We start from the raw sequence: 57,671 nt of genomic DNA, 5'->3' as shown, positions 1-57,671 counted from the left end.
CAAAGACACTTGTGACTAATATTCAAGGAAGCGGTGAAGTTTCATATAAAGGAAATCCGAGTGTGCGGTTGACAGGTAAGAATCACCTGAACAGACTTTAAACACTTTGTATCCTACCTGTCGGGTAGAATACACGAAACGCCCCTTAACAATATATGTTATTCCGATTACATATATTGTTAAGGGGCGTTTCATATATTGTTATTTCATAGGGGTATATATTGGATCAAGATTCCTGTGAGGTAAGCCGAAATAGGAACGTCCCGCATTTGACCGGATGTTATCTATATATAAACGTGTTTGGAGGAAGATAAGGACTGTAAATAAAAATGAGTCATAGCTAATACCAGAATGGTAATCCTGTAATGGAAGGATTTCATCAAAAGTGATTTTGCATTGATAAAGATTAGGAAAAACACCCAAATATAGGTATTGTGTTTGCATATAGATACAATATTATACCTAAATTTTGGTATTGTCCCCGCTGTGGGTATATTGTACTTTTGCAAGCTAATAGAAGGTGAGATGATTCGTAAAATTGCATATATACTTTTTTTATTTATAATTTGCTGTAATGTGTCTCGTGCGTGGGGGCAGACGTTTGTATTCCGGGGTACTGTATTGGATGAACAAACTCATAAAGCATTGGATTATGCCACCATTCAGTTGTTTGTGGAGAAACAGTTTGCTTATGGCGGAATAACAGATGCAAACGGACATTTTGAACTTCTTCATATCAAGCCCGGGACCTATCGGATCGTCGTATCTTATTTAGGGTATGATTCTACCGAAAAAGAGATTAAAGTGCTTGGAAATACTTCAGAAATCTTTCATTTAAAGCCCTCAAACATGGCGTTGAACGAAGTGGTAGTGACTGCTTCCGAATCAAAGCGTGCTACCAGTGCTTCCATAGTCGACCGTACTGCCATGAAACATCTTCAACCCAGTAGTTTCAGTGATTTGATGGAACTGATACCCGGGGGAAAATCGGCTGATCCTCAGATGGGACAGGCCAATCTGATTCGTATACGTGAAACGGGTAAGACGGAAGATATCTCTTCATTGGGAGTTGGATTTTACATTGATGGTATTTTTCAGAATACGGATGCCAATCTGCAGTATATGCCGAGTAGCACTTCTGCTGTAAATGCGACGAGTACGATGTCAAAGGGACTGGATATGCGTACCATTCCGACTGATAATATTGAAAAGGTGGAGATCATTCGTGGTATTCCCTCTGTAGCTTATGGTAACGTGGCAAACGGCGCTGTGATTATCCAGCGTAAAACCAGCGAAAGTCCGTTATCTGCACGCTTCAAGGCTGATAAGACCAGCAAACTGTTTTCAGTGGGCAAAGGATTCCGGTTGGATGGGAACGGACGTTATGTTTTGAATGCCGATTTGAGTTATCTGGATTCAAAAATAGATCCGCGCAACAGCGTGAAAAACTATACCCGTCTCACAGCCTCCACCCGTCTGGATGGAAAATGGTTATGGAATGAACGTAATATTCATTGGAATATCAGTACCGACTATACCGGATCGTTTGATGATGCGAAACGGGATAAAGATGCAACCGTAAAGGAGGACTCTTATAAATCAGACTTTAGTAGTTTGAAGATGGCAGGAAAATGGAACCTGAAATTCCCTAACCATTCGTGGATTCGTGAGATTAGCGCGGCAACTTCTGTCAGTTGGCAGTGGGAGAAGATGCGTGAAACGAAATCTGTGTCTCTGAATCGTCCGGCCGCTATTGCTACTCAGACAGAGACCGGAGAATCTGATGGCATCTATCTGCCTTATAATTATGTGGCGCAGATGGAGATTGACGGTAAACCTTTATATGTTACGGCTTCTGCCCGTACGCAATTGGCTTTTCCACTGGGGATGCTGCAAAATGCAATGAATATAGGGGTGGAATGGAATTATCAGAAGAATTTGGGAGAAGGCCAGGTATTCGATGTGACACGGCCCATCAGTGAAAGTTTGAGTACACGTCCGCGCCGTTTTAAGGACATACCGGGGCTGCAACCTTTCGCCTTCTATGCCGAGGAGGTGTTGAATCTTCCTGTAAATAGACATAAATTGGCTTTTACGGCCGGTATCCGCTTGCAGTCCTTATTGGGGCTGGACACTAAATATAAGATGCAGGGTAAGATATATCCCGATCTCCGTCTGGACTTGCAATGGAGTTTGCCGGTATCAAACGGATGGAATGTTGCCTTTTCGGGAGGTTTGGGCTGGATCAGCCGTATGCCGACCACCGCACAGCTATATCCGGATTTTAAGTATGTAGACTTGATCCAGCTGAATTATTACCATACCAACCCGGATTATCGCCGTATCAATATGATGACGTATAAATGGGATAATACAAACTATCAGTTGGAACCGGCACGTAACATGAAATGGGAACTGCGGGCCGACGTCAGCTATAAGGGAAACCGTCTGTCGATGACTTATTTCCGCGAACGGATGAACAATGCTTTTGATGATATCACTTATTATAAATCATTGGCGTATAAGCTATATGATCCTGCAAGTATCGACGGCTCAGCTTTGACGGCTCCTCCCCAACTTTCTCAGTTGACTTATGCAAATGAATATAATCTGGATGTGTATTCCACACAAGGCAATGTAATGAAGGTGCGTAAAGAAGGAGTGGAGTTTCAGTTCGCTTCCAAACGAATCGAATCGCTCAAGACCCGCATCACTATGTATGGAGCCTGGATAAAGACAGTTTATAATTCGGACTCTCCCCAATATAAGGCCTCTTCTATATTGTTGGACAACAAACAGTTGAAATATGTGGGGTTGTATAATGGGGACAACGGAACAGAAAGCCAGGCATTCAATACGAACTTTATGTTTGATACCTACATACAGCGTTTGGGGCTTACTTTCTCCACGTCGGCACAATGCACTTGGTATACCAACAGACGGAACTTGTGGAATAACGGCGTGCCGGTAAGCTATATCGATCAATCCGGTGAAACGCATCCGTTTCGCGAAGAAGATAAAAACAATATTCAGTTACAGCATCTGGTAGAGAAATATTCAGCCACTTATTTTGAGCGTACTACCGTGCCTTTTTATATGGATATCAATCTGAAGGCGAGTAAACGGATCGGTAAGTATCTGAATCTGGCTTTTTATGTAAACCGGCTTTTGGGTATTTATCCTGATTATACGTTACGGGGCGTACTGCAACGGAGAATGTCCGAATCGCCTTATTTCGGCATGGAAATGAACTTGACTTTTTAGTAAATGAATAATAAAACAAAATAGAAATGAAGATGAAAAAGAATCAATTGACAATCGCAATCCTTTTTGCGACAATGCTGGGATTTACCGCATGTAGTAATGATGACAAAGTGAGCATATCCACTGTAGGTATTACCACTACTGTAGATACAACTATCGAGGGTCTGCAACTGACCGGTGGAACCTATACTTTTGAAAATGTAAATACATCTGTCAAGACAGACATTGCCTATCCGGCTCAAAGTATTGAATTGGCAGACGGGTTGTATAATGTAACTTTCATTGGTAAGGGAACTTACTCACAGAATGGAACTCCGGTGGAAGTCGATGTACAGGGAGTGCAACAGAATGTGGCCGTATCCGGAGGGTCATACAAGTTGGAACTGAAAGTTCATGTACTCAATACAGGTGACCCCGATTTTGTGATTGCCGAGATATTTATTCCCGGAACCTATAATGAAGCAGGCAAGCAATATAATGGCGACCAGTATGTACGTATCTATAATAACTCGGATAAAGTTTTGTATGCGGATGGATTGATATTTATGGAATCACAATTCCAAACTACCCAGAAATATCAGTCGGTAGATCCGGATATTATGAATGAAGCTATTGCGGTAGGCTCTGTTGTAGCGGTGCCGGGCAGCGGAACAGATTATCCGGTACAACCGGGAGAGTCCTTTATCCTTTGTGACAATGCGATCAATCATAAAGAGGCTAATCCGAATTCTATAGATTTAAGTAAAGCCAATTTTGAGTGGTATATTGAATCGAAGCAAGATGTGGATAATCCGGCTGTTCCCAATCTGGATGTTTATTATTGTTATTCCAAAACTATCTGGGTGTTGAATAAACAGGGAAATCGCGCCTATGCTATCGGCAGATTACCCAAAGGCATGACTAAAGAAAAGTATATTTCAGACTATGCATACAACTATACGTATATCATGCAAAATGGAACAGCCAGTAAACCGCAAAGCAAATATAAGTTCCCCAATGAGTGGGTGATTGATGCTGTAAATGTAGGTGCTTCCAATGAATGGCAGTGGAATGTTACCTCTACCGGGTTGGATATGGGGCATACTTATATCGGTGTGAACAATACCGTTACAGAAAACATCGGAAAGTGCGTAATGCGTAAAGCTGCCTATAAGGATGGTGATCGGGAAGTATTGCAGGATACAAATAACTCTACCGTTGATTTCACACCTGCGGCTACTCCGAGCCTGTTTAACAAATAATTGAATCCATCCTATTGATATATAAATCTTTATTATTCATGATGCGAATCCGAATTATCATTACGTTGCTGATTGCTTTATTTGTGGAGAGTCGGCAGGAAGCCTTCGGGCAGACTGCCGACACACTCTCCCTGTCCGATAAGGTGATCCGTACCGCTTCATTCGCGACCGGATTTCGTGGTGAGGTATGGCGGAATCCGGCACTTTATTATTACTATACTCCGTATACATGGACAAGGCTGGACGTAAATGGAGCTTATCATGATAAAGGAAAAGCATCTTTGAAACAGGAAGGTGATAAGGATACCCGTATCGGGGTAGATGTCAACTCCTTCGTCATTCTTTCGGAACGTGATCGTGTATTCGGTTCAGCAGGATACAGAAGTGAGAAGCAGGAGAATGTGTTATGGAATGAAAATATAGACTGGAAACTGATCGCTCCTTACGTGACCGGTGATTCCATTGGCGGTTTCCTGAAAGGAGAAACTTATTATTTCAATGGAGGTTACGCCAGTGAGTCGGGTTCCTGGACGTGGGGAATCACCGGTGGTTACAGGGCGTCTCATAATTATCGGGATAAAGATCCGCGTCCGCGTAATACAGCTTCCGATCTCTCTTTGGCTTTGGGAGCAGGATATCGTCTGGGGACATATCGTTTGGGAGTTTCCGCAGATTTCCGGCTTTATCAACAGAAAAGTGAGATTTCATTCCTTGCAGATAAAGGTTCCACTTCGGTATACCATATGTTGGGATTGGGCATGGATTATGTGCGTTTTGCCGGAAACCAGACCGGAACGAAGCATCAAGGCACCCGGTGGGGAGGAAGCATAGGCATTCTGCCGGCTGATACAGAGAAGGGGATATCGGCCACAGTCTCAATTGACCGTATGTCGATGGACAAGAAATTGAGCAATGCCAATAATCTCACTTTGCTGGAATTGAATACGACTGATTTGAAAGGAAACGTGACCTGGATGCGGGAACTTCAGCAGGCAGAACACCTTGCAGTGAAACTGGATGCAGGCTATACAGTCCGTAAAGGAACGGAGAATATTTACGGAGAGGCGGGCGGAAGCTCCTATGGAGCATTAATCAGCACATCTCCGGGAATGAAGGTCACGAATAGTCGGATTGCCGTAAGTGGTTTGTGGGAGAAGCTTTTGACCGATAAAGGTGTATGGGGAGGAGCAATTGTTCCAAACATAATCTACCATCGGTTGGAGACGGATTACAACGCCGTATCCCGGTTTGTTCACCTGTCTGCTCTGGAGGGTTCTTTGCGTGCCCGTTTGCAGTATCAGAAGAGGCAGCTGCGATTGACCGCAGAAGCAAACGGTGGATATTATGCCAATTTATCGGCTGAATATTCTTTACCGGGATTGGATGCCGCGAAGTCGTCCGCCCGGACTTTGTTGGCGAATATTGACTATTTATCTGATAGCTATAGTATGGTAGGGATTCGTCTGCAAGGGGATTATCCCATCATGAAACAGTATAACCTGTCTTTGTCTGTTCAATGGCAGACTGCATATTATAAAAAATGCGGAACGGCCCAGTATGCCGCTTGTTCACTGGGCATCTTTTTCTGAAAAAATAAAAACAGTTAGCATATGAAAATTAAGTTTATGGTCGCTGCAACCTTAATGGCAGCTTTAGTAACTACTACTTCTTGTGGAAACAGTAACAAACAGAGTCAGTCCGAAAAAACGGAGCAGGCGGCTCCGGCGGCATTGAGCGTCGATAACCTGCTGGCGCATGCCGATTCACTGGCTAACCGGGAGGTGACTATAGAAGGAATCTGCACACATACCTGCAAGCACGGAGCTACAAAAATATTCCTGATGGGCAGTGATGATACCAAAACGATTCGTGTGGAAGCCGGACCTTTGGGTTCGTTTGACACCAAATGTATCAATGCCATTGTCACAGTGACCGGAACGTTAAAGGAACAGCGGGTAGATGAAGCTTACTTGCAAAACTGGGAGGCTAAACTGAAAGCCCAGACCGAAAAATCTCATGGAGAAACTGCTGCCGGATGTGATTCGGAAAAAAAAGCACGCGGCGAAACTGCCAACACTCCTGAAGCCCGTATTGCGGACTTTCGCGCAAAGATAGCAGAAAGAAAAGCTGCTACCGGAAAAGATTATCTGTCATTCTACTATATGGAAGCCAGTTCTTATGAAATTGCAGAATAAAGGTGCTGCATTCCGCAAATGGAGCCGGATTATCCACCGTGATCTGTCTTTCTTCTTTGCAGGAATGATTTTGATTTATGCTATTTCGGGTATCGTGATGAACCATAGGGATAGCATAAATCCCCATTATACAGTGACACGAACGGAATATAAAATAACAGAGGACCTGTCGGACAAGAATAAAGTCAATGAGAAGATGATTTTGGCTTTGTTGGAACCACTGGACGAAGCCGGAAATTTTACTAAATATTATTATCCGAAACCGGATCGGATTAAGGTTTTTCTGAAAGGAGGTTCAAGTCTGGTGATTAATACCCGGACAAAAGATGCTGTCTACGAGGGGGTGAAGCGCCGTCCGCTGATCTCTTCCATGGTACAACTCCATTTCAATCCGGGCAAGTGGTGGACTTGGTTTGCCGATGCCTTTGCTGTCTGTCTGATTATTATCACTGTCAGCGGTATGGTGATGATAAAAGGTCCTAAAGGATTGTGGGGCAGAGGGGGAGTCGAGTTGGTGGCCGGTATTCTGATTCCTATTCTTTTCCTGACGTGTTTCTAATAACAAACGAAAAATGATTTATAAAGCATGAGTGCAATTATAGAATGTAAGAACCTGACTCATTATTACGGTCAACGTAAAATTTATGAGAACTTGAGTTTTGAAGTACCTCAAGGGCGTATCTTGGGATTGTTGGGTAAAAATGGCACAGGGAAAACGACAACCATTAATATATTGAGCGGTTATCTTCAGCCACGTTCGGGCGAATGTCGCATCTTTGGTGAGAACATTCAGACCATGGACCCTGCTTTACGCAGGAATATCGGCTTATTGCTGGAAGGTCATGTTCAATATCAGTTTATGAATATCACACAGATAGAAAAGTTTTATGCTTCTTTTTATCCGGGACAATGGAAAAAGGAGGCTTATTATGACTTGATGAATAAACTGAAGGTAGCTCCGGGGCAACGTATCTCAAGAATGTCGAACGGACAGCGTTCGCAAGTGGCATTGGGACTGATCCTGGCACAAAATCCGGAGTTGTTGATTCTGGATGATTTCTCTTTAGGACTTGATCCGGGTTATCGCCGCCTTTTTGTGGATTATTTGCGTGACTATGCCCGTTCCGAGAACAAGACTGTTTTCCTGACTTCCCATATTATTCAGGATATGGAGCGGTTGATTGATGATTGTATTATTATGGATTATGGCTCTATCCTTATTCAACAACCTATTGAAACGTTGATGAAAGAGCTGAGAAGATATACTTGTACTGTACCCGAGGGTTATCAGCCTCAGTTGCCGGCAACTTGCTATCATCCGGCTGTCATCCGTCAGACCTTGGAGACGTATTCTTTTTTGCCTCCCATGGATGTGGAGAAACTATTGAAGGAAAGTCAAGTTCCCTTTACTGGTTTGCAGCACGAAAATGTAAGTCTGGAAGATGCCTTTATCGGTCTTACCGGAAAGTATTAATATGTAAATAAATAGAAGAAATATGATACAAGCCATATTTTATAAAGAGTGGATAAAAACGCGTTGGTATTTGTTGCTGGCAACTCTTTTTATGATAGGAATCACAGGATATTCCATGCTTCGTATTGGCCGCACCATTGCCATACAGGGAATCGATCATTTATGGGTGGTAATGGTTCAGAAGGATGCTATATTTATTGATTTGTTGCAATTTGTCCCTTTACTTATCGGTATTTTGCTTGCTGCCGTACAGTTTTTTCCCGAGATGCAACGTAAGTGTTTGAAACTTACTTTGCATTTGCCTTATTCACAGAAGAAGATGGTCATGTCGATGTTGGCCTATGGTGTACTTGCACTGGTAACCTGTTTTGCTATGAGTTTTATTATTATGGGAGTTTATCTGCCACAACATTTTACAAGTGAGTTGGTGCAGCGTATCTTATTATCTGCAGCTCCATGGTTCCTTGCCGGATTTGCCGGTTATCTGCTTGTTTCATGGATTTGCCTGGAGCCCACATGGAAACTCAGGGTTTTGAATCTGATTATTGCGGCATTGATTTTCCGTGTCTACTTTCTGGCTCCGGGAGCGGAGGCTTATAACAGTTTCTTGCCCTGGCTGACACTTTATACGCTGCTTATCGCTTCTCTTTCGTGGATTTCTGTGGTACGGTTCAAGGCCGGTAAGCAAGACTAACTGAATGTTTATTACTAAAAAATCAAACAAACATGATTCGATTCAGCAAAATATTTTTTTATGTTACTGTGGCTGTCCTGCTTGTATGGCAGTTGCCTTGGTGCTATGCTTTTCTCACACTGAAGCCTGTCAAAGCTCCTTTTACTATGTATAGTTCCGTACTTGGTGATTTTGTTATTACACAACTGGATGAGAATAAGCAACTTCACCGCTATGATACAAAAGGCAATACATATACACAGCAGCAGGTGGACAGTTTATTGCCTTCTCTCTATGTACGCCAGCTTACGGCGGACGAACGTTTCCCTGATACCATTTGTGGCAAGGCGGTTAGTCCGAAAGATATTCAATTGACAAACTTTACTTTCAAGAGTGTGCCGTCAGTCATCAATGCTCCCCAGACAGGACTTTATTTCCTGATGGAGTCCATGTCCAAACGGGTGGATTTAAAAATGCCCGAAGATGCATTCCGTTTTACCGATAAAGGTATGGAATTTATTCATATGGAGACGAATCGTATAGATGAGGCGAAGAGCAAATTGTTTACGGATATGCTGGTTCAGAAAGGGTTTGCTTTTCCCGCAAGCTATGCTTCGGGCAATCCGACTACCCGTAAAGACTATGATGAGGGATATCTGGTTTTAGATGCCAACCATAAACTGTTCCATCTGAAGTGCACCAAGGGACGTCCGTATGTGAAAGCTATTCAGTTGCCTGAAGGAGTCTTGCCGGAATATGTGTTTATTACTGAGTTCCGTAGTCGCCGGACTTTGGGGTATATGGTTGATAGCAAGCATCATTTTTATGTTATCAATAGTGATGGAAGTTTGGTGAAATCAGCTCTCCCCGGTTTCGATCCGGCAAAAGATGAGTTGACCATCTTTGGAAATATGTTTGATTGGACTGTAAAGTTATCGACAGATAAAGATGATTATTACTATGCCCTGGATGCTACAGATTATTCACTGATTAAAGAACATGCCTATAAAGATATGCGTCGTTCTGTTCCGGGATTGTCCTTTACATCTCCTGATGATAAGTTCGTCATGCCGCGTTTTTAAATGCGGCCTGATAAAATATATTTCATTTTAATGACTATATATTACTTTAGAGGCAGGGCTTTGACCCTGCCTCTAAAGTAATATAATTTTCTGGAAAGCCTGATATATAACGAAGAAGAGGAAATTCATTATTGAATTTCCTCTTCTTCGTTGGGTGGAAGACCGGACTCGAACCGGCGACATTCAGAACCACAATCTGACGCTCTAACCAACTGAACTACATCCACCATGTTAGCATCTCTCTCAAATGCGATGCAAAGGTAGCGATTCTTTTTAAATCTGCAAACATTTCGCGAACTTTTTTCTTCAAAAAATGTATTCATTAATTCCGCGGTTATGCTTGCGGAAGAGTTCACGCGTGTCATTAATAAAGATTTTCAGGCGGTTACGTTCTTCTGCCGATAAAGAGTCTGTCGGAATACTTGCGGGATATAAAACGTAATTTTTCTTTTTGGAGAGTATGGGGCGTGCCGTCCATACCAGACCATATCCGCAATTACTGACAGATATGCCCGTGCTGTCTTTCATTAATTCGAGTTTAAAGAGCAGTCCGCCGTCTGTTTTGCGGGCAGACATGTTCGAAATAAAATTGCCTAAAGAGTAGAGGACTACATTCTGCCGACCGGTGAGAGTATCGGTCCGCAGCTCCATGGGTTGCACTACATGGGGGTGGGAACCGATCACATGGGTGACTCCTTGACTAAGTAGCCAGTCGGCCAGGGAGGTCTGCTCCTTATTGGGCAGTGACTGATATTCGATCCCCCAGTGCATGCAGGCAATCAATACATCCGGATGCAGAGCCTTAGCAGTTTCAATGTCCCGTGTCATGACAGCCTTGTCGATGTAGTTGACTATGTTTGGGGGAGAAACTTTAATGCCGTTGGTGCCGTATGTATAGTTGAGCAGGGCAATCCGAAAGCCGTTCTGTTCCAACAATAGTGGATAGCGTGAAGCGCGGGCCGTACTGTCAGTGTAAGTTCCGGCATAAGGAATTTGTAGCGAATCCAGCATCAGGATGGTTCGTTCCAGCCCTTTTTTGCCTCGGTCGAGACAATGATTATTGGCGGTTATCAATACATCGAAGCCGGCGTCTTTTATGGCGGACAGATATTCGTCGGGAGCACTGAAAGCGGGATAACCCCGGTAAGGTTTTCCTCCGAGGGTTACCTCCAGGTTGCCGATGGCAATGTCTGCTTTACTGATTTCTTCTTTTACCAGTTTAAAGTAGTCCGTGTAGTCGTATCCCTTGGTGGTCCGGGCTGCATCTATCTGTGCCTGATGCTGCATTAAGTCGCCTGCAAAGAGGAGTGTAATCTTCTGCGCAGATATCGTATCGGGCGCTGGGACAGGGACGGGCTGTTCTTGTGCATTGCTGCTGCAAGATACAGAGCAGAAAAACAGGGAAAGAAGAATCAGATGTTTCATAAGCAACAGGTATTAAAGTTCTTTCTGAAGAATGTGTTCCACCTCTTTCGCTCTCCGTTTCCTCTCACAGAAAAAGAGGAAACGGGGGCAGAGAGGATTATTGATAGATTGCTTTCTTGCCTGCCAGCAGAGTATTCTTCATCAGAGAGACGATGGTCATCGGGCCTACACCTCCCGGAACAGGGGTGATGTAGGAGCATTTCGGGGCCACCTCATCGAACTTCACATCACCTGTCAGTTTAAAGCCCGATTTCTTGCTGGCATCCGGTACGCGGGTAGTACCTACGTCGATTACCACAGCACCCTCTTTCACCATTTCCGCTTTCACGAAGTTGGGTTGTCCCAGTGCGGCGATGATGATATCCGCTTCCTGGCACTCTTTCACCAGATCTTTCGAACGGCTGTGGCATACGGTTACCGTTGCGTCTCCCGGATAGGCCTTCTGCATCATCAGTGCTGCCATCGGTTTACCGACAATGTTACTGCGTCCCAGTACGACGCATTTCTTACCCGAGGTCTCTATCTGATAACGTTTCAGCAGTTCGAGGATGCCGTTCGGGGTAGCTGATACATAACAAGGCAGTCCGATAGACATACGTCCTACGTTGATCGGATGGAATCCGTCTACATCTTTGCGGTAGTCAATGGTTTCAATTACCTTTTGTTCCGAGATATGTTTCGGTAACGGAAGTTGTACGATGAATCCGTCTATATCTTCGTCATCATTCAGTTCACGTACTTTGGCGAGCAGTTCGTCTTCCGTCACGTCGCTTTCGTAACGAATCAGTGACGACTTGAATCCGCACACTTCGCAGGCTTTCACTTTAGCGGCTACATATGTTTCGCTGCCTCCGTCGTGTCCTACGAGGATGGCTGCCAGATGCGGGCGTTTGCCACCCCGGGCTACTATCTCTGCCACTTCGGCTGCAATCTCCTGTTTTACTTGTTCGGAGATGGCTTTTCCATCAATTAGAGTCATTTCTTATCTGTTTATTGGGTTATTTAATATTGAGTACTTCAGTCACTTTCTTTATCATGGCTTCACCTCTGAGGTCACGTGCGATGATTGTTCCGTCCGGTCCGAAGAGGATAATGAACGGGATGCCGTTAACGCCGTATAGGTCCATGGGTGTCATGCCGGTATCTATTATCTGCGGCCAGTTGATATTGAGTTCTTTGATTGCTTTTTTCGTGTGTTCCGGTTTATCCCAGACGGCTACTCCCAAAACTGTAAGTCCTTTATCTTTATATTCATTGTAGAGTTGGGCTACGTGAGGTGATTCGGCGCGGCAGGGCCCACACCAACTTGCCCAGAAATCTACCAATGTATATGTGCCTTTGCCCACATAGTCAGAGAGGGAGACTTCGGAGCCATCTACAGCCTTGCCGCTAAAGTCGGTAAACTTCTGTCCTATGGCCGTGGCCTTCATTGCCTGGCATTGTTTTTCGATGCGCTTGTAGGTCTGGAGCGATTTCAACCAAGGACCGGCAGTAGCGAAAATGGGTTCCATTTCTTCGGGAGAAGCGGACATGATAAGACTTCTGATGGCGTATTCCCCTAATGCATTGTCCGGATTATTCATGAACAACTCTTTGTATAGCTGGGTGTAAGCTGCATGCCAGTAAGTTTGGCTATATTCTTTTTTAAGCCGGAGTTGTTCCGCTTTGTCTTTTGTTTGCTGTTCTATTTCAGAATGTTTGCTTTTCAGTGTGGCTACCATTTCAGATGTCCTATCGTGTATACGGGAGTATTCCTCGTTCATGGGTGTACCTTTCGGATCGTTATGGGTCAGTACATTGACTTTGATGTTGCCGCCTTCGAGGATGAAGTTGGCATATTCTCTTCCTGCATCGATGCGGCAGAAATAGGGGGTATCTGCCTTTCCGGTGAATTTAAATTGCCCGTTTGCCACTTGCGTACTGTCTACTTTCATTCCGTCGTCGTAGCGGCTGATGTAGAGAGTCTGTCCGTTTAGAGTAGAGTCGTTTATCAACCCTTCTACCGTGTAGGAGTGTCCATTTTGTTGTGCGTTGGCCATCCCGGCTACGGAAGCAAGCGCCAGAGTGAAGAGAATGTGTTTCATTGATTCAATGTTTTTATGGTATCGGACAAAAGTAATATCATTTACCATCTCCTGTTTTTTGTCAAGAGTAGCTTTATAGATTATTAACAGGAAGAGGGGAGTGGGCGAAAGCAGGGAGGTACTTTTTGTCATAGAGCCTCGGTCCGATACAAGTAGAGCCGGGGTTTTGCCGAAATGCAGTAAGCATTTGGAGGAAATGCAACCGGCATTCGGGAGTATGGCAACCGTCTTCGGAGGCTTAAGCTGCGGGCTGTAGGTTCTCCTTTCGGTTAGGTGCATAAAAAAAGGAGGAACCACGGTTTCCTCCTTTTATTGCATTCTGATTGAATCTATTGAATGATTACATTGACAAAGATACATCATCCCAAAGCCAAAGTCAAGCTTTCGGGACGAAAAGTGCAGTTTTATTTCATCTTCGGCATCATCTTGCCCATTTTGCTGCTGGTTACCATCTTCATCATTTTGCGGGTCTGGTCGAATTGCTTCAGCAAGCGGTTCACTTCCTGGATAGTCGTACCGCTACCTTTGGCGATACGTGTACGGCGCGAGCCATTCAGGATAGCCGGATTGCTGCGCTCTTCCGGAGTCATGGAGTAGATGATGGCTTCAATGCTCTTGAAAGCATTGTCGTCAATGTCGATGTCTTTGATAGCCTTGCCTACACCCGGAATCATCGATGCAAGCTCTTTCAGGTTACCCATCTTTTTGATCTGGGCAATCTGGCTGAGGAAGTCGTTGAAGTCGAACTGGTTCTTGGCAATCTTTTTCTGAAGGCGTTTGGCTTCTTCTTCATCATATTGTTCCTGCGCACGTTCCACCAGCGAAACAATATCACCCATACCTAAGATGCGGTCGGCCATACGAGCGGGGTGGAATTGGTCGATGGCATCGAGTTTCTCGCCTGTACCTACAAATTTGATGGGCTTGTTCACAACCGAACGGATAGAGAGGGCGGCACCACCACGGGTGTCACCGTCGAGCTTCGTTAGCACTACGCCGTCGAAGTCGAGACGCTCATTAAACTCCTTGGCGGTGTTTACGGCATCCTGACCGGTCATGGAGTCTACCACGAACAAAATTTCGTTCGGTTGGATGGCTTCCTTGATAGCTGCGATTTCATTCATCATCTGCTCGTCGACTGCCAGACGTCCGGCCGTATCGACAATTACCAGATCGTAACCTTTGGCACGTGCCTCCTTGATGGCGTTTTGAGCTATGGCAACGGGATCTTTGCTGTCGATTTCCGAGTACATCGGTACATCGATTTGTTCGGCCAATACGCGAAGCTGTTCGATGGCGGCAGGACGGTAAACGTCACAGGCAACGAGCAACGGGCGCTTGTTCTTCTTGGTTTTCAGCATACGTGCCAGCTTGCCTGAGAAAGTAGTCTTACCCGAACCTTGCAGACCGGACATCAGGATGACTGCCGGTTGGCCTTTGGTATCTATCTCGACAGTCTCTCCACCCATCAGTTGAGTCAGCTCGTCGTGAACGATCTTCACCATCAATTGGCTTGGTTTTACGGCTGTGAGCACGTTTTGTCCCAATGCTTTTTCCTTCACCGTATCCGTGAAGCCTTTGGCTACTTTATAGTTAACGTCGGCATCGAGCAGTGCCTTGCGCACGTCTTTCAGGGTTTCTGCTACGTTGATTTCGGTGATTTTGCCTTCACCTTTCAGAATCTTAAACGACCTTTCGAGTCTTTCGCTTAAATTGTCGAACATATCTTTGAATTATGAATTACTAATGATGTGTAAAATCCACCACGGATTACACGGATTAACACGGATTTTGTATTTGAAATAGAGAGTATCTGTGCTAATCTGTGTAATCTGTGGTGAAATCAGCCGCAAATGTACAAAAATCTCTTGTACTTTATATCTTTTTGTTCTGCCATTTTGCTTTTTTGAAGTAAATATAGCTTGTGGCGAGCAACAGTGTATAGTACAGTATCTCAATTGTAAAGCACCATTCGATGGGAGCTTTTACCCACATTCCGATGAAAATGATATACGATCCGTAGATTGCGATGGTGATGGCTTCGAGCATCAGTGCCGCCTGAGTGTTGCCTGTGCCCGATATGCCGTTGAATACCACATTGGCTACCGAAGCAATCAGCATGGCCGCGCAGATAACGTATACCGATGGTACGGATTCATTGATCAGCGCTGCCTCGTTGGTGTATACCGAAAGCAAAGCCTGTGGGAAAAGGGCGGTTACGATGACCAGTCCCAGCATGATCAGGAAAGAGAAACGCCCGATTTTGTTTATCAGGGGCATCACGTGTTCGATGCCTCCCGCGCCGATGGCGTTGCTCACCAGGCTGTTGGTGGTGGTTGCCAGTGCATTTACCGGAATCAACATGACGATGTAGATACTTCGTACGATGTTGGCAATGGCGAGTTCACGCTGTCCCAACCTTTCCACAGCCACGAAGAAAATGAACCAGGTGGCCATTGACAGAAAATACTGCAACATGGTGAAGCACGATATGCTGAGGATGCGCATCAGCAAAGCCGGGTCGAACGAGCGTAAACGATTGAGACCGTATCTTTTCAGGTCGACGGTGATATACGTATAAATCAGGAAGAACAGCAGAGAAGCCGCTTCGGCTATTACCGAGGCGATGGCGGCTCCTTTGATGCCCATCTCCGGCAATCCGAAGTGTCCGAATATCAGGGCATAGTCCAGTACCACATTGGTCAGAGCCATTACTACCGCATTGATGGTAAGTACCTTGGTGCGGGTGATTCCGATATAGAGTGCCCGGAACATTACGTTGACAAACGAGAAGAAAAAGCCGAAAATGCGCCAGTCGAGAAATTCCATCGTGGCGTCATAAATGCTTTCGGAAGATACCAGCAGGCGCATGATGTTGCCACCGAATGCTTTGGTAAAGCCGAAAAGCAGAAGAGCCATGGCAAGCAGGAACAAGACTCCCTGGATCATGACAGGTCCCACGTCGGTATAATGCGCTTCACCGTTGCGGCGGGCAATGACGATCTGTGAACCGGTGCTGAATCCGAAGGCAATGGTGAAAATACAAATATAGAAAAGCCCGCCCATGGCAGAGGCACCAAGAGCTATCTCACTGACGCGTCCCAGAAAGGCGGTGTCGGTGACATTTATGACATTTTGCGCAAGCAAGCTCAGGAGAATCGGGTAACTGACACTCCAGATCTGTTTGTTGGTATACATAAATAAGGATTTTAGTTTGCAGGCCGCAAAGATACAACTTTCTGCAGAAGTTGACGAGCCACCGGGAAAAGAAGTCAATTTTTTCCCAACGGATAGGTGAAGAGGATGGTCGGTTTTTCGCCTGCGTTTGCCTGTACTTTATAGCTTCCTCCGAAATACTCCAGCAACAACCGGTTAATTTCGTGGCGGATGTATACCTCCTGTGAGGTAAATCTTTCGTCGGCCAACGGGGAGTTAATGATGCGGAAACGGATCATGTTCTTTTCTGTGTCATGGGTCACTTTGAAGTCGATCTCCCGTTTTTCTTCACACTTCTGCGGATAAGTCAAAGTACTCAGCAGCGCTTGGCTGAAACGGGCCGTATCGATACGGATGTCCAGGCCGGGGGCTGTTTCGTTTCCGAGCCGGATACAGATGTTCTCTTCGTTGCGCATACGCGCCATGTAGAGAGCTTCGTTACAGAGTTCGGTTAGTCCGTATTCCTGAATATTGAACTTCATCATGCCTGCTTCAAGCCGTGATAAATCGAGTACATCATTGACCAGGCGCATCAACTCTTCCGAATTTTTCTGGATGATGGAGGAGTATTCTTTCCGGACTTCGTCGGTCATGTTGGATTCGGAAGCTATCAGTTGCGAGAAGCCCACTACACCGTTCAGCGGGATACGGATGTGGTAACTCATGTTCGACAAAAAGCGGTTCTTCATCTCGTTGGCTTCTTCCGCCATACGGGTTGCTTTCCGTGTCTCTTTTTCCGATAGCTCCAATGCTTTACGAACGTGCGAGATACGAAGCATGAAGACAATCAGGATTGCCAGGACAATGCCGACAATGACCAAAGCCGTCAGTTGGATATCGCTTTTCAACTGTTCTTCTTCCAAAGCTACTTTGTCGATATTGTATTTTGCCTTTATCTGCTGCATCTGTTTATCGAAAATAGTCGTTTCGATGGAGTCTTTCAGGTGGAGTGTCCCGATATACAACGGAAGAGCTTCCGCACTCCGCCCGGCTTCTACCAGAAGATCGGCTTTAGACAGCTGCTGGTGGATATAATTGCTGTTCCGGTCTTCCTGTAATAAAATGATGGTAGAGTCCATCTTCGCAAGTGCTTTGTCATACTCTTTTCGAGTTCGGTAATAAGCTGCATAGGCATCGTAATAGAGCACCCGGTACATGAAGAAAGTATTGGGAGTAAGATATTTCCCGGCTTTTTCCAGGCTTTCGTGTGCCTGTTCCGATTGGCCGGTATTCAGATAATAATAGGTATAGTACACCTCACCGAACAGATAAACATCATAAAATGCCTCTTTGAGCATCGGGTTTGTGGCAGTGTGCTGTTGCAAAGTCTCTTTTAACTTTCCGAGGTATTCGGACAGCTGTTTGTTGTTCTGTTTATCCTTGGCTACCGCAATCAGTTGGCAAAGGATCGAGATCCGTACCACGGCATTGTCCGTTCGCGAAGATAGTTGATAGGCTTCTTCCAATGCTTTCATTCCCTCGTCCCATCGCTCCGTGCCGATATAAGCATTGCCCAGACATTGTTTGGCTCCGATCAGTCCGCGGACACAGTCCACTTTCTTTGCCCTTTCGAACATCTGGTTTGCCTCGTTGATGGCAAGTTCATACTGCTCTTCATAAGTGTAGAGGTCTGTCTGGAAGCGGAGAGCGTCGAAATACAGATCCCAGGTTTTCGACTTCCGGGCATAAGGCTCCATAATGTCCAGCCATTTCTTTACACTGTCCCGGTTGCTTTGGTTATAGTAGTACACTGTGTGCAGATAGGCGGCTATGGTGTTGTATTTATCGTTATTCTGTAGAGTTGCTTCTTCTCTCAGCAGGTTTGAATATGTGATACATTTCGGTGTCAACTGTTCTATTTGTGCCAGTTTCTTGAGCATTTCCAGACGTGTGGAATCATGCGGAAGTGTCTGTGCCACCCGATACAGGCTGTCGGCTTCTGTTTGTCCGTCCGCGTACGCTCCTGAGGCCAGACAGCATGCAATAAGGATCAGTATGAATCGTTTCATCCTTCTGCCTCCTCTTCTTTTGTGGGTCCGATGGGGTGTGTAAACCGGAAGCGTGCACCTCCGGTGTACTCCGGGTCAATCCATATCTTTCCTCCGATTTGTTCGATGATAAGCTGGCAAATGGAGAGTCCCAGTCCTGTTCCCTGTGCCCCTTCATTCAGCTTTTCGAAACGGTTGAATATCTGATTCTGTTTTTCCGGGGGGATGCCGCATCCGGTATCCGTTACTGTGAACAGGGCCATGGTCTCTGACTCTTTCTCCAGTGTCAGGGTGATGTTGCCTTCGGTGGTGAATTTGGTGGCATTGATCAGCAGATTGATCAATACCTGTTGCAGACGTGATTCGTCAGTACGCAAAGTCAGTTTGTCCAGTGAAGTGACGAAACTGACTCCGGCCTGGGTTTGCTTCACCTTTTCTACAGTATCGATTACGTTGCGGCATATATTGACTGCGTCACATTCCTTAAAGTTGAAAGTCAACTTACCCGGGTCGAGACTCGACAGATCTATCACGTCATTGATCAGCTTTAACAGCAGCTCGGAATTCTGCTGGATGATGTCGTTGCATTGACGTCGTGTATCATTGTCGATAGACTCTTCGGTCAGGATGGACGAAAATCCGGAAAGGGCATTCAGCGGTGTCCGTATTTCGTGGCTCATATTGGATAGGAACAGGCTTTTGGTGTGTATGGCGTTTTCGGCATACTTGCGCGCAATCTCCAACTCTTCTTTGGAATGGAGAAGGCGGTTGGCTTCCTGCCGGATGCGGACGATCAGCAGCAAAATAAGCACTAATATGAAAATGGAAGCTATGATAACCCACAGGGTGATCTGGTTGCGTTGTATCTGGTTCCGGATTTCCATCTGGTCTATCTGGTACATGCCTCTCAAGTCATTGATTTGCCGGGCATAACTCAAAGCGTTCAGAGAGTCTTTTTGTTCGTTAGTCTTTTGGTAGATCAGGCAGGCTTCTTCTGTCCTTCCCATCTTAGTCAGTAGCTGCGCACACTCCAACTGCAATCCGATGTGTTTGTTGGGAGCGGGTGCTTTAGGAGTATTTATCAGGCGTTCATATTGTTGTAAGGCGAGTTCATACTCACCGATAGCCTGGTAGTATTGCCCCAATATGTAGTTAAAGATACTGCGGAGATAGAGGAATCTCAGTTGGTCACTGATTTTCCTTGCTTCGTCCAAACTGGCTTTCCCTTTCTCCGGATTGCCTGCTTCAATGTCATAGTAAGCTTTACACGCACATAAAAAAAAGTGGAATGTAGGAGTTGGAGCGGCGATATGCAGGTTCTCGAATCTTTTTAGATAGGTACGTGCTTCGTCCATGTGTGATGTCTGGATCAGGGTCAGAATGAATTTCGGAAGTATTTCCTGTTCAAGGATTTCGCTACCCGGTATCTTGTCCAGCAATTCCAGGGCTTCCTTATAGGATTCGATGGCAGGTTCCTGCATGTTGGCGTTGAGGTAAGCATCCCCAATGGCGCGGCTGGAAAGGGCAATACCGATGGGGTAATTCAGTTCTTTGGCTTCCTTGTACATCTGGCGGGCATGGTCAATGGCCATGTTCATGTCTCCGCGTGTGGCATAGGCAGTCGCAATAAGCTGTTTCAACTGGAAGAGGGTTTTGTACTCTTTCTGTTTTTTCAGGATAGGAGCCAGTTCATGGCCCCATTGGATGATACTGTCGTTGGGAGCTTCTTTGCTATAATTGAGGCTGTTGTCAATCAGGTTTTGGAGTGCTGACACGTGCATTGTTGCTTTATTGGCAGCATGTGTAGTGACAGAGTATAGGGTTACTACTGCTATAAACGTTATATTAATAAACTTTCCCACAGTAATTGTTGTACTTCCGGTGTTTGTTTTATGCTTGTTTATGATGCATGTAGTGCAAAGCTAAATAAAAAGAGTGAGAATCAAACAGAATCTCACTCTTTTTTTTATGTTTTGTTCACAAAAGGACTTTTTTAACTGTTCATGCTCATCAGGAACTCGTCGTTGTCTTTGGTTTTTTCCAGTCGGTCTTTTACAAAGTCCATTGCTTCGATCGGGTTCATATCCGACAGGTACTTGCGCAGGATCCACATGCGGTCCAGTGTCTGTTTGTCGAGCAGCAGATCGTCGCGGCGTGTGCTCGATGCCACAATGTTGACAGCCGGGAAGATACGCTTGTTGCTCAGGTTGCGGTCGAGCTGCAACTCCATGTTGCCTGTACCCTTGAACTCTTCGAAGATCACTTCGTCCATCTTAGAACCGGTGTCGATCAGGGCGGTAGCGATGATTGTGAGCGAACCTCCGTTTTCGATGTTACGGGCTGCTCCGAAGAAACGTTTCGGTTTGTGAAGTGCGTTTGCATCCACACCACCCGAAAGTACCTTGCCCGATGCCGGAGATACAGTGTTGTATGCACGTGCCAGACGTGTAATCGAGTCGAGGAAGATAACTACGTCGTGTCCGCATTCTACCAGTCTTTTGGCCTTCTCAAGAACGATGCCGGCTATTTTTACGTGGCGTTCGGCAGGTTCGTCGAATGTAGAAGCAATCACTTCGGCATTGACGCTGCGGGCCATGTCGGTAACTTCTTCCGGGCGCTCGTCAATCAGCAGCATAATCATATATACTTCCGGATGATTGGCAGCAATGGCATTGGCAATTTCTTTCATCAGGATGGTCTTACCTGTCTTAGGCTGGGCTACGATCAGTGCACGCTGTCCTTTACCAATGGGCGAGAAGAGGTCTACCACACGTGCCGACATGGAGTCGGAATAGCCGCCTTTGCAAAGCTTGAACTTTTCGTCCGGGAAAAGTGGAGTAAGGTGGTCGAACGGCACACGGTCACGCACGAAAGCAGCGTCACGTCCGTTGATTTTAGAAACCTTCACCAATGGGAAGTATTTCTCACCCTCTTTGGGCGGACGGATTACACCTTCTACTACATCACCGGTTTTCAGTCCGAATAGTTTGATTTGTGATTGAGATACATAGATATCGTCCGGTGAAGAGAGGTAGTTGTAATCTGATGAACGGAGGAATCCGTAGCCATCCTGCATGATTTCCAATACACCGGTTCCGGTGAGGATATCATCGAATTCGTATGGTTTTTCGCGTTCAATCACACGGCGTTCCTGAACAGGAGCGGGCTCAGTTGCATTTTGTTGCGGCATGGGACGTTGTTGTACAGGAGGACGCTGGTTATTGTTGCGCTGATTGTTATTATTATTGTTGTTATTATTATTGTTGTTATTATTATTGTTATTGCTGTAGTTGTTGTTGTCGCGTGGGCGAATGACACGGGGACGTTGAGGTTGTGCAGCCGGTTCGGGAGTGGTGGTTACCGGTTCTGTTTTTGTTGATTCGAATTTGCCGAATAATTCGGTAGGCAGTTCTACTTTTTCTGAAGGCAGATCTTCGATGGGGATAAAATCATCATCTGCATCCATATCCGAGAGGATTGAGCTTTCTTCGTCTACAACGGTTGGTTTCGGTTTGAGGATCGGTTTGCTGATAGGGCGTTTTTCCGTTTCCGGTTGAGCAGCCGGCTTTTCTTCCTGTACCGCTGGGGTTGTTACAGGTTTGTCTGCTGTAACCTCTGCAGGTTTGGTTTCTGCTTCCACTGCGTTTTTGCGGGGACGTCCCGGTTTCTTTTTCGGAGTGGCATAAGGAGTTACCTTTGTCGATTCTGCCGGAGTGGCGCTCGTTTCAGTACTCATCTCTTTAGTTGCTTCCTTAGTCGGTTCTGTTGTCTTAGCTTGTGCTTTGGTTGCAGGTGCGTTGGCATCTGTCTTGGTCAGTTCACCATTTTTGGTAGAAGAGAAAACCTTGTCGGCGTTTTCCTTCTTTACTGTCACTCGAGAGCGTTTTTTCTTGTCTTCTTTACGTTCCTCTTTAAGTTTGTCAGCTGCTACTTTTTTAGTAGCTCCGGCTATAGCTTGTTCATCAAGGATTTTGTAGACAAGTTCTTCTTTCTTAAGTGAGTCTGTTTTTTTGATACCCAGTTCCTGAGCAATAGTTTGTAGTTCCGACAAATTTTTGTCGTTCAATTGGATAATGTTATACATACAGTATATGTGAGTTATTTAATATTTTAATTTTATTTGTTGAAATACGTACGGCCGAAGCTACGACGCAATGGCCGGAAGCTTAACAAACGCAACAGTTTTTATATGATGAATTTGGGATGTTTTGTTGAATCGGAAATCCGAGTTTCGTCTCCCGTTGGAGGATTATCGGAATGTTTCAACGCCGCAAAGATAATAAATAAATTTGGTTTTTATGATCGTTTACTCTTTTTTTCTTCATAAAAGTGTACCTTTGTTGCACAAAACATAACTATTATGACAGCAAACGAAGTCCATCTGATTTATTTCTCGCCTACCCACACCTCAAAACAAGTTGGAGAGGCAATTGTTCGTGGAACTGGAATAACAAATGTGATAAACACGAATTTAACACAACAGGCAGCTCAGGATTTAGTAATTACCGAATCTGCGTTAGCCATTATTGTCGTACCTGTATATGGAGGGCGTGTGGCTCCTTTGGCCATGGATCGTCTGGCAAGTGTACGTGGAAATAATACTCCGGCAGTTATCGTGGTGGTATATGGTAATCGCGCTTATGAAAAATCGTTGATGGAACTTGATTATTGGGCTATTCAACAGGGATTTAAGGTGATTGCCGGTGCAACCTTCATTGGAGAACATTCATATAGTACAGAGAAATATCCCGTAGCTGCCGGACGTCCTGATGAACGTGATCTTACTTTGGCAGCTGATTTTGGAAAGCAGATCTCGGATAAAATAGCATCTGCTGCCGAGCCGGAGAAGCTATATGCAGTGGATGTCCGTAAAATCCGGCGTCCGCGCCAGCCTTTCTTTCCGCTGTTCCGTTTTTTGCGAAAGGTGATTGCTTTGCGTAAGAGTGGTGTCCCACTTCCCCGTACTCCTTGGGTAGAAGACGAATCCTTGTGTACTCATTGTGGTGCATGTGCGAAGATGTGTCCCGTGAGTGCCATTATAAAAGGTGACGAGTTGAATACGGATGCCGAACGCTGCATTAAATGCTGTGCCTGTGTAAAGGGGTGTCCTCAGAAAGCAAGAGTATACGATACTCCGTTTGCCGTGCTGCTGTCACAATGCTTTGTTAAGCAGAAAGATCCTTGTACATTGCTTTAAAAAGGTCGGAGCACTGACTTTTAATCTTAATTTCCTCATTTTCCGGTTGCGTGTATCAGTGCTCTTCATTAACATTGTTAACGCCCTCTTCCGGCCATTTTATTCTTAGATGCAAATAATAAGTCTTTTGCACGTAAAGAACTTGGTATTTGCATCTAAAGAATAAGTTTTAACGTACTGTTAAAATAAGCTTACAGTTCCGATTCATTTAAAGGAGGGATGCTCCACAGGGACTGATTCTATAATAATACCTGGAGTAACTATAGGAAAAGGGAGTATAATAGGTGCTGGTTCTTTAGTTACTAAAAATATCCCGGATTGGTGTATTGCGGTGGGAAGACCTACTAAAGTAATAAAAAATACCTCAGCGAAATTGATATAAATATCTTTGCTTTTGATATTGAAGATTGGTGGGTTTATAAACGTTATCAGATAGGTGTCGAAAAGGACTATATTCCTCGTTTGGAGGGATATTTGAATAATATTCTTGATCTTTTAGATGAGTGTAATTACAAAGCTACTTTCTTTTGCTTATGAATTATGGCTGAAAAATATCCAGAAATTATTAGATTGATAGATAGTAGAGGGCATCAAATTGGATGTTATTCTTATAGTCATGATTTTTTTTGAATAAGGGAGTCCAATATTTTAGAGAAGATTCAAAAAAGGCAATTGAAATTCTTGAGAGTATAATTTCGAAGAAAATAATAGCTTATAGGACACCAGCTTTTTCTATAACAGAAAATAATAAATGGGCTTTCGAGATCTTTATTGAAAATGGGTTAGAATTTGATTGTTCAATTTTTCCTACGACAAGAAGTTTTGGTGGATTTCCCAGCTATAATACCGATATACCTGCAATTATTGAAATTAATGGCATGTATATAAAAGAGTTTCTAATCTCCTTAACAGGGGTCTTAAGGAGGAAAGTTGCGTATTCTGGTGGAGGATATTTTCGTTTGTTTCCATATTGTTGGATAAGATCAATTATGCAAAAGAGTAATTATGTAATGACTTATTTTCATTTAAAGGATTTTGATAAAGATCAAAAAAGGAAGATTCTGACATTAGGCGAGGGACATATATAGGTTAGATATTTGAAAAATTAATATGGGCTTTCTCCCTGTTATGAGAATTTTATAAAGTTGGTTAATGATTTTCATTTTTTAAGTTTAGAAGAAGCGGATAAATTGATTAATTGGGAAAACACAGAATGTATTAGATTGCAATATGTGTAAATATTTGTTTAAACGTTTTTTTTTATTTTATTGTTGTCTTCCTCATATTGATAATTATTTGTCCTATTTTAATTTTTATTTCTCTTTGGCTTCGGATAAGAAACTTTTATGTATCTGTCTGAATGACAGCTTGGAGTAAAAAGAGAGAAAGTTATTGGTAACGATTTAGTGACTCGCGTATAACTTCTGTAAATTACAGGGATTTTATCAAAAAGGTCTCGTACCAAACCATTACTTTAGGCTACTGTTAACGGAATAACAGGTTCAGACATAATGCTGAACAATTATTTGTATGACGACATGTCACACACTCTATGCAAATATAATATTTTTCTTGGAATCTACAAAATCGTAAATTATAGAAAAGAAATGCGGGCGTGGTTTCCCTCCGCACTATTTAGTTATCGACGGCGTTCACGCTCTTTTTCGTCATCGCGTTGCATCCGCAGGTTCAGCTGCTCCCGTATCTTGTCGAGAAAGTACGCCCGGCTGTCGTTCTTGCGGTGCTTAATATCCGTATAAGCGTCATAGAGATACCTTGCATCGAGTTTGATACCGAATATTTTGCCGAAGAATGCGGCCAGCTCGTTCATGACCGTTTTACCGTCGTCTATACGCTTCATCTCGTTCAAACCATATACCAACTCAACCAGTTCAACGACTGCTCCCGTCCAATGATACAAGGGGTTCGGTTTCACCGATTCCTATACTCGGTCGTACCGATGCAGCAAGTTCGATTCCGTATTGATATACCCGATGGCTATATCCAAGAAACGGCTTTGCGTGTTACTTGTCGAAACATCTTCTTCCGGCAGGGATTTCCATAAGACGTGTAATCGGACTTGCGTGTAGCGTAGCGTGCGAAAAAGCGCAATCCGGTCTTGCTCCTCGTTACAGAACGACTGCAGGGCTTTGCTTTGTTAAACTTACGGAAGAGTTCTTTCGTAACGGTTTTCGAGGCGGCATCGACAAGATAATCCGTAAATCTTATGGCTTCAATTATCGTATTGTTGCACATGACAACCGATGGTGGCGATTTATTCCCTAAAAGATGATTTTAAACTCTATTCGATGTTTTAGCTATAATGAAGAGATGCAATAAGTTTTATTTTTTATGCTTTATATACTCCCGATATGTTTCAGGTATAATGATTTCATCATCTGGTAACTTTTGGATAAAATCATCCCAATTTTCTATCGGCAAATCTTTTACAGATACGGAAACGGTACATGGGGTTACTCCCATGAGGTTTACTGCCGCGTCTTTCAGTCGTCGGGCAAGTAGCTTTTTCTCTTGCGGGCTGTAACCCGGCAATGTCGTGATTGCAATGTGCATGGCGAAGAATCACTTGTCGTTCTTAGCCGATGTGAATCCCTGTTTCAACAATACATCAGCAACTCCCTTATAATGATACGGATGCAGATAAAAATCAGCCGCTAAGTCAGTCCAGTTACCTACACGATTGTTCCACGGGCGTTCTTTCAGATATTGGGCATACAATGCGTCATATTCAGCAAGGTCATCTTTCAAGTCAGCATTGTATGTTTCCTCGAAAAAGACCGCTTGTTTCGGAAAACGGGGCTTTAATCTCGGATTATTCGCGGGATAGCCTATGCACAATCCCAACACCGGAAAGACGTATTTGGGAAGCTGCAATTCACATATAACCTCTTGTGCATTTTTACGTACATCTCCGATAGGTACTGTCCCCAATCCCAACGATTCGGCAGCAACGACAGCCGCTTCGAGCGCAATACCGACTTCGTGCGCTCCCACGAGTAGGGTGTCGATGTCTTGCATCATTTCATCGAGTTGCTGTCCTTTTGCATGACAAGCAAGAGCTACTTTATAGTAATCGGCGCAGAACACGAGGAATACGGGAGCTTCGGCAATGTATGCCTGATGACCGCACAATTCAGCGAAACGTTGCCTCCGGTCGGCATCCTTTACCGCAGTCATGGAAACGAGTTGCAGGTTTACCCAATTCGGCGCGGTTTGTACCGCACGGATGATGGAGTTCAAGTCTTCATCGCTTACCGCTCTGTCCGTGTATGAACGGATGGAACGATGAGCCAGCATATTATCAATAACATTATTTGTCATAGTCATTCTCCTTTAATTTTAATACGGCATAACAACTCGTTTCTGTATCCATTTATATCCGTCCGCAGTGGATTTTACATATCCTAATCCCGACCAAGGCAAATGATAAGCGAAAAACAATGAATTGGAATTACTTAATCGTTCCAATGTTTTCTTGCGTGTTTCTATTCCCTCTTTATAGTCCGTGTCGCTGTTATAAATCCATTCGGGATGCTCAAACGAAATTATTTCGGAATGTACAACATCGGCAATATGATAAAGCTCCTCGTTTCCGGAGTATATCCGAATTATGGTATGTCCCGACGTATGTCCCGGAGCAGGTATCATCTGCAAACACCCCAACAGTTCTTCATCCGTCTGAAACAAATGCAGTTTGTTTGTTACAGAACGAATGTTCTTTTGTGCTACATCCGCCAGCATTTCCATGTGTTTTTTATCTGTCATGGTACTTTTGGATAAATCCGGACTCGGTGACATCCAAAAATCATGTTCTTCACGGGCAAGATAGATTCCAGCATTCGGAAATAAGAGATTCCCTTCTTTGTCTGTCAAACCTCCGATATGGTCGGGATGCGTGTGAGTAATTACAATATCGGTTATTTCTTCCGGCGCGATTTCCGCATACTGAAGATTCTCGACCAGTCGTCCGCTTTCGGAACCGAATACATATCCGGCACCGGCATCTATCAATACCAGTCGGTTTTCAACTTTCAGTAAGAGAATATTCATCGCTAGATCGACCTCCGTTGCAGGTGCAAAATGCTTTTGAAGCGTTCGGGCGACTTCGGCAGAATCAATACGCTGCGCGAACTCGGCCTGCACCGGATTTACGCAAAGGTGTCCATCGCTGATGACAATGGCTTCGATTTTTCCGATGTTCATTGTGTATAAACCAATGCGATTAAAGTTCATCTGTTTTTGTGCATACAGACATACATTCAAACAGAATGTAATTGCTACAATGAATAGTATCTTTTTCATTATCGTTCTTTTTATTATTTATTACCAGCCTGCCAATGGTATTTTTCGTATCGGAGCGGGGAATGCCGTATCCAAATCATACAGATCTTCCTCTGTCAGGTTGATGGAAAGACTTCGGAAATTATCTTCCACATGGGTTACATTGCCGGCTTTTGGTATGGCGATGATACCGGGCTGACGCATCGTCCATGCTAATGCGATTTGTGCTGGGGGGGCATCGTGTCGCCGGGCGATTTCCACCAATGTACGGTGGCGCAGCAGCCGTCCTTCGCTGATGGGTGAATAGGCCATGACCGGCATTCGGCGTGCAGCGCACCACGGCATGAGATCGAACTCCACACCCCGGTCGCCAAGATTGTAGAGTACCTGATCGGTGGCGCAGCCATTCCCACCCGGCAGCAAAACGATTCGTTCCATATCGGCTGTGTCCAGATTGCTGACACCCCACATACGGATTTTTCCCTCTTGTCGCAATTCTACCATCGCCCGAATGGTTTCTTCATAAGGATGGCATCCTTTCCAGTGCAACAGGTATAGGTCGATATACTCCGTGCCGAGCCGCAGCAAACTGTGTTCGCAGGCGAGCTTCGTGCCTCGATAGCTCGCATTACTCGGTAAAACCTTACTTACAAGGAATACTTTTTCTCTGTAAGGACGGACAGCTTCGCCTACCAGTTCCTCGTTGTCGTACATTTCGGCGGTATCGACAAGGTTCATCCCCAGCTCGATACCATGCCGTAATGCCCGTATTTCTTCCTGCCGCCGAGCGGCGGATTGTCCCATTCTCCACGTACCTTGTCCCAACGGGCAGACGGTCGCTCCGTCGGGCAAGGGGAACAAGCGGTTCCCGGTCATTGATTTTGCCCCTTCATGTATTCGCCGATCGTGCGGCCGTCCCATCGCATCTCTCGCTTGACAATCTTCGCCGGAGTTCCGACCAACAGCACGTTGCTCTCTTCGAAACTCTTGGTGACGATGCTGCCCCAACCGATGATGTTGTCGCGGCCGATACGGACATTCTTGCCTATTTTCACGTCCTTGCCGATCCATACGTGTTCTCCGATCTCGATGAAATGCGGTTGGTTGGTGGGCGCACCCTCCATGTCCATGATGGTATGCGCATCCGTGCACCAAATGTCTACGCCCCAGCTTATCATCGAATCACGTCCGATGGTGATATGGGAGCCGTCTTCCTGTAAATAAATCACGGCGCCGCACGCAATGATGTGTTCCCCGATTTCCATTCGGCAATTGTTCGCCGCACGCGGAGTGTTCGTCCACGGATCGAACGCTGTACCGATAGCAAGATGGAGTCCGAACATGTCCCATCCCGGATTATAACAAGCTGTCAGTGATTTTCCTACATTCATGTGGTTCTCGTTGCCTATAATAAGAATGTTGAATGCGATATTGGACAATAAATCTATGGCTTCCTGCTCTGTACTGAAATGCAAGTCCACACGGTTGTTGTCACCATTGATTATGATATTGGCACGGTTCACTGCATCCTGCCATGCCGGAGTGCTGTTGTTCAGGCACTCTATTTCCGAATTATTTGGGAAATGCAGCACAATTCGATTGTCTATTCCTTTTATTTTGTTCATTGTAAATTCATACTTAAGCTATTTCGTCAAATTGTTCTTTTTCAGCCATGCCGATATCTCTTTTTCAGCGTTGGTTGCATTGGATTCACGGATGGCAAGACCCTCCGTTACATCTGCTTTCGGAGCCAAATTGCGTATTTCCTGTACACTTTGTCCCATTCTGCTGCCTCCATGTGTCATAAACGGTACTACTTTCTTTCCAGACAAATCCACCGTGGAGAGGAAGGTGCGAACAGGCGGCGCGAAGGTGTTGAACCAGCACGGAGAACCGATATAAATCACATCGTATTGCTCCATGTTCGGAGGAAGCGATGCGAGCTTGGGGATATGCTTGTCTCGGACTTCCCGTTTTGCCACTTCTTCTATTTCATCGCGGTCGGTGGTATAAGGAACTGCGAGTTGCAACTCGAATTCGTCTGCACCCGTAAGTTGACCTATTTTTTCTGCGACGGCGCGTGTATTGCCTCCCCATGAAAAAAATACGACCAATGATTTTCCGGACTTGACATTGCTTGTTTTGGGTTGCTTTTGTGCGTTGGTTGAGTTGCAACCACATAATCCGATAACGGATAAGAGCAGGCATAAAAGTTTTGTTCTCATGGCAGATCATTATTTGAGGTTTGACTTAAAGAATGCTTCCAGCTTGTCGAACGGAATCTTTTGGTCGTAGAGGTCGGTGTGGCTGGCATTGGGAACAATCATCAATTCCTTGTTGTCGCCTGTCAGCCGTTTGTTGGCATCCTCGCTGAAGTAGCGCGAATGGGCATTCTCTCCGTGAATGAGTAATACGGCGTTGTCTATCTCGTGAATGTAGGACAACAGCGGCATATTGATGAACGAAAGCGCCATCGTAGGACTCCATGCACCGTTGGAGTTGATTGAGCGGTCGTGGAAGCCGCGGTCGGTCTTGTAGTAATCGAAATAATCTTTGACGAACTGCGGTTCATCGCCCTTGATCTCAGCGGGCAGACCGGGTGTACCGGGCGTGGTCGTGCCGTTCTGCGCATCGCGGGTGCGGATGGCATTCATCGCTTCACGCTTCGCCTTGCGAGCCTCGGCACTGTTTTCGGCATCGAAATAGCCGTTTGCATTCACGCGGCTCATGTCATACATGGTCGAAGCCACCGTTGCCTTGATGCGGGTATCCATCGCCGCCGCATTCAGTCCCATTCCTCCGAATCCGCAGATGCCGATGATACCAATGCGTTCCGCATCTACGTTGGGCAGTGCTACCAGAAAATCAACCGCCGAACTGAAATCCTCGGTGTTGATATCGGGCGATGCCGTGTTGCGGGGTTCGCCGCCACTCTCGCCTGTATAGGAAGGGTCGAATGCGAGGGTGAGGAATCCGCGTTCGGCCATCGTCTGTGCATAAAGTCCCGATGCCTGTTCCTTAACAGCGCCGAACGGGCCGCTCACGGCGATGGCCGCGAGTCTGCCCTCGGCATTCTTGGGCTCGTAGAGGTCGGCGGCAAGCATGATGCCGTAACGGTTTTTGAAGGTTACCTTACGATGATTTACCTTGTCGCTCTGCGGGAATTTCTTATCCCATTCTTGTGTAAGATTTAATGTTTCCATGTTATCACTTGTTTTTTGATTTGTTGTACTGTTCGTGCAGCCGGTAAACAATCCCATGCCTAACAGGGCTGCGATAGCTGCGGATTTCAGATTCGCTGTTTTCATTTTTTCTATTGCTTAAATGGTTATCGTTCTATTTTATAATGCAAAGGTACGGCTATAAAATAGACAGCACATTCTTGTCAGGCTCAAAAGAGATTATTCAAAAGCTCAACTATGTGTTTTTTCAAAAGCTTGATGTTAATGCTAAAAAAATTGCTCCAGTGTCCATTATGCACTGGAGCAAATAATCATATAAACGAAGAATATACAACGGTTACAAGAAAGCTCCGTTGCAAACTTGAAGCACTTGTCCTTTGACAGCTTTCCCCATTTTGCTCGCTAAAAACAGGCAAGCATACGCCTGGTCGATAGGGTCGCATTCAGGACCGGGGAAATAAACATAGTGTTGGCTGTATTCCAGCATACCTTTTCCTCCCGGATGTTCTTGGTTCTTGTTTGCCAAGTGTATTGGGGTAACCGTAGAGCCGGGAGCGATTGCATTACAACGAATGTTGGTTTGTATGAGGCGCATGGCAACATTTTTAGTCAGGGTGTTCAAAGCCCCTTTGGTCGCCGTATATGCTGCTCCACAGAAAGGACGTGTGCCATTAACCGAAGTGATGTTGATTATTACACCTTCATTTTTGGGGAGGAATATTTTGAGTGCTTCCCGGATATGGCGTACAGGCCCGGCAAGGTTTACCGCCGCTACGTGTTCCAGCCATGCATCATCGGTATCGTCTATCAGTTTTTGTTCTCCGATTCCGGCATTGTTGATAAGAATGTCGAGATCGCCGAACTCCTTGAGTGTTGTTTCGAACACTCGTTTCGTGTCTTCGGGTGATGTTACGTCGGCTGCAATACCGATTGCCTTGCCGCCTTTGCTGCGGATGCCTTCGACTACTTTATCCAATTCTTCTTCATGACGTGCGGTCAGTACGACCGAAGCGCCTTCGTCTGCGAACAGTTCCGCCATTGTTTGTCCCATGCCGTAACTGGCTCCTGTAATGATGGCTACCTTGCCATCCAACATTTTAGTATCCATATTTAATTCGTTTTAGTTTGTCTTTATTTGATGGCTTTCCCCATTTCGTATGCACACATCAACGAGGGGTGCCTTTCCGTTTCTCCCGGTTCGCTGACACCTCCGGCAAAGACCGTCCCTGCGAGATGAGCCTTCTCGAAACAGTCGATCCAGCCAGTAAGTCCAGTCACAGCCCGTTCCGGTACATGCGCTTCATTCTCGGCCGCACTGGTTAGCATATAAATATCGCGGAAACGATAATCGGACGAATAGAGCGGATTGGCACGGTCAAGAAGTGTTTTGAGCTGACCACACATTTCATAGTAATAGATTGGCGATGCGAATGCGATTACGTCGGCATCGTGCATTTTTTCTACGATGGCAGGAGCATCGTCGTTGATAACGCAACGCTGTGTTTTCTGGCAGGCGAGGCATCCCTTGCAGAAGCGGATATCCTTCTCTCTGAGCGTTACCTTTTCGACCTCGTTCCCTGCTTCGGAAGCTCCTCTGGCAAATTCATCGGCCAATGCTTCCGAGTTGCTCCTTAAGCGGAGGCTTGACGATATAACCAATACTTTTTTCATGGGGTTGTTATTGGGGATTTGTTTCATTGTTCGCGCAGATTTTTTTGATGATGCGTGCCGGATTGCCGGCAACGATCGTCATGGGCGGCACATCCTTTGTGACGACGCTGTTTGCACCGATGATGGAACCGTATCCGATCCTGACACCGGGTAAAACCGTTGAATTTATTCCGATCCACACCTTGTCCTCGATTATAATCGGTTTGCCGTAGGTGGCACTGCGGTTTTCGGGGTTCACATCGTGATTGATGGTAATCAGATTTACTTTCGGACCGATATATACGCTGTTACCAATCGTAATGCCGCAGCGCCCGAAAAAAGTGCAACACTGCTGGATAAAGCAATCTTCGCCTATACTGACCGGTTTGCCATAGTCGATATAAAGCGGAGGGAGTACGGTTGTGCTTTGAGGTAGCGGCTTATCAAGAATTTCCGCCATAAATCCGTGTACCTCTTCAGGCGTTCGGTAACCCGTGTTCATTTCGGTTGCTTTGCGCATCGTGGCAAAGATCTCGTCAATCAGTTCATTGTAACCGGAATCATGGGGCGATACCATTTCGCCACGAAGATCTTTTTCAAAAATGTCGTTCATTGTTTTTTGTCTATTTTTACTTGTTTAATGCCAATCATGTTTCTCGTTTCGGTCAAGGGCGGCGATTTGCGCCATTTCCTTAGGGGATAATTCGAAATCGAACAGCGAAATGTTTTCTTTCTGATGGTCGTGATTGCTTGAACCGGGTATGATGACTACACCGTTCTGCAAGTCCCATCTCAAGATGACCTGTGCCGGTGATCTGCCGTGCGCTTTCGCTATCCGGCCGATTGTCTCGTTGCCGAGCATGGCAGCCGTGTAGCCCCTGCCGCCGAGCGGATACCATCCCTCGATGACGATGCCATTTTCGTGCATGAACTTGACTACTTCCTTTTCCTGGTAGTAAGGATGTATCTCGTTCTGAACCAGCACCGGCTTTATGTTCACTTTGGGCAGAAAATCCGTCATTTCTTCGATATAATAGTTCGACACGCCGACCGAACGGATTTTTCCGGCTTTCACGGCTCTTTCCATTGCCTTGTATGCCTCCACATCATGCGCTCCGGGATGATGGAGCAACATCAGATCCACATAGCCGATATTGAGTTTGCGCAGTGATTCCTCAATGGCATTTTCGGTATCGGCAAATTGGTTCGGGTAGAGTTTGGTACAGACGAACAATTCCTCACGAGGCACACCACAGGTGCGGATGGCTTCGCCGACCTCCTCTTCGTTGCCGTAGAAACTCGCCGTATCGAATTTCCGATAACCGAGTTTGACGGCAGACAGGATAGCATTGACGCACACATCGCCGTGAAGACTGTATGTTCCCAGACCGATAATCGGCATTTCATATCCGCTGCTGAGCAGGATCGTCGGAGGATTACCGTTTTCGCCTTTGGTCAGGTCGAACATTCCGCTTCCGGGCGCAGGTTCCGGAATCGGTTTTGGTTCGAGAACTGTATTCTCCGTGTTTTTCGAAGAATCATCGGGGCTGCAAGCACTTACCGTCAAGGACAAGCTGCACGCCATCATCAAAGATATTAGCCACTTTATCATAACTGTTTCGTTTTATGTTTCTGATTTCGTTGGCAAAGTTAAAGAGAAAGCCCCACAACAACATTGCTGTGAGGCTCAAATAAAATTTCTCAAAAGGTCAACCTCTTTGATTCTGATTCACACGAATGCGGCGGTCGGCGATATGCCATACTGTTTTTTGAAAGCGGTCGAGAAATGCGACGGATTCTTGAATCCGACTTCGGCATAGACATCCACAACCTTTTTGCCACCCTCCTGCATTTTGGCGTAAGCTACTTCGAGGCGTTTGCGAATCAGCCACTTTTCGGGTGTCAGATCGCTGATTTTCTTAAAATCCCGTTTGAACGTGGCAAGGCTGCGCCCCGTGTAGTGCGCCATTTCTTCCATCGTAAATTCGTACATGTAGTTTTCGTTCATAAATTCCATGATGTCTATCTTCCACGGTTCGTTGAAATCGAACAGCGTCGGTGCGAATCGCTTGTCGATATGCAGCAATGCCAGCAACCCTTCCTGCAATTTCAAATTCATGAAATCGTCTTTGGGTTTTACTTCGGGATCGAAATAGGGTGTCATGGAAGCGAACAGGCTGGCGAATTCTACCGTTTTCGGTAGTTTTATTACACCGGAATCAAGTTTGGAGGTGTTTGCCGGTACTTTACGTTGTTCCAACTTACCGTACATTTCACGCAGGAAACGACGTGTAAACATAAGGAAGATGCCGCAGTACCGCTCACCATCTTTCGTCCTCTTATACATAGTGATGTGATGGTCGCGCGGAATGAAAACGCATTCGCCTTTCCCTACATGGATATTTTCCTTTCCATTGTCGAGAATCATCTCACCTGAATAGACATAATTGATGGCATATTCGCGGGAACGATGTATGCAACCGCTGAGATCATCGTAGTAAAAACTGTAAAAAACATCGTTGTAATTGAATATAAGCTTCATTTGCCCTAATTGTTCATCTGTCATATTGTTATGTTTTTTATTCCACTTTGCAAATATAATAAAACAAGCTCATTTCTCTGCGGCTCACCTGCATTTTTATTTTTTTAATTGTAACAGCTTATCCATTGGTTTCACGAACTGTATGTGCTCTCGTTGGAACTACGATTGGTTCAGTGCGTGGTGGTTCTACTGTCGCCCGTTCTGCGGTCAGCGGCGATTGAGCCTGTACCGTTCCTTTGTCGGTCTGCACGCAGCTTCTGGCTTTGACAAAGTCAGTTCTAATTGAATTTTGCGTTTCAAGACCGCTGTATTTCAACTCGCTCTATCTTTCTAATCGCCCGACTTCGGAGGAGCGATTCCACCCGTTAGGCAAGGCTTTTGAGAGTAACTCAAAAGGTATCGAGTTACTTAGAAAACAAGGAGTGTAAAAGGAGAAAGGGAGAAAATTAGGGTAATTAATTGATAGATAGAAATGTATGTATTTTAGTGTCTTTGGGTGCCGAGTAGCGAAAATGCAGGAAAAAGCGGATTAGAGCAAACTTTCCGTTTCTAAACCGTTACCCGTTCCGAGAGGCGAAAAATACGGCAAACCGATGACGTGGAACGTCTGGTTATAGCATTGTTTGTCTGCGGTTTACATTGTTCGGATAACTCACAAAGAAAGTAATTTTACGAACTAAAAATGTGAGCGTTATGAACAACGAACTAAAGGTGTCCTTCTATCTCAAACGAGAGGGGAACACGGAGAGAACAGAAACAAATCCCGATGCCATTTTTCCGATTGTCGGAAAAATTATCATCGGCAACACTATCGCACAATTCGGCTCAAAGCTAAAAATCGAAGAACGGCTTTGGAGTGTAAAGTCAGGTCGGGCAATCGGCAAAAGCCGTGCTGCCGTTGAACTCAACAGAGAGATTAATAAAATTAATCTCTCCATACACACGCACTACAAGGACATTTTAAAGCGAACCGGAAAAGTAACCGCTATCGAAGTGAAGAACGCCTTTCAAGGAATTGCCACAACACAAAAAACGCTCCTTGTCCTGTTCGGTGAAATGATGGAAGATTTCAAAGGAAGAATAGGCATCGACAGGGCACAATCCACCTACAAGCAGTATGAAGTCCTTTACAAACAGCTTAAACAATTTTTTCGGGAAGAATACCATGTAGAGGATATTCCCCTTGCCGAGTTAGATTTGCCTTTTATCGAAGCATTGAATTTCTTTTTCCGTGTAAAACGCAAGATGAAGCCGAGAACCGTAAAGGCTCGGATTGTCTTGCTAAACAAGGTCATACGTTTGGCATTGCATCGAAGAATTATCACCCGTCCGCCTTTTGACGGTTTTGAATTGGAAAAGACGGAACTTAAAAACAAGTCGCTCACCAATGACGAATTGAATTTACTAATGAAAACTCCCTTTAAATCGGGAACACAACGGTTTATCCGTGATATGTTCCTGTTTTCGACCTTTACCGGTTTGGCTTATGCAGACGTGCATAAACTGTCTTGGAAAGATATTATTACCGAAGATGACGGTAGCTTGTGGATTTCAGCCAACAGGCAAAAGTCGCATACGGAGTTTAATGTAAAACTATTGAACATCCCTATCCACATCATGGAGTATTACAAGGGGCTTGCTCCCGATGGAAAAGTATTTCCTCACATGAGTTTGGGACAGGTGAATGTTGGTTTAAAACGAATTGCAAGAAACTGCGGTATCAACCGGAAATTATCCTACCATATGGCGAGATATACGTTCGCTTCTCAAATCTGCCTTTCACAAGGCGTTCCGATTGAGAGTGTAAGCCGGATGTTAGGACACAAGCATATTGAAACAACCCAACGCTACGCACGTCTTAACAATGAGAAGATAGGCAATGATATGCAGCAGCTATCTGCACGTCTTGCCACTAAATTCAACTTTTAACAATCCAAAATGTAGATATTATGCAAAACAATAGAAGCACTTTCGCTATACTCTTTTACTTAAATACCAGCAAAAAGAAAAAATCAGGTAATTGCCCTGTCATGGGGCGTATCAGTGTGGATGGTAAAAGCTCGGCTTTCAGTACGGGCTTAGAGCTATCTCCTGAAAAATGGGATGCCAAACAGGGAATAGCCATAGGTAAATCAAAGGAAGAAACAAACATCAACAAACGGATAGAAAACTATCGGACTGAACTTGTCCGCCACTATAAAACCTTACTGGAAAACAAAAGCTACATTACGGCTGAAATCCTGAAAAACGCTATTAAAGGAATTGGCATTAAACAAAACAGCTTAATACAGGAATTTGCAGCCTTGATTGAAGAGAAACGGCAGTCTGTCGGCATTTTGATAGTAAAAACCACTTATACACATCTTTATCGTGCTTATCTACATTTGAAAGAGTTTTTGGGGTACAAATACGGGGTAACGGATATTCCGTTTGCCCAAGTCGATTTTGATTTTATAGAATCGTATGTTTACTATCTAAAAGTCATTTTGCAATTAAGTGCAAGCACAACCAACAATACGATAAAACCATTGCGCAGGGTTGTAATGAGAGCCTTAAACAAAGGTTTGATGTATCAAGACCCGTTCTTTGGTTATCGTCCGCAGCGGATAACCATTACACGGAAATGGCTCTCAATGGATGAGATACAGCGGTTGATGCAGATAGACATGAAACATGAGAGTGCTAATTTTATTCGTGATATGTTTCTGTTTTCGACATTCACGGGGCTTGCCTATGTGGACTTGAAGAACTTACGGCATGATAATATTGTACGGCAAGAAGATGGCGAACAATGGATTGTCTTAAATCGTCAAAAAACTGGAACGACTTCCTACATTCCCCTGCTTGATATTCCATTGCGTCTTATCGAGAAATACCGGAATACGGCTTTTGCGGGGCTTGACGGAAAGGTCTTTAGGTTATGTACAATAGAAAATGCTGATATTCAGTTGAAAAAGATAGCCAAAGCAGCCAATATTGATAAACGTTTGACCTATCATATGGCAAGGCATAGCTATGCACCCCTTTGTCTTTCAATGGGTGTTCCAATAGAAACGATTAGCCAGACATTGGGACATCGAAGCATTTCCACTACTCAAATATATGCAGAAATAACCCGTACCAAAATCAATGAGGATATGACAAATTTAGCGAAACAGATTCAAGGAAAGTATATACTATCCGAAACTGATAATAAAATTTAAAAACAGTGTAGAAGAAACAGAAAATTCCTTAAAATGGAAACCTATGAGAACAATTTATCAATGATTATCGGGAAAGTTAATGCTTTCCCGATAATCACTTATGTAAGCCAATCTTTAGGGATTTTAAGTATGTCACCTATATTATCGCCCGTGTTGTCAATTATTTTTCCTTCGCTCATATAGTTGAATTTTAATCCTATTTTATCGAAATCCATTTTGTTCTCGGAAAAAGGATGTTCATATAGCCAATAATTGGCAACAGGAATATTATGAGGGCATACTTTAGAAACGAAAACACCTGTAAGATTTTTAAGTCGCACACCTTTCTTATCACAAAATACGCCATCTAATTGTCGTATCCATTTTTCATCTTTACTTTCCGGATTTGTCGACCATGAAAATGCTACTGTCCCCCAAATAGCATTATCAACGTCTATTTTTCCCGATGTTCTAATGTCTAACGAATTTAAGCATACAATAAATGGTTTATCCAATTTTCCGTACCTTTTAGCTTTTTTTTCAATCGATTCTTTGAGAGATTCTTCACCTCCTCCCCAAAAGGCTTCTGCTGGATATATACCTATTGGACGTATTTTTTCCTCTCTTGTTGAAGGACTTACTGGAATAGGGCTTACTATGATATGAACATCCCTATTCTTATATTCTATCTTCGGTAGATTTTCAATGCCATTTTTCTTTAATTCTTCTCTCAATATGTCGGGGTCTATTTTTTTAAATTCTTCCTCTATACATTTTATCATCTCTTTTGTACTTGGTTGTTTCTGGGTCAGAAAACAAACATCTTCAATATTTAAACAAACATCTTTTGTGTTTAACTTATTCAGATTATCATAGAGTTCATTTCTTTTTCGTTCAAAAGCCTCCTGTTCCATTGTTTTACCCTTAACAACCTTAGCTTCAATATATAATTCCAAATTATCTTTAGATATTAGAAAATCAGGTTTTTTCGGTGAAGATGGTAAATCGGGATGGATAGTAATATCATACCCCAATTTGCAAAACAGTTCATGTAAGAACAATTCATAAAATGAAGAGTCAAAATCTTTTTTAAATCGGCTCTTTAGCTCTTTCTTTTCTTCTTCAGGATAATTATAGAACCATCTCTCTAAAGTATCTCTCACTTTTGACATATCAGTTCGTGCGCTGTTATTATAATACTCGTAAGTATTATCATTGTGTTTTGCAAATTCGAGACATGTTCTTTCAAATGAATCAAATAAACTATTCATATATTTTTCTTTTTGCAGTAAAGATATAGATTTCAATGTTTTTAAAGCAAAGGAAAGCAGTTTTTAGTTGGTTTCAAAAAATGGGGTAGAATGAATGGAAGTGAGTGTGTTCTGCGTAAACACTCAACCATACATATATTTTTCCTTTTTTTCTCTGATAAACATCTCCTATATGGAGAGAATAAATAAGGCAACACTTTTGATAAATTTACTCTTTTTGTGGAGCAAAAAGGAAGAAATTTATCAAAATCCGTAGGGCTTGGTGTTGCCGTTTTATTCTTGGAATATACCTTTGTGTTCAGAGAAAGAAAGAATTAATCAAGGTTATTCCATTGAAAATTAGGATATTAGATTGGTTACTGCTATTACGTAATTCTCACCATCTATGCAGTAAAAGCCTAATTTCTTGGCAAAAGTACTGCTTTTGATGTTGGCACACTCAATGCCGATATGGTTAAAATCGTACTTTCGGGCTATTCTTGTCAGAAATCGGATAAAGTGCGTTCCATGCCCTATACGTTCTTTGCTAAAACTCAATCGGGCGATAATCAGGCAATCAGGTGGAAAACGGCTTTCAACCTTTCTAATACGCAAATATAAATCTACCCGGCTATTTCTTCGGGTGGCTATTATATTATCCACTGCCAGCCATACAAGCGATTTTCAATACTTAAAACGTTCCATCAAATAGCGGTCTATATCGGCTCTTAGTTCTTCATATTCAGTCATCGTCTAATCCCTTTCTTCTTTTTCTTCTTGCGTTTTTGTGCCTGTAATTCTTCTACTGGTGCAGCATTGTTATTATTACCATCTCCCAATGAGAAGATAGATAATAGAGAATCGCCACTACCGTTATTTTGCTGGTTGTAAGAATGTTTTTCATCTGCCTTGCTATCAAGGTTGCAAGAAATATTGTTTTCTTTTTCACTGGATTGGAATATTTCTTTTTTATTTTCGCCAGCAAAATATTGTTTTGGCTCTTTCAACTCCTGCTCCTGCACTCTCAGTTTATCGTCAATGCTTCCGTTCTTCATCGTGTTGGAATACTCAAAGGATTCGGATAATTGGCGGTTGTAACTGAATAGTTTATCAAAGCCTTGTTCCGCTTGTCGAAAGAGATTCACACGGTCGAAGCCACCTTTTATTACTCCGTTCTTGGTGTTTTTGTGGTTGGTAAGCGGTGATAGCTTCTTTTTGTTAGATTGGTCTTTACGGCTGACAATCAAATGGCAGTGCATATTTAGTTCGTTATTGGAACGGCTACGGTCAAAATGTATCTTCCCGTAAAACTTTATATCCGCTTCGGATAGTCCTTTGTTGAAGTTCTTGGCATATTCAGGAATAAACACTTCCCGAACATACCGTTTCATGGCTTCGGCTTTCTCCTGTTCGGTGTTCCCCATTGCCCGAAGCTCGCTTTCCGATGGGCTGACATGGATAGTGAAAAACTTAGCATCTGTTTTCAGTAATTGCCCGATATTACTATCTATATCCTTAATAACCTTTGATTTGTAAATATTATCATCCGATAAGTTGAAAAAGCCATCGGTATAAATACCTTTTTCCATCCGTTCCAAATCTTCATGTTCCATGTATGAAGCTAATTGGCGGCTACTTCCTGCATTGTTATATGTTCCTCCCGATGGTGGTGCAAAATCTATGTGCATGGTTCTATGTATTTATCAAATTGACGATTTCCGCTTTTAGGTTCTCTTTCCGTTTACCGTCCATCACGCCACAAGTTGATAACTCCGAATAGAGTTGTATCAGTTGGAACATTTTCTTATAATCCCGTTGATGTATCTGATACAGGGCGGTGAGTTGTTTCCCCTGCTGGTTGATTACATCGGCATGTTTGCCGAATTGTTCACTTACTTTTTGCAATACGGCTGTTTGTTTCCCCTGACTGGATTCCAATTGGGAAAGAATAAGCGTTTCCAATGTCTTACCAATACCATCAAACCGAACTGCAATAGAATTAGCGGTTCGTATCATGGGATTTAGTTGTTCTTCCTCGTAGTGACGAATGAAGCGGATTATATCGTCCTGCCGTTTGTTTATTTTCGCCAGTTCCGATTTTACGGATTCCGGTGCTTCCGATGGGTTGATACATGCTTTATCAATATAGACAAATGCCAACCTGACTATTTCCCCTTTTTTCAGCGAATAGCGTTTGCAGAGCTTATCTATCAACTTACCTGTCTGTCGGTCTATCCCGATGGTGGTAAGTGTGGATATATTACTGGTCTTATCCATGATTATAACTTTTTTATAAGGAAAATGAGATTCATTTAGTTGATTATAAGCAAAATACATTTTCAGGTTATAATCACTGTTATAAACGGTTACGAATGTAACCTCTTAAAGCCGAAGGCTTTGCCCCGCAGGGCAAGAGAGAAGAACAGGACTTGTCCAGTTCCCTCTTGCTTCATTTAGCGAAACGAGCCGAGCCACAGGGCAAGGCGATTTCTGCTAAATGGGGATTGTTAGCACTGCATCAGGCGGTAATATTACCCACCTTGTTTTGCAGTGATTTGCTTATCGAGTTGATTTTCTCTTTTGAACCGTTCGTAGGTCTTACAATCGGCATTTTCTTGAATAAAAGCCCGGATGTCGGCTGCACGGTAATAGGTCTTGTGGCTTATCATAAAGTAAGGAAGTTTGCCACTTGCCCGATACCGTTGTAGGGTTCGGAAAGATACTTTTAACAGAAAAGCTAAATCCTGATTGTCGAGTATCTTATCATTTTCGTCCAGTACGTTGTCGGTATTGATAAGAGATTTCAGGTCTTGCCCGATTTCGGAGAGTTTTTTTGATAGCCGTTCCATCCACTTGTCGAAGTTTTCGTTGTCTATATACATTTTGCTTCATTTTTTAGTTTAACATTATTGTTTTCAATCGATTGATGAAGCAAAGTTCGGCAAATGAGTGTAAATAAGTTAGGGGTGTACCAGTGGTACACCCCCATAAATAGTTGCTAAATTGTTGATTTACAAATAGCCTTTCTTCTTATTTTCTTCGATAATAGCTTTACGAAGTGTATCTAAAAATTCAGTTACTTTGGATGGCTTACGCTTAATAACGCTTTCATGCTTCTTGTGAACATCCCCTAATTTGATATTAAAGAGATATTCAAACGCTCTTCCGATTTCGGTTAATGGTGATTCTTTTCCTGTCTGGTTTACTACTCTTTTGGATAGGAACATTCCGCAAACAAGCTCCATGATTTCAACGAGATAGGTTTCGTCATTAAGATAAAGTGGTGATAATGGAATGTTATTTATTCGGTTTTGGAATGTACTTGGGTAATGGATTTTTAGATTCAACAGTTCCAGTTCTGAGTTGATAATAGCCAACGTCTTTTGTAAAAAACGCTTTTTAAGCGCATTTTTCCCCCTGCCCGTAAAGAGGTGTTGTTTCAAGTGATGCTATCTCAATACGGGTAGCTACAAGAAGCCGATAAGTAGTTGAATAATCATTTCCATTACTCACGGTTCTAATTTGTTCAACAAATTCGCCATAGGCTTCTTGCATTTCTTGGTTCGTTACTTCCTGTGAGGATTCAGACAATAATCCGAATATTCTCGCTTTTGTAAAATCATTCATAGGTTTAATATTTATAAAGTGAAAAGTATCATATTATACCTACGCTATAGTCACAATTTAGTATCTTCTAAATCTTATGGTTTTTAATAATACTCTTTCCTTCTTATTTCATAAGACGAAGAGGGTATTTTACCATTATAAATGAAATCAGAAATATATCTGAATCCTAATCTTTTCATCACTTCTTTAGAGCGTTTATTATCAGAATGCGTATATGCCACAATCTGATTGAAGTCGGCTATTTTAAAAGCATACATAATTATTTCTCGCGCTGCTTCTGTTGCATATCCATTTCCCCATGCCAAATATTTCAACCGCCAACCTATCTCTACAGCTTGTATTTTATCTTGCACTGGTAGTAAATGTATCCAACCGATAAAATCGGTTGGACTATCCTTTGAAAAAATAGACCAATATCCCAAGCCCAAAGGATAAGATTGTAAGATTCTCTCTTTTAAGAAAGCAATATGTTTGTGCGAACCGTTGTATTCTCCCGGTATATATTCCGTAACTTTCGGGTCTATATCCATTTTGATGCAACTTTCTAAATCATCAATAGTACGGGGCTTGAGGATTAAACGGTCAGTTTCGAACTTAGGTAGCATAAGATTTATAACTTTTTTATCATTTCAAACTGTTTTCCGGCAGGTTCAATGTTTTTCGATTTGAGAAAAGCCGTAATTGAATTGCAATCTATATCGGTATTGATAATCTTAATAGAATTATGTTTATTGCTTTCAAGCATTTTCTGAAAAAGCAATGAACCAATTCCTTTGCGACGGTGTTCTTTGGCTACAGCTATCTGAGTAACATCACCGGACACGGGTTCAAAGACCCCATAGCCGACAAGTTTACTTTCTGAAAAAACTCCTAAACAGATAAAATCTTTTAATGTGTTGTTTATTGCCACAAAACTGTTTTGCCAAGAAGGTTTAAAATCCCAGAAAAAGGGTATCGAGTTATGCTCGCTGACCTTGATAGGTTTTAAAATATAAGGAGAATTGAGCGTTTTAACAACTCCGTTAATCTGTTTATTCTTCTGCTTGAAGTAATAAAACTCTCGTATTATCTCAAAACCTAACTTTCGATAAACGGAAAGTGCCCCTGTATTATGTTGTAGTACTTCCAATAGGTACTCTTCAACTCCTGATTCTTTCAAATGAGGAATTGAATATTCGAATACCTGTGTCGCCAACCCTCTTCCCTGATAATCTTTCAGTGTTCCCGTTCCCGTATCATAAGCAGTTGGTTTTCCATAGAAATCTCCGATTCCGTTACATGTGAACGAAACTAATTTATCTCCGTCAAATGCACCAAAAGAGGCTTTAGGATTAAAACCACGCCTTTTAAGCATAATTAAGAGTTCTGCTTTGTTTAGCTGTACTTCGTAATCGGCAAAAGCTTGCTCGAATGCCTCGAATAATTTATCGAGAGTTGTATTACTCAAAGATTTTATTTCCATATTGGTTCTATTTTAATTACGTTCACAAAAGTAGCTAAACGGAATAAAATAGTTCATTGACCTATGTTAAGGGATTTGAGTCGGCTTAAAGATTCCGGCTTAATTCCGAGGTAAGCAGCTGTATAATAATGGGATAAATGCTGTTCTACTTGTGGATAGGTCTTTAGTAATAATTTGTACCTTTCGAATGCACTGTCCATTAAGAAAGAGGTTTCTCTCTTACATTTTTTTATTAATAGACTATCAGAAATATATTTGCCAAACTTAAACCATTCGTTCGATTCTTTGAGTAGCTGATAATAGGAAGAGCGAGAGAGCGTGATAAGATGTGTGTCTTCAAGAGCTTGTATGCTTCCAATACTTGGTTCACCTGTAAGGAAACTTCCATAAGAAACAACAATTGAACCGGGAAAGTAGAAATCCTTAATGAACTCAACAGTATCTTTTTCAATATAAGAACGCAGCACACCACTTTCAATTATACCAAGACAATAACAAGGTTTACCTTGTTGAACAAACAATTCTTTTTTCTTCAAATGTTTCGTTTCTACCAATTCGAGAAACCTGCTGCACATATCATCCGATAGGTTAAGCTCTTTTTTCAATATTTGTTCGATGGCATTCATTTGTTCGTATACTATTAATTTCTCGTTGGATATTTAAGTCCTTTCACTACTTATGCAGTGCTACACCTTAATAATATCAAAGATAGTGATAATCTTTAATATCAGTTATGGTTCATTCTATAAAAAATAAAACTGCTTTTCGATAACTCTAAATATTCTAAAAGGAAAAAGTTGTTTTTAATTGAGGAAATAGTATTTTGGCAGGTAGAATATAAGTTATTTGAAACAATGGAAAAACACAGCAAACAAAAGAAGTTCGCTCGTTTCTATATCGTTCCCATTGTTATTCTCTTCTTATTCAAAAGTCTATTATTCAATAGATTACAATCATATTTCTTGTTTCTCAAAAGACACCTTGCTATGTTCCAATGAACATAAGAATCCGCCTTTGGGACGGATTGAAAAATTAGCTTTATTTCCGGTGTGTTCAGTATAGTATGCCAGCTGGTTAAACATACTATACTGGCTATATTATGCAGATTTAGAGGCAAGGGAGTTGAGTTTCATTAAAATCAAAAAGCAAGCACTCCGATGTAGTAGATGTGCTTGCTTTTAGAGTTATGCGTCATTGCCGGGTCGGTCGTTTTCGTTGCAGGGGCTTTTTAAGGTTCGGAAGAGGGAACAGGCAAGTTTTAAGGCTGAAATACTACCCGAAGCGTAGCGTGGGTGTGGAGATTTCAACCGTAACCCTGTAAGGGCTTGAACTTGAATGTTCACCCACCCGGAACAACCTTTGTCCCTTCAACGAAACTGACTGACCCGATAATAAATCAACCAATTAATAAATTGGTTTGTTGATATATCACTATTTTGATTAACCTGTTTGTCAATAGCTTTTCCTCACAACAAATTTATTTATCAATAAACAAGTTTGTTGGTATATCTATTGACCGACTTATTTGTCATTCATTTGGCAAATAAGTTAATCAATCCACCATGCCCAATCCGAATGAATACGCTTGGTGTACTCGGCGTGTTTACCGCATAGAGTCTACCGAGCATGTATTCTCTGAACAATTTGGCATTCAGCGAGTTTATCCAAAAGGCGAGAGCCGTTATCATATCCAGCCCGAAACAGTCCGGCAAAACGTGGTTGCCGTAAACTACTCCGCCATGTTGCAAATCGGTTTTAACAACTCCCGATTTCAGAATTACCCGTATGTTTGATTTGATGGTGGGCAGCATTACTCCCAACAATTCTGCCATTTTAAAATCCTGCATCCAAACCGTTTCAACCGGATTGCTCGGCAGAGTGATTAAACCGTCCTCATTAATAGTTATCTTTTCTCTTTTCATCGTCTTTGATTTTAATGATTAATTAAATTACCTGACAGATAAATGATTCCATCTGTTCAATTTGTTTCGACAGTTTCTCCATATCATGGCTTACTTTCTCCGCTGTAATCTTCGCAATAAATCTGCGTCGTGCGGATGCTGCGGTGTCCGAGCATCTTCGAGAGTGTTTCAATGGGCACATCGTTCGACAGGCACACGGTTGTGGCATACGAGTGTCGACTTTGATGCCACGTAACGTTTTTCTCTATGTCACAATGTTTTGCAATTACTTTAATTCCGTTTTTGCAGTTGGGATAGCAAGGGACGGGCAGCAACCTGCTGTCTTTGGCCATCCCCTCGTATTTTTCTATGATATGTTTGGTAACTTCCAACAGACGGATATTACTTTCCGTGCCCGTTTTCTGGCGGGTGGTTTTTATCCACAAATGACCGTCAAAGGATATTTCCAGATTCTCTTTCGTGAGGTTCGCCATATCCGTCCAACTCAATCCGGTGAATGTGCAGAAAATGAACAAGTCCCGTATCAGTTCGTAGCTTTTCTTCTTGAACGTGCCATTAATGAGCAGTGTGATTTCCTCTTTGGCCAAAAAAACTCGCTTCGTCTCTTCTTTCGTGATGCTGTACCCGTAGAACGAATCACGTTGCAACCAGCCGTTATTGATAGCCATGTAGATAATTCTCCGCAACGGCATCATGTATGACCAAACGGTATTTGTGCAATGGTCTTTCTCTGTTCTTAAGAATAGTTCAAAGTCGGTGATAAAAGCAGGAGTAAGTTCTTTGAGAGCTATATCACTGACCTTATAGCGTTGCTTGATAAACTCGGATAAGTGGTTATACACGGTGCAGTATTTCCAATAGCTGCGCTCGCTTTTGATTTTCCCTACTTGTTTGGCGTAATCCTCATTGTGCTGACTAAACACGGCAAGCAGGGTTTCATGCTTCATCCCCATACCTAAAAAAGTATTACGGATTTTCTCGGCAGTTACATAGTTATCCCTGTCACATATCCCTTGATAAGCCTTGTTGATGCCCACACGGATTTTATCCAGCATTCGGTTGCCTTCCTGTGCAACGAGGCTTCTGCCGGACAACTTGCCCAGTTCGACATTCCATGATTTTTCCTCTACATCCAGCTTGCAACTGAATTGAGATACTTTGCCGTTCACGGTCACACGGCACATGACTGGCACAAGCCCGTTCTTCTTTGGGGCATTGCGCTTGAGATAAAATAAGACTTTGAATGTTGATCTCATACTCTACATTTTTTGATCGCAAAATTATTACCTGTAGAGTTGTTTCTTGATACGCAAAATGCTGACAATCAGTGTGAAAGAATCGGATTTACTTCTTTTTTCATACTATCGCTTCCATTCCCCGAAATTTCGGCTACATTTACAGATCGATAGCATTTGAAATCAATGTGAATCAGCTCTTTGAAAACCATCTTAAAATCATCTGCCTGCCAAAAAAAGTAACGGGATAGTAATGTAACTCTGTCCTCACTTGGCTTTTTGTTGGTTTCAGATGGCGTTCTGATCTTTCTTTTTTTGCCTAAATCACTATTTGTCAGCCTTATTACTGCGCTTTGCGCTAACTCTCAATTATATTCCTTATCTTTGGCTGCATTTTGCCAATAAAGGTGCCGGTGCTTTTTTCTTCAGGAAAGACCTAGTAGACATGGTAAAATTTTTAAGGTTATCAAATTTCAAATTATGACAGACGATTGGGATGCAGAAGGCAATTTACTTCCTGGCAATAAACGGCTGACTAAAGTTGGTAAGTTTGTTCGTTCTACTTCGATTGACGAACTTCCACAATTAATCAATGTTCTGAAAGGAGATATGTCCTTTATCGGTCCCCCGTCCGTTATTACCTCAATATCTTCCTTTATACAATAAAGAACAGGCTTGTCGGCATGAAGTCAGTCCGGGTATCACTGGATGGGCACAAGTAAACGAACGCAATGCTATTCATTGATATTTTACGAGCTGGTCATAAATCGGTTGAATCGTTGTTTGATGATGATGTGGAGTTTACTTCTCTTCTTGGTCATCCCATATTACGTCTGTCGGAAGTGCGGGGACCGCTGATCGTCAGCATTGGTAATAATCCGATACGTAAGACGATTGTGGATACTTTGTCCGTGGAGTTTGGATGTGCTATTCATCCTTCGTCAATTGTATCAATCCCTGCTCTCAATCATCCAATCCGATTGGTTTGTTTTCGTGTATTTCTATGGTTTTGGTGGCTACCGCATATTCATCGGGGAAAATCTTACCACCCATTTCGTTTGCCCATGCTTTGGTGAACTCTGCGCCTGTATATATGATGATGGAAGAATAATAAATCCACGTAACGAAAACGACCATGAATGCTGCTGCTCCGTAAACGGTTCCTACGTTTGCAATCCCTATATAAAATGAGATTCCCCATTGACCTACCAGTAGCAGTAATGTGGTCACAATCGCTCCAATAAAAACATCTCTGCTTTTTATTTTGGCATCGGGCAATATTTTGAAAATCAATGTGAAAATGATGGCCGTTACACCTATATTTATAATGATTCCTACTACCTGAACCAATGACCCGGCTATTTCGGGATAATTAACCATAAACTTTTTACTCAATTCTCCGATGATACTGGTGATGGTAAATGTAATCAGAAGGATGAAAGCAAATACAAGTATTATGGAAAAAGAGAGTATTCTGTTTTTGATAAACTTGAGCCAGCTTTTTTTAGGAACAGCTTTTATTCCCCAAATTGTGTTCAATGAACTTTGTATCTCTGCAAAAATAGTGGTAGCACCGAAAATAGAAATGCCTAAGCTGACAATGGCAGCAGATCTGGAAGAATCTGTATTTTCTGCATTTTCTATAATGGAGCGAAGTGCTCCGGTGATTTCCGGTCCTACAATGGGTTGTAACTGTACATAAAGCTGGTTGGCCAAATCCATATGGAAAAAGACTCCGACAGTGACCAGGAGAGAAAGAAAAGGGATAATTGAAAACAATGTCGCATAAGCCAATGAAGCGCTCAGCCTCATAACGCTGTCGTCTATAAATCCCCAAACTGTATCTTTTATTATTTTGAACAGTAGGGGTAAACTAAGCTTTTTCTTTCTCTCCGATTGAATTTCCATTTTAACTTTTCTTTATCCAAACGGCAATATTACGGGCATTAACAGAGAATTTTCCGTTTCCTTTCTCATCTAAAGTGACCTCTTCGGGAATGCTTCCGGTGATTTCATGCCATACTTCACCTTTATGTTCCTCACCCGGCTTCATCATTTTGCTACCGGCTTCATCATTTGACATTAAGAAGACCAGACCGGAGCCGGTATGTTCTTTATCTCCCATACGGATGAAACCAATGGTAGAAGGATGGTCGAAATATTCGATCTGATCACCGTAGGCATATTTTCGCCTTGCATTCAGTAAAATATCAATGATCGGGGCATGGGGAGACTTTTCGCCTTTTACACCATAATAGTCTCCATAGAACAGGCAGGGATAACCGTTTTTCATCAATAATATCAAACCATAGGCCAGTGGCTTGAACCAGCCCTCTATTTGTGATTCTAACGAACTGCCCAATTGTGAGTCGTGATTATCGACAAAGGTGACTGCTAAATCGCAATGATGTTCGACCAATGTGCCCTTCAAGATATTCTGCAAATCATAATTTTTGCCTTCTTGTGAAGCCTGAAACATATTGTAATGTAACGGAACATCAAATAAGTTGACTTTATGGCCCACAGATTCTATGTATGCATCGAGTGTTTTCAGATCTCCGTTCCAGTATTCACCTACAGCGTAAAAGTTGTTTCCTCTTTCACTCCTTACCGCATCCAGAAATTGTGCGATGAACTTATCCTTCATGTGCTTGATGGCATCCAAACGCATTCCGTCAAGGTTCAGTTCTTTGGAAACCCATTTTCCCCAGCGATTCAGTTCGGCAATTACTTCCGGATGATCCAGATCGATATCGTTACATAGCAGGAAATCATAGTTTCCATTTTCGCTATCTACACCCTCGCTCCATGCTTTGCCTTCTCCTTGTATCTGGAAGATGCCGCTCCGCTTTTTGGCATCGTCAAAACCGGTTCCGGAGAAGTGATACCAATGCCATTTGAAATCAGAATATTTATCCTTGCGTCCATGGAAACTATATCCGGTCCAGCTTTGTATCTCGAACGGCTTTCCCAATCCTTGGGTTCTGTCATGGGGATCGACTTCCACAACCATAAATTTTTCAGTGAAATCACCTCCGGCTTTATGGTTGAGTACTACATCCAGATATACTGAAATGTGGTTTTTATGTAACTCGTCGATCGCTTCTTTCAATTCATCTTTTGTGCCATACTTCGTTCTTACGGTTCCTTTTTGTTCGAACTCGCCAAGATCATACAAGTCATAGGTTGCATAACCTTCATCTTGCTGCTCGTCGGCTTTATAAGCAGGCGGAATCCAAACTGCTGTCACACCGATTTTATGTAGATGTGATGCGTCTTCTTTTAATTGTTTCCACAACTTTCCATCGTTAGGCAGATTCCATTCAAAATACTGCATCATTACGCCATTTTCCATCATCTTAATGCATTTAATTATCAGCAAATAACAAAAAAAAGCGGCATAAGGTTCCTTTGTATTTGCAAAAAAGCACTTTGGGCTATTTTGCTTTAAAAAGCTATCTGATGTTGACGGTGGCGTGATTATGACTTTCTGTGGCTAAGCTTGTGTGCTGGTGGCGTTATTTATCTTTCCGTCATATCCCCATTTCACGTAGACGGCTCCCCAGGCAAATCCGGCTCCGAAAGCGGTAAAGATCAAATTATCACCTTTTTTGAGCTTATCTTCGAAATCCCATATACATAACGGAAGTGTGCCGGCACTGGTGTTGCCATAGTGTTCGATATTGATCATGACTTTTTCTAATGGCATATCCAGGCGTTGGGCGACAGCATTGATAATGCGTTGATTGGCCTGGTGGGGAATAACCCAGTCGATTTGGTCTTTCGTTAGCTGATTTCTTTCGATAATCGATTCACAAGCATCTGACATATTGGCTACAGCATATTTGAATACTGTACGGCCTTCCTGATAAAGATAGTGCATGTGATTGTCTATCGTAAAATAAGAAGGAGAACATACGGAGCCGCCGGCTTTCATATGTAAAAAAGGGAGTCCTTTACCGTCTGTTCTTAAAACAGAATCTATAATGCCTAAATGATCCGTAGTAGGTTCCAGTAAGAAAGCTGCTGCACCATCACCAAAAATAGGACAGGTGGCGCGATCGGTGTAATCTATCACCGATGACATCTTATCGGCACCAACTATGATGACCTTTTTGTATCTTCCCGAACGGATAAAGTTGGCTCCGGTCTCCAGAGCATATAAGAAACCACTGCATACTGCCTGCATATCAAAGGCGAATGCATTTTTTAATCCCACTCTTTCACACAGAATGGAAGCTGTTGAAGGAAGCCGATAATCGGGAGTGGTTGTAGCGACAATTACCAGATCGATGTCATCCGGATGGCTTTTTGTACGTTGCATCAATTGCTTCACAGCCTTACGTGCCATGTATGAAGTGCCAAGACCTTCTTCATTCAGAATACGTCTTTCCTTGATGCCAATACGCCCCATGATCCATTCATCGGTGGTATCTACAATTCTGGATATCTCATCATTAGTCAGGATGTAATCGGGTACATATCCTCCAACTCCTGTAATTACTGCATTGATTTGTTTCATTAACTTTGTCTAAATAAGTAAGTTCTTAAGTGGGGGAAGTATAAAATGACTCCGAAAACTTACGACTTTTCGGAATTGCATCTAAAATACCGGGCGCAAATATACAGAAAAGAAAGACTTATTCTATATTTTGTAATCTAAATGCATTGATTTTGTAGTGAGATTAGGATAAGTTATAATACTGAAAATAGAATTAGGGAAATGATAGAGAAAAGGAGAGGTGTTTTTTAGGGAAAAACTCTTTGGTCTGGGAATGGCCAAAGGTACCATCCTTACCCAACAATGGCTTACCAGCCTTTAACTGTTCTATAGCCTTGTTCTTATGCTTTCAAAATCAAATTCTTCTTTTATTTAAAAAACAATGCATGACACAGTTTATTTTACATTACTCCCAGTCCCAGTAATCTTCATAAGCAAAATTCAAATAAAGCCTTAATATCTCTTTACGATTAATATCCTTCGCATCTATAATTGGTCTTCTTATTTGTTTTGTATCATCAATATAAAGTATTTCAATTCCCCCATCTTCTGTTCTATAAGAAATATCTAAACTTGGTATTTCCATTGTGACATTTTCAAAAGAACAATTACACTTTAGTGTATAGACATATTTGTTTGTGTATTCAATAAATAGCTCAGTTATATCTAAGAAGTCTGAAACTTCTTCTAGACTAGGTTTGGTATACTCATGTTCCAATATATTTCTTTGCCTATTCAATTTTTCTAATATTCTAGGGGTAATAATTCCTAGTTCTTCTAACAACTTCTTTTTGCTAAGAAAACTATTAGCTGTTTTTCTTGCTAGGTTTTTTAATATAATATCTAATTGGCAATGAAATGCACGTTTAGCATTACATAAAGCGTTGATTAAATGATGTCCATATTGCTCATCAAGGTCAAGTTTAGCATAGCTTAAATATTCCTTAGGTGTAATGTTATAATCAATGACCATTTTCATAGAAGTACATGCTTCTGTGGCGATTGTATTTTTATCCTTTAAATATTTAAGTACGTATTGTGAATCCATATCATTTTAATCTTAATTTTGCAAAGATATTAATTCAATCCTATTTATAGTTCCTTTTGTCATTAAAATCCATTGTTATACTAGTTTATTCTTTAATGCTATATTTTACATAGGGATAATCTTGGAAGAAGCAATCCTTTGTTTTAAAAAGGCAAGAGGAATTTAGGGGTGGGTTGTATATGTTCGCTCAATGCTATTAGGATTTTGCCACTTTAAGAGCTTCTGCTATAAGAATTTAGCTGTTAACGACTTATCCGTATCTCTCCATTAAGTGCTAATGGATAGGTATAAATAAGTCGTTTACCTTAGTTTCTTGAGTTTAGAGTTATGTTGGGTAATGGATTTTGGCTACTTTCATTCCAGACTAATTTGGGTTTTGCATTATCATTACTTAATAGTAGATTATCTGGTGTTAGCTTTACTCCATTGGATAGCAACCGCAATAAACCTAATTCTTGTAAATCCACATTGTATTTTTGAACAGTGTCTTTATTCATTTTAAGTAGACTGCCTATTTACTATTGGGCAAGCTAATAATATTATTCTCTGCTATAAGTAAGAGCTTAATGTAATATCCTTTGATTTTAATAGGTACATTGACTTGAGTAAACTCCTTTGATAACGTTATAAAGTGAGTCTCTAAATCTGGTAAGTTATATCTATTTTTCCTAATAGTGTAAATGGAGTGTGCTGTTGGTAAATAGTATTCTTTAATGGAAACTATACCTTTAATGTCAGTATTGAACTGTTTTAATGCACTTTCTTTCTCTCCTGTAAACTTGGCAAGGTCTTTTAGTCTCATTTTGATATTATACCTATTATTTCTATACAGGGATAGACAAAAGAGCCTATACAGATTAGAAGGAGTCAATATTAGTATGGATTTGTTAGTCGTTGCATACTCTTTAGATATTAGGCGCTTCCTGTTGAGGTAGTTTATTGGTATATTCATTGGCAGCAGATTGAATATCATTAGTAAATAGTAAATCTTTCTTTTCTCGTTCTAATTTGAAGTAATAGGCAGTACCAAAGTAAACCTTTGCTTCTTTCATATCTTAGGTATAAATCCTTTCTATTATATTTCTGTAGAATGAACTCTTTGAGCAATCTGGCTGTGTACTCAAACACAATAGCAGTTTTACTTACCATCGCCTTACGCTCTGCATTGTGTGCTTCCAATTGCTCAATATGCTCAATAGGCTTCTTTCCTTTAAACACTCTACTTTACCAAAGTAAGCATTATATAGCGGTTGGGCTGTAATAACGAACCCTTTGTCTAACAATTCAGCTTCTTTCTCATACAGTTTAGCTTTGACTGATTTAAGATAGTTGTTGAGGCTTATAGTTTATTCGTCTTTACCCTTTACTAATTGCTTGTCTTATCCCAAGTAGTAGCTTTTACTTTCTTGCCTGTAGAGAAAAAACATCTTTCTCCATTTATGGTAATGCTGGCTTAAATAGGTGCGTTACCATCTTTTCTAACTTTGCTTTCTCTTATGAAGAAGAGAACAGCGAATGAACTTCTTTCCATTGTTTAATCAATTAAAATTAGACATTTGGAAGTTCTTTAAATGGCTATATCTATCTGTAATTTAGTTTGTTATGGTGTACTATATGACCACTTGTGTGAAAACAATAAAATGGTCATAAATAAGTCACAAAATATCTGCTATTTCAGCCCCAATTTACCCTAAACTAACTTCTAATCGTGCACCCCACTTACGACCTAAAGAGCCAAATTCATACAGTAAATTCAGCCAATTATTTGTAATATTCTTGATTGATTTAGAAAGGTAGGAGAGAAGTAAGTCAGCAGTTCAACGAACGAACTTATTGAAAATAAAAATCCCCATAACTTTATCAGTTACAGGGATTTAATATGTAGTAATTAACTTGGATTATTTGCTCAAAGCCTGAGCTACGTCAACTGCACAAGCTACTGTACAACCTACCATCGGGTTGTTACCAATTCCTAAGAATCCCATCATTTCTACGTGAGCAGGAACTGAAGATGAACCGGCGAACTGAGCGTCTGAGTGCATACGACCCATAGTGTCGGTCATACCATAAGAAGCAGGACCAGCAGCCATGTTGTCCGGGTGAAGAGTACGACCTGTACCACCACCTGAAGCTACTGAGAAGTATGGCTTACCGGCCAATACACGTTCTTTCTTGTAAGTACCTGCAACCGGGTGCTGGAAACGAGTCGGGTTAGTAGAGTTACCTGTGATAGATACGTCCACGCCTTCTTTCCACATGATGGCTACACCTTCACGTACATCATCTGCACCATAGCATTTTACTTTTGCACGAGGACCGTCAGAGTAAGCAATTTCACGTACTACTTTCAGTTCGCCTGTGAAATAGTCAAACTGTGTCTGAACATAAGTAAAGCCGTTGATACGAGAGATGATCTGAGCAGCGTCTTTTCCAAGACCGTTCAAGATACAACGCAGAGGTTCTTTACGTACTTTGTCTGCTTTTGCAGCGATTTTGATAGCACCTTCGGCAGCAGCGAAAGATTCGTGACCTGCCAGGAAAGCGAAACATTTAGTTTCTTCACGCAACAACATAGCAGCCAAGTTACCATGACCGATACCAACTTTACGGTCGTCGGCTACAGAACCCGGGATACAGAATGCCTGCAGACCGATGCCGATAGCTTCGGCAGCGTCAGCTGCATTTTTGCAACCTTTCTTGATAGCGATAGCAGCACCTACTACGTAAGCCCACTTAGCATTTTCAAAACAGATCGGTTGAGTTTCTTCACACGTTTTATAAGGATCAACTCCAGCAGCTTCGCAGATAGCGTTAGCTTCTTCGATGTCTTTGATACCGTTAGCGTTCAAGGCTTCGATGATGCCTTTGATACGGCGGTCCTGACTTTCAAATTTTACTTCTCTAATCATAATTTCTTTTCCTCCTTATATTATTCGTGACGTGGATCAATGTGTTTAACAGCTCCCTGTTCTGCAGTGAAGCGTCCGTAAGTACCGGTAACCTTCTTCAATGCTTCATTCGCATCAGTACCCTTCTTGATTTCGTCCATGAATTTACCCATGTGGACGAATTCGTATCCGCAGATTTCATCGTTTTTGTCAAGAGCAATTGTCTTGATGTAACCTTCTGCCATTTCAAGGTAACGAGGACCTTTAGCCAGAGTACCGTACAATGTACCTACCTGGCTACGCAGACCTTTACCCAAGTCTTCCAGACCTGCACCGATGATCAGACCACCTTCTGAGAAAGCTGACTGAGTACGTCCGTAAACGATCTGCAGGAAGAGTTCGCGCATAGCAGTGTTGATGGCATCACAAACTAAGTCTGTGTTCAATGCTTCAAGGATAGTTTTTCCCGGGAGGATTTCAGCAGCCATAGCAGCTGAGTGAGTCATACCTGAACAGCCGATAGTTTCAACCAGAGCTTCCTGGATGATACCTTCTTTTACGTTCAGAGTCAGCTTACATGCACCCTGCTGAGGAGCACACCAACCCACACCGTGTGTCAGACCTGAAATATCAACAATTTCTTTTGATTTTACCCATTTTCCTTCTTCGGGTATGGGAGCCGGTCCATGGTTAGGACCCTTCTTTACAACACACATGTGTTCCACTTCGTGTGAATAAGTCATAATTAGCTCTTTTTTTAAGTGATATAATTAAAAATACGTAGTCACGATTCTCAAATCGCTCACAAAGGTAGTCGTTTTATTTGTTTTTGCAAATCGGGTTTTATTACTTTTTTATGAAAAGGGAAAAATAGAAATTTCAGTTTCGTTAGATTGTAATGTGGAGATGACATTTTAGATAATCTTTATTTTGTTGAACTATTACTCTGATTCTTTGTTTCTTTTGAGAAAAATTGATTGGTTATGAATTTGAATGAAGTAGATATACATTATTTAATAGCAGCCATTTGTGTGATAACCT

At 42.6% G+C, this 57,671-nt stretch carries 55 protein-coding genes, 1 tRNA gene and 4 pseudogenes (2 of these 60 cut by a window edge); 17 read left to right on the top strand and 43 right to left on the bottom strand.

Annotation, left to right across the window (positions count from 1 at the left end; translation table 11 throughout):
- From FDF36_RS05800 to FDF36_RS05760, 9 genes are all read left to right on the top strand, one after another.
- Positions 1-101, top strand: the 3' end of a protein-coding gene (locus tag FDF36_RS05800; protein WP_220390678.1) for a head GIN domain-containing protein. It extends 880 nt beyond the left edge of the window; the window shows 101 of its 981 coding nt (coding positions 881-981); its start codon lies off the left edge, out of view; it ends in the stop codon at positions 99-101.
- Positions 102-525: 424 nt separating this feature from the next.
- Complete coding sequence (locus FDF36_RS05795) at positions 526-3,264, top strand: TonB-dependent receptor (RefSeq protein ID WP_220390677.1); 2,739 nt, start codon at positions 526-528, stop codon at positions 3,262-3,264.
- Between the two features lie 26 nt (positions 3,265-3,290).
- On the top strand, positions 3,291-4,505 hold the full coding sequence (locus FDF36_RS05790) for a DUF4876 domain-containing protein (protein WP_220390676.1): 1,215 nt from the start codon (positions 3,291-3,293) through the stop codon (positions 4,503-4,505).
- Positions 4,506-4,543: 38 nt separating this feature from the next.
- Positions 4,544-6,094 carry a DUF6850 family outer membrane beta-barrel protein gene (locus FDF36_RS05785; RefSeq protein ID WP_005780507.1) on the top strand — a complete coding sequence of 517 codons (1,551 nt, stop codon included), beginning with the start codon at positions 4,544-4,546 and terminating at the stop codon, positions 6,092-6,094.
- A 21-nt stretch (positions 6,095-6,115) separates the two neighbouring features.
- Positions 6,116-6,700 carry a hypothetical protein gene (locus tag FDF36_RS05780; protein ID WP_005807551.1) on the top strand — a complete coding sequence of 195 codons (585 nt, stop codon included), beginning with the start codon at positions 6,116-6,118 and terminating at the stop codon, positions 6,698-6,700.
- Positions 6,684-7,259 (top strand): PepSY-associated TM helix domain-containing protein, encoded by a 576-nt coding sequence (locus tag FDF36_RS05775; RefSeq protein WP_220390675.1) that lies wholly within the window; start codon positions 6,684-6,686, stop codon positions 7,257-7,259. Before FDF36_RS05780 ends, FDF36_RS05775 begins: the two co-directional genes overlap by 17 nt.
- 27 nt (positions 7,260-7,286) lie before the next feature.
- Positions 7,287-8,174, top strand: coding sequence for an ABC transporter ATP-binding protein (locus FDF36_RS05770; RefSeq protein WP_005807547.1), 888 nt, complete (start codon positions 7,287-7,289; stop codon positions 8,172-8,174).
- A gap of 22 nt (positions 8,175-8,196) precedes the next feature.
- On the top strand, positions 8,197-8,868 hold the full coding sequence (locus FDF36_RS05765; RefSeq protein ID WP_220390674.1) for a hypothetical protein: 672 nt from the start codon (positions 8,197-8,199) through the stop codon (positions 8,866-8,868).
- 32 nt (positions 8,869-8,900) lie between these two features.
- Positions 8,901-9,929 (top strand): DUF4857 domain-containing protein, encoded by a 1,029-nt coding sequence (locus FDF36_RS05760; RefSeq protein ID WP_195316925.1) that lies wholly within the window; start codon positions 8,901-8,903, stop codon positions 9,927-9,929.
- 152 nt (positions 9,930-10,081) lie between these two features.
- Here FDF36_RS05760 and FDF36_RS05755 read toward each other — a convergent pair.
- From FDF36_RS05755 to rho, 9 genes are all read right to left on the bottom strand, one after another.
- Positions 10,082-10,157: transfer RNA gene (locus FDF36_RS05755), tRNA-His, on the bottom strand.
- Between the two features lie 78 nt (positions 10,158-10,235).
- Positions 10,236-11,354, bottom strand: a complete 1,119-nt coding sequence (locus FDF36_RS05750) for a CapA family protein (protein WP_220390673.1) — start codon at positions 11,352-11,354, stop codon at positions 10,236-10,238.
- A gap of 97 nt (positions 11,355-11,451) precedes the next feature.
- Complete coding sequence (folD, locus tag FDF36_RS05745) at positions 11,452-12,333, bottom strand: bifunctional methylenetetrahydrofolate dehydrogenase/methenyltetrahydrofolate cyclohydrolase FolD (protein WP_220390672.1); 882 nt, start codon at positions 12,331-12,333, stop codon at positions 11,452-11,454.
- A 19-nt stretch (positions 12,334-12,352) separates the two neighbouring features.
- Positions 12,353-13,438, bottom strand: coding sequence for a TlpA disulfide reductase family protein (locus FDF36_RS05740; protein WP_220390671.1), 1,086 nt, complete (start codon positions 13,436-13,438; stop codon positions 12,353-12,355).
- Positions 13,439-13,842: 404 nt separating this feature from the next.
- Positions 13,843-15,162 (bottom strand): signal recognition particle protein, encoded by a 1,320-nt coding sequence (gene ffh / locus FDF36_RS05735; RefSeq protein ID WP_005807535.1) that lies wholly within the window; start codon positions 15,160-15,162, stop codon positions 13,843-13,845.
- Positions 15,163-15,313: 151 nt separating this feature from the next.
- Positions 15,314-16,636 carry an MATE family efflux transporter gene (locus tag FDF36_RS05730; protein ID WP_220390670.1) on the bottom strand — a complete coding sequence of 441 codons (1,323 nt, stop codon included), beginning with the start codon at positions 16,634-16,636 and terminating at the stop codon, positions 15,314-15,316.
- A 74-nt stretch (positions 16,637-16,710) separates the two neighbouring features.
- On the bottom strand, positions 16,711-18,663 hold the full coding sequence (locus FDF36_RS05725) for a sensor histidine kinase (protein ID WP_101603353.1): 1,953 nt from the start codon (positions 18,661-18,663) through the stop codon (positions 16,711-16,713).
- Positions 18,660-20,423, bottom strand: a complete 1,764-nt coding sequence (locus tag FDF36_RS05720) for a tetratricopeptide repeat-containing sensor histidine kinase (RefSeq protein ID WP_259281390.1) — start codon at positions 20,421-20,423, stop codon at positions 18,660-18,662. The genes FDF36_RS05725 and FDF36_RS05720 overlap by 4 nt, the downstream gene beginning before the upstream one ends.
- 212 nt (positions 20,424-20,635) lie before the next feature.
- The gene (gene rho / locus FDF36_RS05715) at positions 20,636-22,726 is read right to left on the bottom strand and encodes a transcription termination factor Rho (protein WP_220390668.1); all 2,091 of its coding nucleotides are present in this window, start codon (positions 22,724-22,726) and stop codon (positions 20,636-20,638) included.
- A gap of 276 nt (positions 22,727-23,002) precedes the next feature.
- Here rho and FDF36_RS05710 point away from each other — a divergent pair, with 276 nt between their 5' ends.
- The 3 genes from FDF36_RS05710 to FDF36_RS05700 all read left to right on the top strand — a co-directional run bounded on the left by FDF36_RS05710 (position 23,003) and on the right by FDF36_RS05700 (position 24,927).
- Entirely contained in the window at positions 23,003-23,839 is an 837-nt protein-coding gene (locus FDF36_RS05710) for a 4Fe-4S binding protein (RefSeq protein ID WP_005807526.1), read from the top strand.
- Between the two features lie 202 nt (positions 23,840-24,041).
- Positions 24,042-24,221, top strand: coding sequence for an LbetaH domain-containing protein (locus FDF36_RS05705; protein ID WP_220390886.1), 180 nt, complete (start codon positions 24,042-24,044; stop codon positions 24,219-24,221).
- A 244-nt stretch (positions 24,222-24,465) separates the two neighbouring features.
- Entirely contained in the window at positions 24,466-24,927 is a 462-nt protein-coding gene (locus FDF36_RS05700) for a DUF3473 domain-containing protein (protein ID WP_220390667.1), read from the top strand.
- Positions 24,928-25,478: 551 nt separating this feature from the next.
- On the opposite strand, the gene FDF36_RS21155 is transcribed toward FDF36_RS05700, so the two are convergent.
- Positions 25,479-25,775 (bottom strand): RteC domain-containing protein, encoded by a 297-nt coding sequence (locus FDF36_RS21155; protein ID WP_259281374.1) that lies wholly within the window; start codon positions 25,773-25,775, stop codon positions 25,479-25,481.
- 92 nt (positions 25,776-25,867) lie between these two features.
- Here FDF36_RS21155 and FDF36_RS21150 point away from each other — a divergent pair, with 92 nt between their 5' ends.
- Positions 25,868-26,125, top strand: a complete 258-nt coding sequence (locus FDF36_RS21150) for a hypothetical protein (protein ID WP_259281373.1) — start codon at positions 25,868-25,870, stop codon at positions 26,123-26,125.
- Between the two features lie 57 nt (positions 26,126-26,182).
- Here the strand turns inward: FDF36_RS21150 and FDF36_RS05690 are convergent, their stop codons facing one another.
- The 12 genes from FDF36_RS05690 to FDF36_RS05635 form a co-directional block, all read right to left on the bottom strand.
- Positions 26,183-26,413, bottom strand: coding sequence for a tautomerase family protein (locus tag FDF36_RS05690; RefSeq protein ID WP_220390666.1), 231 nt, complete (start codon positions 26,411-26,413; stop codon positions 26,183-26,185).
- A gap of 9 nt (positions 26,414-26,422) precedes the next feature.
- Positions 26,423-27,181 carry an NADPH-dependent oxidoreductase gene (locus FDF36_RS05685; protein ID WP_259281372.1) on the bottom strand — a complete coding sequence of 253 codons (759 nt, stop codon included), beginning with the start codon at positions 27,179-27,181 and terminating at the stop codon, positions 26,423-26,425.
- Between the two features lie 18 nt (positions 27,182-27,199).
- Positions 27,200-28,162, bottom strand: a complete 963-nt coding sequence (locus tag FDF36_RS05680; protein ID WP_220390665.1) for an MBL fold metallo-hydrolase — start codon at positions 28,160-28,162, stop codon at positions 27,200-27,202.
- A gap of 21 nt (positions 28,163-28,183) precedes the next feature.
- Positions 28,184-29,017 carry an aldo/keto reductase gene (locus FDF36_RS05675; RefSeq protein WP_220390884.1) on the bottom strand — a complete coding sequence of 278 codons (834 nt, stop codon included), beginning with the start codon at positions 29,015-29,017 and terminating at the stop codon, positions 28,184-28,186.
- Positions 29,014-29,766, bottom strand: a complete 753-nt coding sequence (locus FDF36_RS05670) for an acyltransferase (RefSeq protein WP_220390664.1) — start codon at positions 29,764-29,766, stop codon at positions 29,014-29,016. Before FDF36_RS05670 ends, FDF36_RS05675 begins: the two co-directional genes overlap by 4 nt.
- Positions 29,767-29,784: 18 nt before the next feature.
- On the bottom strand, positions 29,785-30,366 hold the full coding sequence (locus FDF36_RS05665) for a flavodoxin (protein WP_220390663.1): 582 nt from the start codon (positions 30,364-30,366) through the stop codon (positions 29,785-29,787).
- A 9-nt stretch (positions 30,367-30,375) separates the two neighbouring features.
- Positions 30,376-31,449: an alpha/beta hydrolase gene (locus tag FDF36_RS05660; RefSeq protein WP_220390662.1), complete on the bottom strand. Its 1,074-nt coding sequence runs from the start codon at positions 31,447-31,449 to the stop codon at positions 30,376-30,378.
- Positions 31,450-31,660: 211 nt separating this feature from the next.
- Entirely contained in the window at positions 31,661-32,431 is a 771-nt protein-coding gene (locus FDF36_RS05655) for an SDR family NAD(P)-dependent oxidoreductase (RefSeq protein WP_220390661.1), read from the bottom strand.
- A gap of 23 nt (positions 32,432-32,454) precedes the next feature.
- Positions 32,455-32,994 (bottom strand): flavodoxin family protein, encoded by a 540-nt coding sequence (locus FDF36_RS05650; protein ID WP_220390660.1) that lies wholly within the window; start codon positions 32,992-32,994, stop codon positions 32,455-32,457.
- Between the two features lie 7 nt (positions 32,995-33,001).
- A complete protein-coding gene (locus FDF36_RS05645) occupies positions 33,002-33,586 on the bottom strand; it encodes a DapH/DapD/GlmU-related protein (RefSeq protein WP_220390659.1) in 585 nt (194 codons plus the stop codon).
- A 24-nt stretch (positions 33,587-33,610) separates the two neighbouring features.
- Entirely contained in the window at positions 33,611-34,585 is a 975-nt protein-coding gene (locus FDF36_RS05640; RefSeq protein ID WP_220390658.1) for an aldo/keto reductase, read from the bottom strand.
- Positions 34,586-34,702: 117 nt separating this feature from the next.
- A complete protein-coding gene (locus FDF36_RS05635) occupies positions 34,703-35,539 on the bottom strand; it encodes a helix-turn-helix domain-containing protein (RefSeq protein WP_220390657.1) in 837 nt (278 codons plus the stop codon).
- 669 nt (positions 35,540-36,208) lie between these two features.
- On the opposite strand from FDF36_RS05635, the gene FDF36_RS05630 reads away from it, so the two are divergent.
- Together FDF36_RS05630 and FDF36_RS05625 are read left to right on the top strand one after the other, a co-directional pair.
- Positions 36,209-37,444, top strand: coding sequence for a site-specific integrase (locus FDF36_RS05630; RefSeq protein ID WP_220390656.1), 1,236 nt, complete (start codon positions 36,209-36,211; stop codon positions 37,442-37,444).
- Between the two features lie 20 nt (positions 37,445-37,464).
- The gene (locus FDF36_RS05625) at positions 37,465-38,718 is read left to right on the top strand and encodes a site-specific integrase (protein WP_220390655.1); all 1,254 of its coding nucleotides are present in this window, start codon (positions 37,465-37,467) and stop codon (positions 38,716-38,718) included.
- A gap of 98 nt (positions 38,719-38,816) precedes the next feature.
- On the opposite strand, the gene FDF36_RS05620 is transcribed toward FDF36_RS05625, so the two are convergent.
- The 12 genes and pseudogenes from FDF36_RS05620 to FDF36_RS05565 form a co-directional block, all read right to left on the bottom strand.
- The gene (locus FDF36_RS05620) at positions 38,817-39,968 is read right to left on the bottom strand and encodes a hypothetical protein (RefSeq protein WP_220390654.1); all 1,152 of its coding nucleotides are present in this window, start codon (positions 39,966-39,968) and stop codon (positions 38,817-38,819) included.
- A gap of 339 nt (positions 39,969-40,307) precedes the next feature.
- Positions 40,308-40,697, bottom strand: a pseudogene (locus FDF36_RS05615) (GNAT family N-acetyltransferase).
- The gene (locus tag FDF36_RS05610) at positions 40,694-41,635 is read right to left on the bottom strand and encodes a DUF5712 family protein (protein ID WP_220390653.1); all 942 of its coding nucleotides are present in this window, start codon (positions 41,633-41,635) and stop codon (positions 40,694-40,696) included. Before FDF36_RS05610 ends, FDF36_RS05615 begins: the two are co-directional and overlap by 4 nt.
- 4 nt (positions 41,636-41,639) lie before the next feature.
- Positions 41,640-42,224 carry a BfmA/BtgA family mobilization protein gene (locus FDF36_RS05605; RefSeq protein ID WP_220390652.1) on the bottom strand — a complete coding sequence of 195 codons (585 nt, stop codon included), beginning with the start codon at positions 42,222-42,224 and terminating at the stop codon, positions 41,640-41,642.
- A gap of 254 nt (positions 42,225-42,478) precedes the next feature.
- Positions 42,479-42,829, bottom strand: coding sequence for a helix-turn-helix domain-containing protein (locus FDF36_RS05600; RefSeq protein ID WP_220390651.1), 351 nt, complete (start codon positions 42,827-42,829; stop codon positions 42,479-42,481).
- Positions 42,830-42,958: 129 nt separating this feature from the next.
- Positions 42,959-43,390, bottom strand: coding sequence for an RteC domain-containing protein (locus tag FDF36_RS05595; protein WP_220390650.1), 432 nt, complete (start codon positions 43,388-43,390; stop codon positions 42,959-42,961).
- A complete protein-coding gene (locus FDF36_RS05590) occupies positions 43,347-43,574 on the bottom strand; it encodes a hypothetical protein (protein ID WP_220390649.1) in 228 nt (75 codons plus the stop codon). The genes FDF36_RS05595 and FDF36_RS05590 overlap by 44 nt, the downstream gene beginning before the upstream one ends.
- 83 nt (positions 43,575-43,657) lie before the next feature.
- A complete protein-coding gene (locus tag FDF36_RS05585; RefSeq protein ID WP_220390648.1) occupies positions 43,658-44,179 on the bottom strand; it encodes a GNAT family N-acetyltransferase in 522 nt (173 codons plus the stop codon).
- Positions 44,180-44,184: 5 nt separating this feature from the next.
- A complete protein-coding gene (locus FDF36_RS05580) occupies positions 44,185-45,036 on the bottom strand; it encodes a GNAT family N-acetyltransferase (protein ID WP_220390647.1) in 852 nt (283 codons plus the stop codon).
- A 53-nt stretch (positions 45,037-45,089) separates the two neighbouring features.
- Positions 45,090-45,662: a Crp/Fnr family transcriptional regulator gene (locus FDF36_RS05575; protein ID WP_220390646.1), complete on the bottom strand. Its 573-nt coding sequence runs from the start codon at positions 45,660-45,662 to the stop codon at positions 45,090-45,092.
- 906 nt (positions 45,663-46,568) lie between these two features.
- On the bottom strand, positions 46,569-46,958 hold the full coding sequence (locus tag FDF36_RS05570; protein ID WP_220390645.1) for a hypothetical protein: 390 nt from the start codon (positions 46,956-46,958) through the stop codon (positions 46,569-46,571).
- Positions 46,959-46,980: 22 nt separating this feature from the next.
- Positions 46,981-48,214 (bottom strand): annotated as a pseudogene (locus tag FDF36_RS05565) (site-specific integrase).
- 310 nt (positions 48,215-48,524) lie between these two features.
- On the opposite strand from FDF36_RS05565, the pseudogene FDF36_RS05560 reads away from it, so the two are divergent.
- Positions 48,525-48,932: pseudogene (locus tag FDF36_RS05560) on the top strand (sugar transferase); the annotation flags it as partial.
- Positions 48,933-49,156: 224 nt separating this feature from the next.
- On the opposite strand, the gene FDF36_RS05555 reads toward FDF36_RS05560, so the two are convergent.
- The 9 genes and pseudogenes from FDF36_RS05555 to FDF36_RS05515 all read right to left on the bottom strand — a co-directional run bounded on the left by FDF36_RS05555 (position 49,157) and on the right by FDF36_RS05515 (position 57,373).
- Entirely contained in the window at positions 49,157-50,101 is a 945-nt protein-coding gene (locus tag FDF36_RS05555; RefSeq protein WP_220390643.1) for a YihY/virulence factor BrkB family protein, read from the bottom strand.
- Position 50,102: 1 nt separating this feature from the next.
- Positions 50,103-51,548, bottom strand: coding sequence for an alpha-amylase (locus tag FDF36_RS05550; protein ID WP_220390883.1), 1,446 nt, complete (start codon positions 51,546-51,548; stop codon positions 50,103-50,105).
- A 141-nt stretch (positions 51,549-51,689) separates the two neighbouring features.
- Complete coding sequence (locus tag FDF36_RS05545; RefSeq protein ID WP_032531336.1) at positions 51,690-52,715, bottom strand: beta-ketoacyl-ACP synthase III; 1,026 nt, start codon at positions 52,713-52,715, stop codon at positions 51,690-51,692.
- Between the two features lie 259 nt (positions 52,716-52,974).
- A pseudogene (locus FDF36_RS05540) lies at positions 52,975-53,066 on the bottom strand (transposase); the annotation flags it as partial.
- 34 nt (positions 53,067-53,100) lie between these two features.
- Positions 53,101-53,742, bottom strand: coding sequence for a hypothetical protein (locus FDF36_RS05535; protein ID WP_217737934.1), 642 nt, complete (start codon positions 53,740-53,742; stop codon positions 53,101-53,103).
- 511 nt (positions 53,743-54,253) lie between these two features.
- Positions 54,254-54,544, bottom strand: a complete 291-nt coding sequence (locus FDF36_RS21145) for a hypothetical protein (protein ID WP_005815053.1) — start codon at positions 54,542-54,544, stop codon at positions 54,254-54,256.
- A 103-nt stretch (positions 54,545-54,647) separates the two neighbouring features.
- The gene (locus tag FDF36_RS05525; protein ID WP_188521267.1) at positions 54,648-54,794 is read right to left on the bottom strand and encodes a hypothetical protein; all 147 of its coding nucleotides are present in this window, start codon (positions 54,792-54,794) and stop codon (positions 54,648-54,650) included.
- Positions 54,795-55,640: 846 nt separating this feature from the next.
- Positions 55,641-56,651 carry a GGGtGRT protein gene (locus tag FDF36_RS05520; protein ID WP_005815056.1) on the bottom strand — a complete coding sequence of 337 codons (1,011 nt, stop codon included), beginning with the start codon at positions 56,649-56,651 and terminating at the stop codon, positions 55,641-55,643.
- Positions 56,652-56,671: 20 nt separating this feature from the next.
- Entirely contained in the window at positions 56,672-57,373 is a 702-nt protein-coding gene (locus FDF36_RS05515) for an iron-sulfur cluster assembly scaffold protein (RefSeq protein ID WP_005780363.1), read from the bottom strand.
- A 240-nt stretch (positions 57,374-57,613) separates the two neighbouring features.
- Between FDF36_RS05515 and FDF36_RS05510 the strand changes: the two genes are divergently transcribed.
- On the top strand, positions 57,614-57,671 hold the 5' portion of the coding sequence (locus FDF36_RS05510; RefSeq protein WP_005780362.1) for an HsmA family protein. The gene runs 347 nt beyond the window's last position; only the first 58 of its 405 coding nucleotides appear in the window; its start codon is at positions 57,614-57,616; its stop codon lies beyond the right edge, outside the window.

This window comes from Bacteroides fragilis (assembly GCF_019583405.1).
GTDB classification, from domain to species: Bacteria; Bacteroidota; Bacteroidia; order Bacteroidales; family Bacteroidaceae; genus Bacteroides; species Bacteroides fragilis_B.
This window is presented reverse-complemented; position numbering and strand designations above follow the sequence as displayed.

Bases quoted from the DNA above. Each gene is read 5' to 3' on its own strand.
- FDF36_RS05795 (WP_220390677.1), top strand. From the start codon at position 526: ATGATTCGTAAAATTGCATATATACTTTTTTTATTTATAATTTGCTGT.
- FDF36_RS05790 (WP_220390676.1), top strand. From the start codon at position 3,291: ATGAAGATGAAAAAGAATCAATTGACAATCGCAATCCTTTTTGCGACA.
- FDF36_RS05785 (WP_005780507.1), top strand. From the start codon at position 4,544: ATGATGCGAATCCGAATTATCATTACGTTGCTGATTGCTTTATTTGTG.
- FDF36_RS05780 (WP_005807551.1), top strand. From the start codon at position 6,116: ATGAAAATTAAGTTTATGGTCGCTGCAACCTTAATGGCAGCTTTAGTA.
- FDF36_RS05775 (WP_220390675.1), top strand. From the start codon at position 6,684: ATGAAATTGCAGAATAAAGGTGCTGCATTCCGCAAATGGAGCCGGATT.
- FDF36_RS05770 (WP_005807547.1), top strand. From the start codon at position 7,287: ATGAGTGCAATTATAGAATGTAAGAACCTGACTCATTATTACGGTCAA.
- FDF36_RS05765 (WP_220390674.1), top strand. From the start codon at position 8,197: ATGATACAAGCCATATTTTATAAAGAGTGGATAAAAACGCGTTGGTAT.
- FDF36_RS05760 (WP_195316925.1), top strand. From the start codon at position 8,901: ATGATTCGATTCAGCAAAATATTTTTTTATGTTACTGTGGCTGTCCTG.
- FDF36_RS05750 (WP_220390673.1), bottom strand. From the start codon at position 11,354: ATGAAACATCTGATTCTTCTTTCCCTGTTTTTCTGCTCTGTATCTTGC.
- folD (WP_220390672.1), bottom strand. From the start codon at position 12,333: ATGACTCTAATTGATGGAAAAGCCATCTCCGAACAAGTAAAACAGGAG.
- FDF36_RS05740 (WP_220390671.1), bottom strand. From the start codon at position 13,438: ATGAAACACATTCTCTTCACTCTGGCGCTTGCTTCCGTAGCCGGGATG.
- ffh (WP_005807535.1), bottom strand. From the start codon at position 15,162: ATGTTCGACAATTTAAGCGAAAGACTCGAAAGGTCGTTTAAGATTCTG.
- FDF36_RS05730 (WP_220390670.1), bottom strand. From the start codon at position 16,636: ATGTATACCAACAAACAGATCTGGAGTGTCAGTTACCCGATTCTCCTG.
- FDF36_RS05725 (WP_101603353.1), bottom strand. From the start codon at position 18,663: ATGAAACGATTCATACTGATCCTTATTGCATGCTGTCTGGCCTCAGGA.
- FDF36_RS05720 (WP_259281390.1), bottom strand. From the start codon at position 20,423: ATGCACGTGTCAGCACTCCAAAACCTGATTGACAACAGCCTCAATTAT.
- rho (WP_220390668.1), bottom strand. From the start codon at position 22,726: ATGTATAACATTATCCAATTGAACGACAAAAATTTGTCGGAACTACAA.
- FDF36_RS05710 (WP_005807526.1), top strand. From the start codon at position 23,003: ATGACAGCAAACGAAGTCCATCTGATTTATTTCTCGCCTACCCACACC.
- FDF36_RS05690 (WP_220390666.1), bottom strand. From the start codon at position 26,413: ATGCACATTGCAATCACGACATTGCCGGGTTACAGCCCGCAAGAGAAA.
- FDF36_RS05685 (WP_259281372.1), bottom strand. From the start codon at position 27,181: ATGACAAATAATGTTATTGATAATATGCTGGCTCATCGTTCCATCCGT.
- FDF36_RS05680 (WP_220390665.1), bottom strand. From the start codon at position 28,162: ATGAAAAAGATACTATTCATTGTAGCAATTACATTCTGTTTGAATGTA.
- FDF36_RS05675 (WP_220390884.1), bottom strand. From the start codon at position 29,017: ATGACCGGGAACCGCTTGTTCCCCTTGCCCGACGGAGCGACCGTCTGC.
- FDF36_RS05670 (WP_220390664.1), bottom strand. From the start codon at position 29,766: ATGAACAAAATAAAAGGAATAGACAATCGAATTGTGCTGCATTTCCCA.
- FDF36_RS05665 (WP_220390663.1), bottom strand. From the start codon at position 30,366: ATGAGAACAAAACTTTTATGCCTGCTCTTATCCGTTATCGGATTATGT.
- FDF36_RS05660 (WP_220390662.1), bottom strand. From the start codon at position 31,449: ATGAAAACAGCGAATCTGAAATCCGCAGCTATCGCAGCCCTGTTAGGC.
- FDF36_RS05655 (WP_220390661.1), bottom strand. From the start codon at position 32,431: ATGGATACTAAAATGTTGGATGGCAAGGTAGCCATCATTACAGGAGCC.
- FDF36_RS05650 (WP_220390660.1), bottom strand. From the start codon at position 32,994: ATGAAAAAAGTATTGGTTATATCGTCAAGCCTCCGCTTAAGGAGCAAC.
- FDF36_RS05645 (WP_220390659.1), bottom strand. From the start codon at position 33,586: ATGAACGACATTTTTGAAAAAGATCTTCGTGGCGAAATGGTATCGCCC.
- FDF36_RS05640 (WP_220390658.1), bottom strand. From the start codon at position 34,585: ATGATAAAGTGGCTAATATCTTTGATGATGGCGTGCAGCTTGTCCTTG.
- FDF36_RS05635 (WP_220390657.1), bottom strand. From the start codon at position 35,539: ATGACAGATGAACAATTAGGGCAAATGAAGCTTATATTCAATTACAAC.
- FDF36_RS05630 (WP_220390656.1), top strand. From the start codon at position 36,209: ATGAACAACGAACTAAAGGTGTCCTTCTATCTCAAACGAGAGGGGAAC.
- FDF36_RS05625 (WP_220390655.1), top strand. From the start codon at position 37,465: ATGCAAAACAATAGAAGCACTTTCGCTATACTCTTTTACTTAAATACC.
- FDF36_RS05620 (WP_220390654.1), bottom strand. From the start codon at position 39,968: ATGAATAGTTTATTTGATTCATTTGAAAGAACATGTCTCGAATTTGCA.
- FDF36_RS05610 (WP_220390653.1), bottom strand. From the start codon at position 41,635: ATGCACATAGATTTTGCACCACCATCGGGAGGAACATATAACAATGCA.
- FDF36_RS05605 (WP_220390652.1), bottom strand. From the start codon at position 42,224: ATGGATAAGACCAGTAATATATCCACACTTACCACCATCGGGATAGAC.
- FDF36_RS05600 (WP_220390651.1), bottom strand. From the start codon at position 42,829: ATGTATATAGACAACGAAAACTTCGACAAGTGGATGGAACGGCTATCA.
- FDF36_RS05590 (WP_220390649.1), bottom strand. From the start codon at position 43,574: ATGAATGATTTTACAAAAGCGAGAATATTCGGATTATTGTCTGAATCC.
- FDF36_RS05585 (WP_220390648.1), bottom strand. From the start codon at position 44,179: ATGCTACCTAAGTTCGAAACTGACCGTTTAATCCTCAAGCCCCGTACT.
- FDF36_RS05580 (WP_220390647.1), bottom strand. From the start codon at position 45,036: ATGGAAATAAAATCTTTGAGTAATACAACTCTCGATAAATTATTCGAG.
- FDF36_RS05575 (WP_220390646.1), bottom strand. From the start codon at position 45,662: ATGAATGCCATCGAACAAATATTGAAAAAAGAGCTTAACCTATCGGAT.
- FDF36_RS05570 (WP_220390645.1), bottom strand. From the start codon at position 46,958: ATGAAAAGAGAAAAGATAACTATTAATGAGGACGGTTTAATCACTCTG.
- FDF36_RS05555 (WP_220390643.1), bottom strand. From the start codon at position 50,101: ATGGAAATTCAATCGGAGAGAAAGAAAAAGCTTAGTTTACCCCTACTG.
- FDF36_RS05550 (WP_220390883.1), bottom strand. From the start codon at position 51,548: ATGGAAAATGGCGTAATGATGCAGTATTTTGAATGGAATCTGCCTAAC.
- FDF36_RS05545 (WP_032531336.1), bottom strand. From the start codon at position 52,715: ATGAAACAAATCAATGCAGTAATTACAGGAGTTGGAGGATATGTACCC.
- FDF36_RS05535 (WP_217737934.1), bottom strand. From the start codon at position 53,742: ATGGATTCACAATACGTACTTAAATATTTAAAGGATAAAAATACAATC.
- FDF36_RS21145 (WP_005815053.1), bottom strand. From the start codon at position 54,544: ATGAGACTAAAAGACCTTGCCAAGTTTACAGGAGAGAAAGAAAGTGCA.
- FDF36_RS05525 (WP_188521267.1), bottom strand. From the start codon at position 54,794: ATGAAAGAAGCAAAGGTTTACTTTGGTACTGCCTATTACTTCAAATTA.
- FDF36_RS05520 (WP_005815056.1), bottom strand. From the start codon at position 56,651: ATGATTAGAGAAGTAAAATTTGAAAGTCAGGACCGCCGTATCAAAGGC.
- FDF36_RS05515 (WP_005780363.1), bottom strand. From the start codon at position 57,373: ATGACTTATTCACACGAAGTGGAACACATGTGTGTTGTAAAGAAGGGT.